The sequence below is a fragment of the Brevibacillus brevis NBRC 100599 genome, assembly GCF_000010165.1.
Taxonomy (GTDB): domain Bacteria; phylum Bacillota; class Bacilli; order Brevibacillales; family Brevibacillaceae; genus Brevibacillus; species Brevibacillus brevis_D.
Window position 1 is genome coordinate 545001 of record NC_012491.1, and the last position, 57671, is coordinate 602671.

The 57671-nt window shown below is 47.7% G+C and carries 51 protein-coding genes, 15 tRNA genes, 1 rRNA gene and 2 riboswitches (2 of these 69 cut by a window edge); of the genes, 63 read left to right on the plus strand and 4 right to left on the minus strand.

Translation table 11 applies throughout. The features are described 5' to 3' along the window. The 20 genes from BBR47_RS02965 to guaA all read left to right on the plus strand — a co-directional run. A 23S ribosomal RNA gene (locus BBR47_RS02965) occupies positions 1-63 on the plus strand (it extends 2866 nt beyond the left edge of the window). A 53-nt stretch (positions 64-116) separates the two neighbouring features. Next, positions 117-192, plus strand: a tRNA-Asn gene (locus BBR47_RS02970). A gap of 7 nt (positions 193-199) precedes the next feature. Further along, positions 200-290: transfer RNA gene (locus tag BBR47_RS02975), tRNA-Ser, on the plus strand. A gap of 24 nt (positions 291-314) precedes the next feature. After that, positions 315-391 (plus strand) — tRNA-Met (locus BBR47_RS02980). Positions 392-399: 8 nt separating this feature from the next. Then, positions 400-484, plus strand: a tRNA-Leu gene (locus BBR47_RS02985). 14 nt (positions 485-498) lie between these two features. Further along, positions 499-572, plus strand: a tRNA-Glu gene (locus tag BBR47_RS02990). Between the two features lie 34 nt (positions 573-606). Then, positions 607-682, plus strand: a tRNA-Val gene (locus BBR47_RS02995). A gap of 78 nt (positions 683-760) precedes the next feature. Then, a tRNA-Met gene (locus tag BBR47_RS03000) sits at positions 761-837 on the plus strand. Positions 838-914: 77 nt separating this feature from the next. After that, positions 915-991, plus strand: a tRNA-Asp gene (locus BBR47_RS03005). 35 nt (positions 992-1026) lie between these two features. Beyond that, a tRNA-Phe gene (locus BBR47_RS03010) sits at positions 1027-1102 on the plus strand. Between the two features lie 18 nt (positions 1103-1120). After that, positions 1121-1196, plus strand: a tRNA-Thr gene (locus tag BBR47_RS03015). 4 nt (positions 1197-1200) lie between these two features. Then, positions 1201-1275, plus strand: a tRNA-Gln gene (locus BBR47_RS03020). A gap of 5 nt (positions 1276-1280) precedes the next feature. Then, positions 1281-1356: transfer RNA gene (locus BBR47_RS03025), tRNA-Lys, on the plus strand. A 67-nt stretch (positions 1357-1423) separates the two neighbouring features. Beyond that, positions 1424-1505 (plus strand) — tRNA-Leu (locus BBR47_RS03030). A 51-nt stretch (positions 1506-1556) separates the two neighbouring features. Next, a tRNA-Gly gene (locus BBR47_RS03035) sits at positions 1557-1632 on the plus strand. An 8-nt stretch (positions 1633-1640) separates the two neighbouring features. Next, positions 1641-1717: transfer RNA gene (locus tag BBR47_RS03040), tRNA-Arg, on the plus strand. Between the two features lie 196 nt (positions 1718-1913). Beyond that, the gene (locus BBR47_RS03045) at positions 1914-2867 is read left to right on the plus strand and encodes an AAA family ATPase (protein ID WP_012684271.1); all 954 of its coding nucleotides are present in this window, start codon (positions 1914-1916) and stop codon (positions 2865-2867) included. Positions 2868-2881: 14 nt separating this feature from the next. Next, positions 2882-4087, plus strand: a complete 1206-nt coding sequence (locus tag BBR47_RS03050) for a DUF58 domain-containing protein (RefSeq protein WP_012684272.1) — start codon at positions 2882-2884, stop codon at positions 4085-4087. 4 nt (positions 4088-4091) lie between these two features. Further along, on the plus strand, positions 4092-6326 hold the full coding sequence (locus BBR47_RS03055) for a transglutaminase TgpA family protein (RefSeq protein ID WP_041749218.1): 2235 nt from the start codon (positions 4092-4094) through the stop codon (positions 6324-6326). Between the two features lie 20 nt (positions 6327-6346). After that, positions 6347-6449, plus strand: a riboswitch (purine riboswitch). A 158-nt stretch (positions 6450-6607) separates the two neighbouring features. Beyond that, positions 6608-8146 carry a glutamine-hydrolyzing GMP synthase gene (gene guaA, locus BBR47_RS03060; RefSeq protein WP_041749766.1) on the plus strand — a complete coding sequence of 513 codons (1539 nt, stop codon included), beginning with the start codon at positions 6608-6610 and terminating at the stop codon, positions 8144-8146. Between the two features lie 67 nt (positions 8147-8213). Here the strand turns inward: guaA and BBR47_RS03065 are convergent, their stop codons facing one another. Then, on the minus strand, positions 8214-8699 hold the full coding sequence (locus BBR47_RS03065; protein ID WP_012684275.1) for an NTF2 fold immunity protein: 486 nt from the start codon (positions 8697-8699) through the stop codon (positions 8214-8216). A 137-nt stretch (positions 8700-8836) separates the two neighbouring features. After that, positions 8837-8938, plus strand: a riboswitch (purine riboswitch). 176 nt (positions 8939-9114) lie between these two features. On the opposite strand from BBR47_RS03065, the gene BBR47_RS03070 reads away from it, so the two are divergent. The 28 genes from BBR47_RS03070 to BBR47_RS03210 all read left to right on the plus strand — a co-directional run bounded on the left by BBR47_RS03070 (position 9115) and on the right by BBR47_RS03210 (position 41779). After that, the gene (locus BBR47_RS03070; RefSeq protein WP_012684276.1) at positions 9115-10491 is read left to right on the plus strand and encodes an NCS2 family permease; all 1377 of its coding nucleotides are present in this window, start codon (positions 9115-9117) and stop codon (positions 10489-10491) included. A gap of 294 nt (positions 10492-10785) precedes the next feature. After that, positions 10786-12087 carry a histidine--tRNA ligase gene (locus BBR47_RS03075; RefSeq protein ID WP_012684277.1) on the plus strand — a complete coding sequence of 434 codons (1302 nt, stop codon included), beginning with the start codon at positions 10786-10788 and terminating at the stop codon, positions 12085-12087. A gap of 59 nt (positions 12088-12146) precedes the next feature. Continuing rightward, a complete protein-coding gene (locus tag BBR47_RS03080; protein ID WP_012684278.1) occupies positions 12147-13643 on the plus strand; it encodes a M1 family metallopeptidase in 1497 nt (498 codons plus the stop codon). A 19-nt stretch (positions 13644-13662) separates the two neighbouring features. Beyond that, complete coding sequence (locus BBR47_RS03085; protein ID WP_012684279.1) at positions 13663-15201, plus strand: M1 family metallopeptidase; 1539 nt, start codon at positions 13663-13665, stop codon at positions 15199-15201. A gap of 181 nt (positions 15202-15382) precedes the next feature. Next, on the plus strand, positions 15383-15871 hold the full coding sequence (purE, locus tag BBR47_RS03090) for a 5-(carboxyamino)imidazole ribonucleotide mutase (RefSeq protein ID WP_012684280.1): 489 nt from the start codon (positions 15383-15385) through the stop codon (positions 15869-15871). Next, entirely contained in the window at positions 15868-17031 is a 1164-nt protein-coding gene (gene purK / locus BBR47_RS03095; protein ID WP_012684281.1) for a 5-(carboxyamino)imidazole ribonucleotide synthase, read from the plus strand. Before purE ends, purK begins: the two co-directional genes overlap by 4 nt. Next, positions 17028-18323 (plus strand): adenylosuccinate lyase, encoded by a 1296-nt coding sequence (purB, locus tag BBR47_RS03100; protein ID WP_012684282.1) that lies wholly within the window; start codon positions 17028-17030, stop codon positions 18321-18323. The genes purK and purB overlap by 4 nt, the downstream gene beginning before the upstream one ends. Before the next feature lie 170 nt (positions 18324-18493). Then, the gene (locus BBR47_RS03105) at positions 18494-19069 is read left to right on the plus strand and encodes a GNAT family N-acetyltransferase (protein ID WP_012684283.1); all 576 of its coding nucleotides are present in this window, start codon (positions 18494-18496) and stop codon (positions 19067-19069) included. Positions 19070-19320: 251 nt separating this feature from the next. Then, a complete protein-coding gene (locus BBR47_RS03110) occupies positions 19321-19836 on the plus strand; it encodes a sigma-70 family RNA polymerase sigma factor (RefSeq protein WP_012684285.1) in 516 nt (171 codons plus the stop codon). 569 nt (positions 19837-20405) lie between these two features. After that, the gene (locus tag BBR47_RS03115; protein ID WP_012684286.1) at positions 20406-21104 is read left to right on the plus strand and encodes a response regulator transcription factor; all 699 of its coding nucleotides are present in this window, start codon (positions 20406-20408) and stop codon (positions 21102-21104) included. After that, positions 21101-22117, plus strand: coding sequence for a sensor histidine kinase (locus BBR47_RS03120; protein WP_012684287.1), 1017 nt, complete (start codon positions 21101-21103; stop codon positions 22115-22117). The genes BBR47_RS03115 and BBR47_RS03120 overlap by 4 nt, the downstream gene beginning before the upstream one ends. 67 nt (positions 22118-22184) lie before the next feature. Then, positions 22185-22955 carry an ABC transporter ATP-binding protein gene (locus tag BBR47_RS03125; protein WP_012684288.1) on the plus strand — a complete coding sequence of 257 codons (771 nt, stop codon included), beginning with the start codon at positions 22185-22187 and terminating at the stop codon, positions 22953-22955. Further along, complete coding sequence (locus BBR47_RS03130) at positions 22930-24816, plus strand: ABC transporter permease (RefSeq protein ID WP_012684289.1); 1887 nt, start codon at positions 22930-22932, stop codon at positions 24814-24816. The genes BBR47_RS03125 and BBR47_RS03130 overlap by 26 nt, the downstream gene beginning before the upstream one ends. A gap of 72 nt (positions 24817-24888) precedes the next feature. After that, complete coding sequence (locus BBR47_RS03135; protein WP_012684290.1) at positions 24889-25359, plus strand: nucleoside deaminase; 471 nt, start codon at positions 24889-24891, stop codon at positions 25357-25359. Between the two features lie 203 nt (positions 25360-25562). Further along, entirely contained in the window at positions 25563-26039 is a 477-nt protein-coding gene (locus BBR47_RS03140) for an Lrp/AsnC family transcriptional regulator (RefSeq protein WP_012684291.1), read from the plus strand. Positions 26040-26063: 24 nt separating this feature from the next. Then, a complete protein-coding gene (locus tag BBR47_RS03145) occupies positions 26064-26645 on the plus strand; it encodes a chromate transporter (RefSeq protein ID WP_012684292.1) in 582 nt (193 codons plus the stop codon). Beyond that, positions 26642-27175 carry a chromate transporter gene (locus BBR47_RS03150; RefSeq protein WP_012684293.1) on the plus strand — a complete coding sequence of 178 codons (534 nt, stop codon included), beginning with the start codon at positions 26642-26644 and terminating at the stop codon, positions 27173-27175. Before BBR47_RS03145 ends, BBR47_RS03150 begins: the two co-directional genes overlap by 4 nt. Positions 27176-27446: 271 nt before the next feature. After that, positions 27447-29057 (plus strand): gamma-glutamyltransferase family protein, encoded by a 1611-nt coding sequence (locus BBR47_RS03155; RefSeq protein ID WP_012684295.1) that lies wholly within the window; start codon positions 27447-27449, stop codon positions 29055-29057. 562 nt (positions 29058-29619) lie between these two features. Then, complete coding sequence (locus BBR47_RS03165) at positions 29620-29991, plus strand: response regulator (RefSeq protein ID WP_012684297.1); 372 nt, start codon at positions 29620-29622, stop codon at positions 29989-29991. Between the two features lie 296 nt (positions 29992-30287). Beyond that, on the plus strand, positions 30288-30707 hold the full coding sequence (locus BBR47_RS03170) for a response regulator (RefSeq protein WP_012684298.1): 420 nt from the start codon (positions 30288-30290) through the stop codon (positions 30705-30707). Further along, on the plus strand, positions 30704-32908 hold the full coding sequence (locus BBR47_RS03175; RefSeq protein ID WP_012684299.1) for an NAD-dependent epimerase/dehydratase family protein: 2205 nt from the start codon (positions 30704-30706) through the stop codon (positions 32906-32908). Before BBR47_RS03170 ends, BBR47_RS03175 begins: the two co-directional genes overlap by 4 nt. Next, positions 32901-33863: a hypothetical protein gene (locus BBR47_RS03180; protein ID WP_012684300.1), complete on the plus strand. Its 963-nt coding sequence runs from the start codon at positions 32901-32903 to the stop codon at positions 33861-33863. Before BBR47_RS03175 ends, BBR47_RS03180 begins: the two co-directional genes overlap by 8 nt. 80 nt (positions 33864-33943) lie before the next feature. Beyond that, positions 33944-35767: a DUF2194 domain-containing protein gene (locus BBR47_RS03185; protein WP_012684301.1), complete on the plus strand. Its 1824-nt coding sequence runs from the start codon at positions 33944-33946 to the stop codon at positions 35765-35767. A gap of 3 nt (positions 35768-35770) precedes the next feature. Further along, complete coding sequence (pelF, locus tag BBR47_RS03190) at positions 35771-37177, plus strand: GT4 family glycosyltransferase PelF (RefSeq protein ID WP_012684302.1); 1407 nt, start codon at positions 35771-35773, stop codon at positions 37175-37177. Positions 37178-37182: 5 nt separating this feature from the next. After that, on the plus strand, positions 37183-38583 hold the full coding sequence (gene pelG, locus BBR47_RS03195) for an exopolysaccharide Pel transporter PelG (RefSeq protein WP_012684303.1): 1401 nt from the start codon (positions 37183-37185) through the stop codon (positions 38581-38583). A gap of 31 nt (positions 38584-38614) precedes the next feature. Beyond that, entirely contained in the window at positions 38615-40339 is a 1725-nt protein-coding gene (locus tag BBR47_RS03200; protein WP_012684304.1) for a CotH kinase family protein, read from the plus strand. Next, entirely contained in the window at positions 40336-41070 is a 735-nt protein-coding gene (locus tag BBR47_RS03205; RefSeq protein WP_012684305.1) for a polyphosphate polymerase domain-containing protein, read from the plus strand. The genes BBR47_RS03200 and BBR47_RS03205 overlap by 4 nt, the downstream gene beginning before the upstream one ends. A 22-nt stretch (positions 41071-41092) precedes the next feature. Continuing rightward, positions 41093-41779 carry a DUF4956 domain-containing protein gene (locus BBR47_RS03210; RefSeq protein ID WP_012684306.1) on the plus strand — a complete coding sequence of 229 codons (687 nt, stop codon included), beginning with the start codon at positions 41093-41095 and terminating at the stop codon, positions 41777-41779. A 72-nt stretch (positions 41780-41851) separates the two neighbouring features. On the opposite strand, the gene BBR47_RS03215 is transcribed toward BBR47_RS03210, so the two are convergent. The 3 genes from BBR47_RS03215 to BBR47_RS03225 all read right to left on the minus strand — a co-directional run bounded on the left by BBR47_RS03215 (position 41852) and on the right by BBR47_RS03225 (position 44906). Beyond that, complete coding sequence (locus tag BBR47_RS03215; RefSeq protein WP_012684307.1) at positions 41852-43246, minus strand: DUF4832 domain-containing protein; 1395 nt, start codon at positions 43244-43246, stop codon at positions 41852-41854. A 32-nt stretch (positions 43247-43278) separates the two neighbouring features. Next, positions 43279-44430, minus strand: coding sequence for a response regulator (locus BBR47_RS03220; RefSeq protein WP_012684308.1), 1152 nt, complete (start codon positions 44428-44430; stop codon positions 43279-43281). A 155-nt stretch (positions 44431-44585) separates the two neighbouring features. After that, on the minus strand, positions 44586-44906 hold the full coding sequence (locus BBR47_RS03225; RefSeq protein ID WP_012684309.1) for a thioredoxin family protein: 321 nt from the start codon (positions 44904-44906) through the stop codon (positions 44586-44588). 223 nt (positions 44907-45129) lie between these two features. Between BBR47_RS03225 and BBR47_RS03230 the strand changes: the two genes are divergently transcribed. The 15 genes from BBR47_RS03230 to BBR47_RS03305 all read left to right on the plus strand — a co-directional run. Continuing rightward, positions 45130-45585 (plus strand): prepilin peptidase, encoded by a 456-nt coding sequence (locus BBR47_RS03230; protein WP_012684310.1) that lies wholly within the window; start codon positions 45130-45132, stop codon positions 45583-45585. A 102-nt stretch (positions 45586-45687) separates the two neighbouring features. After that, positions 45688-46527, plus strand: coding sequence for an SAF domain-containing protein (locus BBR47_RS03235; protein WP_012684311.1), 840 nt, complete (start codon positions 45688-45690; stop codon positions 46525-46527). 3 nt (positions 46528-46530) lie between these two features. After that, positions 46531-47688, plus strand: coding sequence for an AAA family ATPase (locus BBR47_RS03240; RefSeq protein ID WP_012684312.1), 1158 nt, complete (start codon positions 46531-46533; stop codon positions 47686-47688). A gap of 13 nt (positions 47689-47701) precedes the next feature. Beyond that, positions 47702-49090 carry a CpaF family protein gene (locus BBR47_RS03245; RefSeq protein ID WP_012684313.1) on the plus strand — a complete coding sequence of 463 codons (1389 nt, stop codon included), beginning with the start codon at positions 47702-47704 and terminating at the stop codon, positions 49088-49090. Continuing rightward, the gene (locus BBR47_RS03250; protein WP_041749219.1) at positions 49068-49994 is read left to right on the plus strand and encodes a type II secretion system F family protein; all 927 of its coding nucleotides are present in this window, start codon (positions 49068-49070) and stop codon (positions 49992-49994) included. The genes BBR47_RS03245 and BBR47_RS03250 overlap by 23 nt, the downstream gene beginning before the upstream one ends. Positions 49995-49998: 4 nt before the next feature. Beyond that, positions 49999-50934 carry a type II secretion system F family protein gene (locus BBR47_RS03255; RefSeq protein ID WP_012684315.1) on the plus strand — a complete coding sequence of 312 codons (936 nt, stop codon included), beginning with the start codon at positions 49999-50001 and terminating at the stop codon, positions 50932-50934. A gap of 100 nt (positions 50935-51034) precedes the next feature. Next, positions 51035-51247 (plus strand): Flp family type IVb pilin, encoded by a 213-nt coding sequence (locus BBR47_RS03260; protein WP_041749767.1) that lies wholly within the window; start codon positions 51035-51037, stop codon positions 51245-51247. A 129-nt stretch (positions 51248-51376) separates the two neighbouring features. Beyond that, positions 51377-52810, plus strand: a complete 1434-nt coding sequence (locus tag BBR47_RS03265; RefSeq protein WP_012684317.1) for a vWA domain-containing protein — start codon at positions 51377-51379, stop codon at positions 52808-52810. Positions 52811-52840: 30 nt separating this feature from the next. Continuing rightward, entirely contained in the window at positions 52841-53983 is a 1143-nt protein-coding gene (locus BBR47_RS03270; RefSeq protein WP_041749220.1) for a hypothetical protein, read from the plus strand. A 15-nt stretch (positions 53984-53998) separates the two neighbouring features. Then, the gene (locus tag BBR47_RS03275; protein ID WP_012684319.1) at positions 53999-54853 is read left to right on the plus strand and encodes a hypothetical protein; all 855 of its coding nucleotides are present in this window, start codon (positions 53999-54001) and stop codon (positions 54851-54853) included. Positions 54854-54876: 23 nt separating this feature from the next. Then, positions 54877-55599 (plus strand): hypothetical protein, encoded by a 723-nt coding sequence (locus tag BBR47_RS03280; protein ID WP_012684320.1) that lies wholly within the window; start codon positions 54877-54879, stop codon positions 55597-55599. A 34-nt stretch (positions 55600-55633) separates the two neighbouring features. Then, complete coding sequence (locus BBR47_RS03285) at positions 55634-56035, plus strand: TadE/TadG family type IV pilus assembly protein (protein ID WP_012684321.1); 402 nt, start codon at positions 55634-55636, stop codon at positions 56033-56035. Continuing rightward, on the plus strand, positions 56036-56704 hold the full coding sequence (locus tag BBR47_RS03290; RefSeq protein ID WP_012684322.1) for a Tad domain-containing protein: 669 nt from the start codon (positions 56036-56038) through the stop codon (positions 56702-56704). It abuts the gene before it with no gap. A 26-nt stretch (positions 56705-56730) separates the two neighbouring features. Beyond that, positions 56731-56931: a hypothetical protein gene (locus BBR47_RS03295; RefSeq protein ID WP_231850549.1), complete on the plus strand. Its 201-nt coding sequence runs from the start codon at positions 56731-56733 to the stop codon at positions 56929-56931. Between the two features lie 7 nt (positions 56932-56938). Then, positions 56939-57671, plus strand: partial view of a VWA domain-containing protein gene (locus tag BBR47_RS03305; protein ID WP_231850550.1) — the start only. Its footprint extends 842 nt past the window's final position; 733 of the gene's 1575 nt are visible here — the first part of the coding sequence; the start codon lies at positions 56939-56941; its stop codon lies beyond the right edge, outside the window.

The following is a 57671-nucleotide window of genomic DNA, read 5'->3' on the forward strand; positions in this document are numbered from 1 at the left end:
TCGGTGTGGAAGCGCGGTAACGCGTGGAGCTGACGAATACTAATCGGTCGAGGACTTATCCACAAATTCTTAGCAATCATGCGTATTCAGTTTTGAAGGAATAAATCCTTCAACGTTCCTCGGTAGCTCAGTTGGTAGAGCAATCGGCTGTTAACCGATCGGTCGGCGGTTCGAGTCCGTCCCGAGGAGCCATATATACGGAGAGTTACCCAAGAGGCCGAAGGGGACGGTTTGCTAAACCGTTAGTATGCGCAAGCGTAGCGAGGGTTCGAATCCCTCACTCTCCGCCATATGTTTTAATCTCATAGCTTCATGGCGGTGTAGCTCAGCTGGTTAGAGCGTTCGGTTCATACCCGAAAGGTCGGGGGTTCGATTCCCTCCGCCGCTACCATATTAGTTGCGGTCGTGGTGGAATTGGCAGACACACCATCTTGAGGGGGTGGCGGGGCGACCCGTGCGAGTTCGAGTCTCGCCGACCGCACCATATTTCTTAATCTTGGCCCGTTGGTGAAGCGGTTTAACACAGCAGCCTTTCACGCTGTCATACAGGGGTTCGAATCCCCTACGGGTCACTTAGAAAAATCCCTACATCTTGTAGGTGATTTTGGAGGCTTAGCTCAGCTGGGAGAGCATCTGCCTTACAAGCAGAGGGTCGGCGGTTCGATCCCGTCAGCCTCCACCACTTATATCAAAGGGCAAGGAAGGTCAGCTAAAAGCGCCACGTCCTGTGGCAACACTGACACTCAGTCGTCCTGACTATCGCGGGATGGAGCAGCTCGGTAGCTCGTCGGGCTCATAACCCGAAGGTCGCAGGTTCAAATCCTGCTCCCGCAACCAAATTTTCTACTTGTACCTCGTTGAGTAATCATCATGATCAAGTAGGATCGGAGTGCCCAGTGGGTGCAACCAAATATGGAGCTGTGGTGAAGTTGGAGTTCACGCCGGTCTGTCACACCGGAGGTCGCGGGTTCGAGTCCCGTCAGCTCCGCCATTTTTCTTAAAAAATGGCGAAGATCAATCATAAATGGCTCGGTAGCTCAGTCGGTAGAGCAGAGGACTGAAAATCCTCGTGTCGGCGGTTCGATTCCGTCCCGAGCCACCACTAATTAAATTTAACGGCGCCGGTATAGCTCAATTGGTAGAGCACCTGACTTGTAATCAGGGGGTTGTGGGTTCAAGTCCTATTGCCGGCACCACCATTGGGGTATAGCCAAGCGGTAAGGCAACGGACTTTGACTCCGTCATTCCTAGGTTCAAATCCTAGTACCCCAGCCATTTGCGAGCCATTAGCTCAGTTGGTAGAGCATCTGACTTTTAATCAGAGGGTCGAAGGTTCGAGTCCTTCATGGCTCACCAGTTTTTTAGCTGAACAAGCAAAGCTGTGTGATAGTAATAGCAATGCCTTTTCTGTTTTAAGTAAAATGCGGGTGTGGCGGAATGGCAGACGCACCAGATTTAGGTTCTGGCGGGCAACCGTGGGGGTTCAAGTCCCTTCACCCGCACCATACTATGACAGAAAGCTTTGCCCTTAGTACAAAGTTCATAAGATGTAACATGCGGACGTAGCTCAATTGGTAGAGCGTCGCCTTGCCAAGGCGAAGGTCGAGGGTTCGAGACCCTTCGTCCGCTCCATTTATTTTGTGCCCTTAGCTCAGCTGGATAGAGCGTTTGACTACGAATCAAAAGGTCGGGAGTTCGAATCTCTCAGGGCACGCCATATTTCATATGAAACCGAAGAGTAGGAATAGATCCTACTCTTTTTTTTATAATAACTTGTGTATTTTTTCAAATTTTAAGTATTTTTTCCTTGTATCTCCTATTTGCATCCATTACTTTAGAATTACACTGAAAGCATGGAGGAACAGCTGTTACAAACCTGCGGCAGAATATCATGGAACAGGAGTTGTATCAAGATGAACCCTATCAAATTGGAACAAGTAAATCCTGCAATAGCTAGTTTAATCGATAATATAGAAAAAGTACTGATTGGTAAACGCTCTGCGATTGAGCTGATGGTAGCCGCTGTTCTAGCGAATGGTCACGTTTTGCTCGAAGATGTACCAGGCGTTGGGAAGACCATGATGGTACGGGCATTGTCCAAATCCATCAGCGGTGATTTTAAACGTATTCAATTTACCCCTGATTTGTTGCCAACGGATGTGACAGGGGTTGCTATCTTTAACCAAAAAAGTTTGGAGTTTGAGTTCCGTCAAGGACCGATTTTTGCAAATGTCATTCTTGCAGACGAAATCAATCGGACTTCGCCGAAAACACAATCCGCACTCTTGGAAGCCATGGAAGAGCGCTCGGTTACAATTGATGGTGTTACGTATCGATTGGCAGAGCCGTTTTTTGTGATGGCTACGCAAAACCCATTAGAATATGAAGGGACCTTCCCATTACCTGAAGCTCAATTGGACCGATTTATCATGCAAGTAAGCTTGGGATATCCAACGGTAGAGGAAGAAATGCGGATGCTGTCTAGATTCTCGGCAGCGAATCCATTGGAAGAGCTTCAGCCGGTTATGACCACCGCCGAGCTTGCGGAACTTCAACGCCAGGTATCAGCGATCAAAGTATCGGAAGGAATAAAAGAATACATCGTGCGTCTATGTCATCGTACGCGTGAGCATCATCATATTTATCTAGGTGTGAGCCCGCGCGGTTCTCTTGCTCTTTTCCGGGCTGTTCAGGCGTTGGCTTTCGTTCGTGGACGTGATTATGTCATTCCAGATGACGTGAAGGAACTCGTTCCAGTAGTGTTTGCACACCGTATGATTGTGAAACCAGAAGCAAGACTGGAAGGAGCAACCGTAGATCGGGTGTTGGCTATGATCTTGTCTGAGACCCGTGTCCCGGTAAGCTAAGGCGGTGATTGCAGATGAGACAGCAAAGGTGGGGTAAGCTCAAGGCGATTGCATTAGTTCTGGTCACTTATGTATTCGCAAAATTTCAAGGTGGCTTCTCAAGCTGGTTTCTTTTCTATAGTAGTTTGGTATTTCTCCTGTATGAAATTGTCGCTTATGTACTCATGTTCACGAAGCTAGAAGTCGAGCGTGAACTAGATCGCAATCGTCTGCAGGATGGGGAAGATGTCATTGTAACGATACGTTTGCGCCGGAGGATTTGGTTTCCGCTGGGCTGGAATATGATTATGGAGCCTTTGCCGGCGAGGCTGGCTGGCGTGTATGAACCGCATCGACAACTGATATTCCCGTGGTTCAAAAGGGAAGTCGAGTTTCGTTATGTCATACCTAATGTACCGAGGGGATACTATCATCTTGATGAATGTGTAGTGAGCGGCGGGGATTTCTTTGGGTTTTTTGAGCGCCGCAAAGTTTATTCGATTTCTCAGGAGTTTCTCGTTTATCCAAAATACAAAGAATTGACCCATTGGGCCCTGGGTGACGGGAGCTTCAGTGGGACGGTGCATGTTTCCCATCGGCGCTCTGATGACGTTGCAGCAGTACGGGGCGTAAGAGACTATCATCGGGGCGATCGGTTGAGCCAAATTCATTGGCGAGCTTCTGCACGGGGGACGGGTCTGAAGACGAAGGAATTTGAGCATCAGGCAATGAATCAGGCTGTCTTTTTCCTTGATGTGGAGAAGGCGAGCTACCAAGGGAAGCCTGTGCACTTGTTCGAAACAGCGGTGAAGCTAGCGGCTAGTCTGATCGCTTATGCCAATCGGAATCAATACCATTATGGGCTCGTGTACAAACAAACAGATCGCATATCAATACCACCAGGTCTGTCCCATGCCCATTTCCTCAGAGTTTTTGATCAATTAGCTCGTGTCGCGCCAGAAGGACAAGAGTTATTTGCACGAATTGTGGGAAGAGAAGCATTGGAGCAGCCTCAAGGTGTCACTTTGATTATTATTACACCGCATGTAGAAAAAACGTTGATCAGTCGTTTGGTCACACTCGCTCAAAAAGGCAGACGGGTGCAGTTGTTTCTCATGCAGAACGAGTCAACGATTTCGCATGAACAAAAACAAGCGTTGCAGCTGCTTGGCGCAAACAAAGTAACATGTACGTCTATTCACATGGATGATCAAGAGTGGAAACGGATAGGAGGTGCATAGACTCATGAGCGTTTGGAGGCGTCCAACGATTTGGGAATGGGTCTTGGCCCTTTTTCTGTTCCTGATGTTACGAGAGTGGCTGATTCCTTTACAGACATTAACCGATACGGGCATTCTGTGGCCGTTTTATGCAATTGTGGGTGGAGTCATTATCATTGACCTGTTGATTCCTTATCGGTGGTTAACCCTGCCGATCAAGGCACTGGGGCTAATAGTGCTTTTGCATGCTACTTTATTTGACAAACCGTTTTTTGACTCGGAATGGATTGGTCAATTGTACGGGCAGATGATTCACGATCTTCCGTTAGCGTTTCAACAGGATTGGGCCAGCATGTCGATCTTGTCGCGGAATACAATGTTTGATCTCGTCCTGGTGCTTTTAGCGACGATGTTAACGTATCTCGTGCTGGAACAACGGCAAGGCTTATGGTTTGTCTTTTTGACGGAATTGTATTTGGCTGTATTGGATACCTTTCTCCCGTATGATGCCAGTGCAGGGGTTGTACGGACGCTGATTATTGGTTTCCTGATGCTGGCCATTAGCCATCTGATGAAGATGATGAACATGGCAACACTGGCAGGGAAGAGAAGCCGAATCATGCTCAACTCCCTCATGGCTTCGGTGTTGGTCATTATGGCTTGCATTAGCATCGGTTATGCTGCACCGAAGTCCGGACCGTCATGGCCTGATCCGATTGCGTTTTTAACAGGGAAAGGGAAAGATACCCCTGTTGGTGTGATGAAAAAAGTAGGATACGACAACAACGATGAACGGTTGGGCGGTCCTTTCCTGCAAGATAACACATTAGTGTTTATTGCAAAAACGAACGAGCACAGCTATTGGCGCGGTGACTCGAAGGACGTGTATACGGGAGTTGGCTGGGAAAAAGGCGATAGAGAGTATGAGTCAATCCTGGACCCGCAAACCTATACATGGGAGAATACGCTGTTCCAAGGGCTTGAAACAAAGAAGGTTCAAGCTACATTAGAATTTAAAGGCCCGCAGCAATTCCCGACTGTCTTTTATCAAGGTCAGCTGAAAAAGGTGAGCAATTATGCGCCACCAGAGGCAACCGTTGTTTATGACAAAATGAATCAGCAGCTCGAAGTACGGGCGGGAAAAATCAACTTGGTTCAGCTGAGTGAGAAAAACGGTCGGCCAGAGTACGGCCCCAATCCGCTTTTGCTCAAACTGAATCAATACAAGGTCGAGACAGAAGTACCGATTGTCAGTGAAAAGGCCGTGACGAATGCGGGGACGAATTATCCGGATGATATCAAAGAGCGCTACTTGCAAGTGCCAGCTTCGGTTCCTCCGCGAGTAAGAGAGCTCGCTGCAACGATTACCAAGGATGCGAAGACTCCTTATGATAAAGTGAGAGCGATCGAGAATTACTTGCGCTCAAGTGGAAAATATAAGTATGAAACGAAAGACGTTCCTGTCGCTCCAGAAGGTCAGGATTTTGTCGATCACTTCTTGTTTGACAGCCTTCGAGGGTACTGTGACCATTTTTCCACGTCGATGGCGATTATGCTTCGTACTCTGGATATCCCGACACGTTGGGTCAAGGGCTTCGCACCTGGTGAACGAGTGGGAACGGATGCGTTTAACTACGAGACTGTAGAAGTGCGCAACAAAGATGCTCACTCGTGGGTAGAGGTATACTTCCCGGGGGTCGGTTGGGTTCCGTTTGAAGCGACGAGTACATTCATGTCACCTGTTCGTTTTAATTATGATCTGGTCACTTCAAAGCCGGAGATCCCTGTTCCGTTGCCAAACCTGGCGAATCAAACGGACAGCGATCGTGGGAATGGACGTTTCAATGAACTGGAAGAGGGAGACAGCCCAGCAGGTAGTGGGATTAAAATTCCTTGGCAAGTAAACGCGGGATTGGCTGTAGTCGTTGTCGCGGCAGGAATTATCGTGTGGCGCCGCAAACAAGACATCCAGCTATGGTGGATGCGTAGGCAACTGAATCAAGAGCGAAGCAGTGAGTTCCCGGATCGGTACCATTTGCTAATGCGGATGATGGAGCGAGTCTACACGCGCAGACAGCCAGGAGAAACGTTGCGGGAGTACGTGGGCAGGATGACCCTGCCGGCAGACAAGCGACAAGACCTTCGCTATTTGACGGAGCTGTACGAACGTACCGTGTATGGCTATAAACAAATGGAACAAAATGCGAGAACAATAGCAGAGCAAATACTCGAACGGTTAATCCGTCAATTGAAGCCTTGAACAATGCCGTTCCATCTGCTAGAATGACGATCAATGAGACTCGTATAATGATCAGGAATAGGGCCTGAAAGTTTCTACCGCTAGACCGTAAATTTGGCGACTACGAGGAGAGCACATCGGATTTTTGTACATGCAAACCGCACATGTGTACACAAGCTGGGACGTTGCCTCCGTATTGTTTACCGGAGATAGCAGTCCCGGCTTTTTTGCAAATATGCGACAACTTCGCATGGCATGCCGACACTTGCACGTCCTGTATGTTACAGGAGAAGGGGGATATGATGGACAAGTCAATGGAAATGGTCGTCGTACTCGATTTCGGAGGCCAGTACAATCAGTTGATCGCGCGTCGTGTACGCGATCTGGGTGTTTATAGTGAACTGATTCCGTTCAATACACCTGTTGAAAAGATTAAAGAGATGAATCCAAAAGGAATTATTTTCTCTGGCGGACCTGCTAGCGTGTACGAAGAGGGAGCACCAACTGTAGACCCTGCAATTTTTGATCTGGGCCTGCCTGTATTGGGTATTTGCTACGGAATGCAGTTGATGAGCCATTTGACGGGCGGAAAAGTAGAACGCGCGGGTAAACGCGAGTACGGAAAAGCTGAACTGCGTATGCAGCAAAAACACGGCTTGTACGACAAATGGGATACAAGCGAAATCGTGTGGATGAGCCACTCTGACAAAGTAGTGGAGCTCCCAACCGGATTTGTCATTGATGCGGTAAGCGACAGCTGCCCGGTAGCTGCGATTAGCAACATTGAGCGCCAGCTGTACGGCGTACAGTTCCATCCAGAAGTAGTTCATACTCAAAAAGGTACAGAGTTCATCGGAAACTTCCTGTTCAACGTTTGTGGATGTGAAGCGACTTGGAGCATGACGACGTTCATCGAGGACGAGCTGGTTCGCATTCGTGAAACAGTCGGCAACAAGCAAGTACTGTGTGCGTTGAGCGGCGGTGTGGACTCTTCCGTAGTAGCAGCGCTGATTCACAAAGCGATTGGCGATCAATTGACGTGCATGTTCGTTGACCACGGTCTTCTGCGCCAAGGGGAAGCAGAAGGGGTAATGGAGACATTCGGTGAGAAATTCTCCATGAAAGTGATCAAGATCGATGCTCGCGAGCGTTTTATGAGCAAGCTCAAAGGTGTATCTGACCCAGAACAAAAGCGCAAAATCATCGGTAACGAGTTCATTTATGTATTCGATGAGGAAGCAGCGAAGCTGACAGATATGGACTTCTTGGCACAAGGTACGCTTTACACCGATATCGTAGAGAGCGGAACAGCGACTGCACAAACGATCAAATCGCACCACAACGTAGGCGGTTTGCCAGAAGACATGAAGTTCACGTTGATTGAACCATTGAAAGCATTGTTCAAAGACGAAGTACGCAAACTGGGTACCGAGTTGGGCTTGCCAGATGAGATTGTTTGGCGTCAGCCATTCCCAGGACCAGGCCTCGGCATTCGTGTTTTGGGTGAAGTGACGGAAGAAAAACTGAAGATCGTTCGTGAATCCGATGCGATCTTGCGTGAGGAGATTGCCAAGGCAGGTCTTGATCGGGAAATCTGGCAGTACTTCACGGCTTTGCCAAACATGACGACCGTAGGTGTAATGGGAGATGTTCGTACGTATTCTTACACCGTAGGGATTCGTGCGGTAACGTCCATTGATGGTATGACTGCTGACTGGGCACGCATTCCGTGGGATGTATTGGAGAAAATCTCTGTGCGTATCGTGAATGAAGTAGACAATGTAAACCGCATTGTGTATGATGTAACGTCCAAACCACCAGCAACGATTGAGTGGGAATAGGAACAAAAAATGACTCTCTTTTATTTGCGTGATTTGCGAATAAAAGAGAGTTTTTTATGATCAAGAATTATTTCGTTCCATACATCATGAGAAGTTTTCCATTTTCTTTTGCAAGAGCAATATAAATGACCCCGCCTAGCCATCCCGGAGGAAGCGTTCCTTCAATAATCCAAGCTTCTGCAATAGGGTTGTAGCTAATAGCGAAGGGAGTTTCCTCCAAAAACTGAGAATAGTGCTCCGCTAAATAGGAGAAGATTGCCGTTGCAACTGCATGTTCATCTGTAAGCTCACCAAAAGCAAATTCATCTCCAAACCGATCTTGCTGGAGAAGAGTGTCACGATCAGCGAAATAGAGTTCAAACCTCCCAATTAAATTCTCATCATACAAATCACGTTCCACAAAGCCATATTCGATGACCTTTTCCTTTTGATGAACGTTGTGCTTGCTCTTTTTCATACCTTCAACCCGTACGGTGACTCGATTGACTCGAAGCCGGTCACGTTCTCGTTCCTGCTCCGCTATTATTTGCTCCCAAGCATCCATATAGCTCATTTTGGATCTCCTCCATCTAGTTATGAAGTATAACACAGGCCTTCTCGGGAAATATCCGGATATTAAACTCTTTTTAAAAATGAATGTTCGTATTTTGGTTGACATTCCCTATGTCACCTGATACACTTCTCAATGTGAGTAGGTAATATAGGAAGGTTCGTATATTCTTGAGAATATGGCTCAAGAGTTTCTACATGGTCGCCGTTAACGACCTGGCTACGAACAAAATGTCATCGGGATCTGATTTTGTTATTATATTTGGAATTATTCCCGAAGTGTTTTGTTTGACGGCCAGGCGCATGATAAGAGCGTCCGGGCCTTTTTTTTGTGAAAAACGTCGACGTTCTTCGTTTACGGTCGGCAAAAAACAGTTAGACTATTTTTTGCAACAAGTTTAGTATGGGGGGACTTATAGGTGCGGAAGTATTTCGAGTTTGACAAGCTAGGCACCAATTACCGACGCGAAATCATCGCGGGTATCACTACTTTTTTAGCAATGGCATATATTTTGGCTGTCAATCCATTCATTCTCAGTGGTGCGGATCTGCCGCCAGATTTGAAAGCAAACTATCCTGCATTTGGGGCTGTCTTTACCGCAACGGCTTTGGCTGCTGCTCTCGGTACACTGTTAATGGGTATTTTTGGACGTTTGCCGATCGGTCAAGCTCCGGGAATGGGATTGAACGCATTTTTTACTTATACCGTCGTTCTGACGATGCAAATTCCTTGGCAACAGGCTTTGGCTGGCGTATTCCTTTCTTGTACGATCTTTTTGATTCTGTCCCTGACAGGGGTTCGTGAAGCGATCATCAAAGCGATTCCACAAAGCTTGAAGTACGCAGTTTCGGCAGGGATTGGACTTTTTATCGCGTTTATCGGTTTGAAAAACGCAGGTATCATCGTAGCCAATGATGCCACCTTCGTAGCACTGGGACATCTGACCTTCTATCACGAGGGCATGAAGCCGGAAGCAATTTTGGCAGCGAAAAATGCATTGCTTGCTGTGTTTGGTCTGATCGTGACGGTCATTCTGCTTTCTCGCAAAGTCAATGCAGGTATCTTTATCGGGATGTTGATTACGGCGATTACCGGGATGTTTTTCGGACTGGTGAATCTGCCTGAGCAAGTCGTTTCTGCACCACCTAGCCTTGCTCCTACATTCGGTGCTGCGTTCGAATATCTCGGTAATCCATCCGCTTTGTTCACCGTGAACATGCTGATTGTTGTGTTGACATTCTTGTTTGTAGACTTTTTCGATGCCACAGGTACGCTCTTGGGTGTAGCGAGCCAAGCGGGGTTGCTCCGCGAAGACGGCAACTTGCCACGTCCAGGAAAAGCACTCGCTTCCGATGCAATTGCAGGTATGGCGGGTGCGGTACTCGGTACCTCTACCACTACAGCTTACGTTGAGTCGACAGCAGGGGTAGCGGCAGGCGGACGCTCCGGATTTACCGCAGTTGTTACAGGGATTATGTTCCTGCTGGCGTTGTTCTTCTCACCGATTCTTGCGATTGTCACACCTGCGGTTACGGCACCAGCGCTCATTATCGTCGGTGTTCTGATGGCTTCTCACATTGCAAAAGTGGCTTGGGATGACCTGGATGAAGCGTTCCCTGCATTCCTGACCATTTTGTTGATGCCATTGACTTACAGTATTGCAACAGGTATTGCAACGGGCTTTATCGTTTATCCAGTGATGAAGGTAATGAAGGGCAAGGCTCGCGAAGTGCATCCCGCGATGTATGTGCTGTTCTTCGTCTTCCTGGCGTACTTCATCTGGTTGCGCGAATAGGATTATTTGGGAATGAGGCTCTTCGTCTACTGGACGGGGAGCTTTTTTTGCGCTATGATAGGAAAAATCTTTTTTCACGGAAGGATGGACCGATTCCCATGACAGGTCTAAACATGTTCCTTCAACAGCATCACCACACGTAGAGCGTTTGTATCTTCGGAAATTTTTCCGCAGGTGCAAGCGCTTCTTGTGCTTCGTGCCTGCGGTGGTGTATTTAGGAAGCCATGCGGGCAAGAAGTTGCCTTGCATGGCTTTTTTGGTTTTCTCTATCTGATAAAAGAAAGGGTGTTATTCATGGAAAACGAAGTATTAAAAACGGTAAAAGGCACAAAAGATTTCATGCCGCAGGAGCAGATGCAACGAAACTGGATACGACGGACGCTCGAGGCTGTGTTTGAGACATACGGCTGCAAGCCATTGGAGACGCCTATGTTGCAGCACTACGAATTGCTGGCATCCAAGTACGGCGGCGGGGATGAGATCTTGAAGGAAGTGTATCGTTTGAACGACCAAGGAGATAGAGAGCTCGGCCTGCGTTATGATTTGACTGTACCGTTGACAAAGGTAGTGGGCATGAATCCTGAGATGCGGATGCCGTTCAAGCGGTATGAGATCGGAAAAGTATTTCGGGACGGCCCAGTAAAAACCGGACGTTTGCGCGAATTTATTCAATGCGATGTCGATATCGTGGGAACGACATCGGTGCTGGCTGAAGCAGAATTGCTCAGTATGGCTTTTGAGGCATTCAAGCGGTTGGGGCTCGACGTGTACATTGAGGTCAACAACCGCAAGCTGTTATCTGGGGTGCTTCAGGAGCTGGGAGTTCCCGTAGAGCGGGCCGGGGATGTCATGCTGTCGCTGGATAAGCTCGAGAAAATCGGCGTGGACGGAGTGCGTGATGACTTGCGGGAGCGAAACGTCGAGGAGTCACTCGTGTTGGCCATTACGTCTTTCCTGCAAGAAGGTGTGATTACCCTGGATCTGTTGAAAGAGCGCTTTACATCCCCGCTAGTTCAGGAAGGGATTCGGGAGCTGCGTGAAATGCTTGCTTATGTAACAGGAGCGGGTGTGGCTGGGGAGCTTCGTTTCTCGCCATTTTTGGCAAGAGGCTTAGGGATCTACACGGGGATTGTGTATGAGATCTTTTTGCAGGATGGAAGTATGACGTCCAGTATCGGTAGTGGGGGACGTTACGATCAGATTATCGGTCGGCTTTTAGATGATGGAAGAGAGTATCCCGCTGTCGGGATTTCTTTTGGATTGGATGTCATTCTTGCAGCGCTGGCAAATCGCAACACGGAGGAGCAGAGAGCTGCCGATGTACTCGTTATTCCCCTCGGGACAGAAGCATCCAGTCTTGGCCTGGCCAATCGATTGCGCGAGAGCGGTATTAGAGTCGAGCTGGAGCTGACTGGTAGACGACTGAAAAAAGCACTCGATTATGCAAACAAGGAAGGCTTTGCTTTTGCCTTGATCTATGGGGAAAACGAAGTGAACAGTGGGCAGGTCGTCGTACGAGATATGCGAGAGGGAACAGAACAGCCGGTTCCTTTGGAGTTGGTTGAAAAGTGGCTGTCCGACAAGCTATCAGGGTAAAGAGGAAAGATAGTCTTTTTCTTCCATTTTTTGTACAGTAGAGAAAAGGGGGAGATGGCGTGAAGAAATGGGTCTCACTGGTCGGTTGTAGCTTATTGTTTTTGACGTGGATGTTGCCTGTAAATGCTGAGGAGGGTACTGCGCTTACGCGTAAACCCCTCTATCAGGCTGATGTGCGAATTGATCCAATCAAGAAGGAAGTAGCAGGAACCGTAACGATTACCTTTTGGCCAAAAGACCCTACTCGTGCCTATCTCCATCTTTACCCGAACGTATTTACAGAAGAGCATCAAGGCATGCTATGGGAGGAACTTTTAGGCAATGGCCCAACGCTTGGCACATACACTAATAAAAAGCTACTGGTCGATGGCATTGCGGTTGCCAGTAAACAGACGAAAGACCTGAACATATTCGAAGTGCCTCTAGAAGGACAGACGGGCCCACGAACGATCGTGATGGAGTTCGAGATGACTCTTCCGCGAAACGACGGCAGGATGTCGTACGATGACCACTCACTCTGGCTGGGGAACTGGCTCCCGGTTCTTGCGGTGTACGATAAAGAAGGCTGGCATCTCGATCCGTACGAGCCTGTCGGTGATCCATTTTATAGTGAGAACGCAGATTATGAGGTGAACGTGACGCTGCCAAAAGAGTATCAGCTGGCGAGCACAGCGCCTGATATGGCTGCGAAGCAGGTTTCTACTCGTGAGGGAGAAAAGAGGATACAGCTCGGTGCAGAAAATGTGAGGGATTTTGCCCTCGTCGTTATGGATGCCTCCTATCAGCGAACGGAAACAAAGGTGGGCGAAACAGTCGTCCGAACATGGTGGCGGAAAACAGATGATCCGGAAACTGCTGAGCAGATTCATGAAGCAGCAGCGAAGTCTCTGGCCTATTTTCATCATCAATTGGGCGCCTACCCCTATACCGAATACGATGTGGTAAGAACCGGTGGCGCAATAAATGGAATGGAGTACCCAGCATTGGTCTTTCTCGACGGGCGTCATTTCTTTTCAGGGGAAGAAACAGGTATTGTCACGGTTGTCCATGAGACGGCACATCAGTGGTTTTACGGATTACTCGGAAATAATCAGGTAAAGGAAGCATGGCTGGATGAGGGATTCACAGAGTACGTGACACTCTCATACTTATCTCAGCAAGACCCGCTGTTGGGAGCAGAGCGGGTACGCAGACGGCTGGGGCAGGGCACCTCTGTTCAGTATTACGTGGCAGAGGAACAACGTCCTTGGCAAGCGCTGTCTGCATTTCCTAATAATCAAAGTTATAGCGATCTCGTTTATTCCCGTACGTCCTCGATGCTGTGGCTATTGCAGGGAGCGTGGGGGGAAGAAAGGGTACATGACGTTTTAAAACAGTATGTCGAGAAGTATCGTTATCAGGTGGTGACCGGGAAGGAATGGGGAGCCTTTCTATCTGAGATGGCCGGAGAAGATGCGGGCGCTTTCTTGGACTATTGGTTGAAAGTAGACATGTCCCAGCAGGAACAGGCAGCTGCTTGGCTAGAGCGCCAACGTCTCAAGCATCAGAAGAAGTAATCGAAGGCAGGGGATCACGATGTGGCGGAAGCATTGGGTGGTCATCGTCGCAGTAGGAGTCGTTTTGACTGTATTCTTGAACATCCGGCCTTGGACAGGGCAGGCTGGCGTAGATGCTCAGGAGATTGTGCCGATTGGTCACAAGCAGGCTGCAGTCACTTACAAGGCCGACGTACAAATCGATATGAACAAGCACATGGTGAAAGGCATGCTGACGGCTCGTTTTTTCCCAAAAGATGACCAAGCTTTTTTTCATTTATATCCCAATGCTTTCTCTGCAAATGCTGCTCTCAGTGGAGAGAATTGGGAGGCTGTGCTGGGCAAACAGCGTGAGCCTGGCGGTATCAGGATAAACGAAGTACGAGTAAACGGAAAAAGTGTCGGCGTACAGTATGCAGGAAAGACCAATATGCTTTTACAAGTGCCCCTTCCTGCAAGAACTTCGAACGCTGAGACGGTGGTGGAGATGAATTTTCAGCTAGAGGTACCTTATAACAATGGGCGAATGTCTTACCATGATCATGCGATGTGGCTGGGCAATTGGCTGCCGATCCTGGCGGTCAAGGATGTAGGAGGCTGGCGGCTCGATCCTTATTCCGCGATAGGCGATCCTTTTTACTCGGATGTGGCGAATTATCATTTACGTGTGCAGTTATCAGAGGGGTACCAGCTTGCTACGAGTGGATTAGAGAGCGTGGCTGTCATTACCGAGACGAGACCGCAACGGTTAAAAATCTATGAGGTGGACGCATGGAACGTTCGGGATTTTGCCCTTGTCGTCATGGACGATACGTACCAGCCTATATCTGGCAAGGTCGGAGAAACCATCGTACGTACATGGGTGCAGATAAGTGATGACCCGCAAAACGTAGAACGAATCCATGAGACTGCCAGGGAGTCTCTCGACTATTACGGAAAACAGTTCGGAGTGTATCCGTATAAGGAATACGATGTTGTCAAAACAGGCGGCTTCTTTGGAGGTATGGAATACCCGGGCCTCGTTTTTATTGCCCAGGAGTATTTTGACCGCAGCGATGCTATGGGGGAAGCGATCGTAGCGCATGAGACGGCACATCAGTGGTTTTACGGGTTGGTCGGAAACGACGAGGTGCGAGAGGCGTGGCTGGATGAGGGACTGACAGATTATGCGACGATGATATTTTTGCAGCAAAAGTCTCCCACGCGTTCACAAGCGTATATTCAGATGCGGCTAGGTCAAGCACGTGCAGCGGAAGGATATGCGAATCAAGGAGTCACTGCAAAGTCGTCCGTGGAGGCTTTTCCAGACTGGAGGAGCTACAATGACCTCGTCTACGGACGAGCGGGTGCCATGTGGTGGAACTTGAAAGAAGAATGGGGAGTCGAACGACTGCATCAGATGTTGCGTCAATATGTACGAGATCATCAATACAAGCAGGCGAATGGGGAGCAAATCAGCTTGCTATTGACTACTGCTGCCGGGGCGGATGCCAGTCCCTATTTAGATTATTGGCTTCAGGTCGAGCTAGAGAAAGCCGAAGCGGCCAACGATTGGGTAGAAAAAGGCAAACACGAATAATTTTTGATTTATCATTTTAAAATGTTCGGAAACGAGGTTGACAGGCAAACTTTCTCCCTGCTACACTGAATACGTTGAGTGAAAACGAGTTCGAATAGCCCAGGCGATGAGAGCGGCGCGAAAAGCCGTTAGTCGGTTGGGTTTTCTTCTGATGTTACAAAACGTAGGGGGCGAATGGTTTATGCTACAGCCTTTGGTAGGAGTCATTATGGGCAGTACGTCAGACTGGGAAACAATGAAGGAAGCTTGCGCAATTTTGGACGAATTGCAGGTGCCGTACGAAAAGAAGGTCGTGTCTGCACACAGAACGCCAGACTTGATGTTTACGTATGCCGAGACCGCTAAAAGTCGCGGCTTGGAGGTCATTATTGCAGGTGCGGGCGGAGCAGCCCATTTGCCAGGAATGGTGGCTGCTAAGACAGAGTTGCCTGTCATTGGTGTACCGGTGAAATCATCCAACTTGAATGGTCTCGACTCGCTTTTGTCGATTGTGCAAATGCCAGGGGGCGTGCCTGTGGCGACGGTTGCGATCGGAAAAGCTGGAGCTATCAATGCAGGGTTATTGGCTGCGCAAATTTTGGGGATCAAATATCCAGACGTACAAGAGCGGTTCGTGCAAAGACGTGATGATGTACGCAATAAGGTGCTGGAGGCTAGTGAACTCGAATGACAACCAAAGACCGTAAGCAAATCAAACCAGGATCGACCCTAGGAATACTCGGCGGAGGACAGCTTGGACGGATGATTGCTCTTGCGGGACGAGCTATGGGCTACCGCTTTGTCACAATGGACCCAACAGCAGACGCACCATGCGGCCAAACGGCTGATCGGCAAATTGTTGCCAGCTACGATGATGTAGAAGCAGCGATGCAGCTTGCCTCGGTCAGTGATGTCATCTCTTATGAATTTGAAAATGTCGATGCACAGGTGGCTGAAGTGTTGGAGAGCCGCGCTTATGTACCGCAGGGAAGCCGCCTTTTGCGTATCACCCAAAACCGGATTCGGGAAAAGACCGCTATTCGCGAGATCGGCATCCCGGTTGCTCCGTTTTGTGTCGTGAACAGCTTGGAGGATTTGCAGGACGCCGTGCGTGAACTGGGGCTGCCTGCTGTTATGAAGACCGCAACCGGTGGCTATGACGGCAAAGGACAATGGGTATTGAGAAGCGAGGCTGAGCTAGCGGAGGCGTACGAAACGTTGTCCAAAGCAGGTGCAGAGCTGATTGTGGAACAATTTGTACCCTTCCAAATGGAGCTGTCTGTTGTTGCTGCACGCAATCCTGCGGGAGAACTGGCCGTTTTTCCTGTGTCAGAAAATATTCATCAGGAAAACATCCTGCACCTGAGCATCGTACCCGCTCGTATTTCGGCAGAAGTAGCCGCCCGCGCGGAAGAAATTGCTCGCACGATTGTAGAAAAGCTGGATGTGGTCGGACTCATTGCAGTTGAGCTGTTTTTGACTGAAGATGGTCAGCTGTATGTCAATGAATTGGCGCCGAGACCGCACAACTCCGGGCATTTTACCATGGATGCTTGTGTGACCTCGCAGTTTGAGCAGCATGTTCGGGCGGTTTGCAATCTGCCTTTGGGATCTACAGAGTTGCTCTCGAGCGTCGTGATGGTTAATATTTTGGGAGAGCATCTACAGCCTGTCATCGATCAGATCGACAAGCTGCCGCGCACAGCCAAGCTCCATTTGTACGGAAAAGCAGAGAGCAAGGCCAAGCGGAAAATGGGGCATATCAATGTGCTCGCCCCTACTGTAGAAGAAGCGCTCACCCTGATTGATGAGCTGAAAATCTGGACGAATACATCGGAGGTATTATCATGATTGAACGTTATTCCCGACCGGAAATGCGCGCCATTTGGACGGAAGAAAACAAATTCAAAGCGTGGCTGGAAGTAGAAATTCTTGCGTGTGAAGCATGGTCCAAGCTGGGCGTCATTCCTGAGGAAGACGTGAAAAAGCTGTGGGATAAAGCTACTTTTGACATCAACAGAATCTATGAGATCGAAGAAGAGACACGCCATGATGTGGTGGCGTTTACCCGTGCGGTATCGGAAACCTTGGGCGAAGAAAAGAAGTGGGTGCATTACGGACTGACTTCTACCGATGTGGTGGATACTGCTCTGTCTTACCTGCTCCGTCAGGCGAACGAAATTTTGGAAAAGGATATCCAAGACTTCATCGAGATTTTGGCAGACAAAGCTCGTGAGCACAAGGATACGGTTTGCATGGGCAGAACGCATGGCGTACATGCGGAGCCTACGACTTTTGGCTTGAAGCTGGCCCTGTGGTATGAAGAAATGAAGCGTAACCTGGCTCGTTTTCAGGCTGCGAAAAAAGAAGTGGCGTACGGCAAAATCTCTGGCGCAGTTGGCACATACGCAAACATCGATCCGTTCGTGGAAGCGTACGTGTGCGAGAAGCTGGGACTGTCTGCAGCGCCTATTTCTACTCAAACCTTGCAGCGTGATCGCCACGCCGAGTACATGGCGACATTGGCACTGATCGCAACTTCTTTGGAGAAATTCGCAACAGAAATTCGCGGTCTGCAAAAGAGCGAAATGCGCGAGGTGGAAGAAGCATTTGCCAAAGGCCAAAAAGGTTCTTCTGCAATGCCACACAAGCGCAACCCAATCGGAAGCGAAAATATTTGCGGACTGGCTCGTGTCATCCGCGGTCACATGCTCACTTCCTATGAAAATGTTTCCCTCTGGCATGAGCGGGATATTTCCCACTCCTCTGCGGAGCGCGTGATTTTACCAGATGCGACGCAAGCATTGAACTACATGCTGCGCCGTTTCATGAACATCGTGAAAAACTTGACGGTGTTCCCTGAGAACATGAAGCGCAATATGGACCGTACCTTTGAATTGATCTACTCGCAGCAAGTGATGCTCAAGCTGATCGAAAAAGGAATGAGCCGCGAGCAAGCCTATGATACGGTACAACCTCGTGCGATGCAGGCGTGGGAAGAGCAACGCTCCTTCCGTGCGATCGTCGATGAGGATGCGACTGTTAGCTCTACACTATCCAAGGAAGAGCTGGATGAGTGCTTTGACTACCGTTACCATCTGAAGCATGTGGATACGATTTTCCAACGTCTTGGATTGATTTAAATGCAAGTGCCCTCGAATTTTTCGGGGGCATTTCTTTTTATATAGTAGCCTCGGTGGGGGAGAAGCTTCTTAAGAACCCTGAAAGTGAGTTCAAGACAACCTTCAATTGTCAATGAGCGGTCAAGCGGCTACTATTATTGGAAACTCATTCCTGTAGAAGGAGGACTACTATGAATCCACTACTTCTCTCTTTTCCGGAACAATTTGAGACTCAGCGATTATTGATTAGAGCACCACAATGGGGTGATGGTCAATTTGTAAATGAAGCCATACGTGAAAGTGTAAATGAGATGCGCCCATGGCTTCCGTTTGTAAAAAACCTCCCATCTATTGACGATTCAGAAGCCTACGTACGTAAAGCCAGGATCAATTTTCTAGAGCGCACAGACTTAGTGCTACATATATTCGAAAAGAATACAGGGCAGTTTGTGGGCAGTAGTGGGCTCCATCGCTTTGATTGGAATGTACGAAAATTTGAAATTGGATATTGGCTACGCACATCGCGTACGGGTGAGGGTCTAATGACAGAGGCAGTAAAAGGTATCGTTGCCTTTGCCATTTCTGAATTGGAAGCTAACCGCCTTGAAATTCGCTGTGATACTCGGAATAACGCAAGTATAGCTGTAGCTAAGAAGGTAGGTTTTACGTTGGAGGGTACTTTACGCAATGTTAACCTAAATGACTCTGGAAAACTGACTGATACCCATATCTTTTCATTAGCAAAAGGTTATGAATATCATTTATGAGTTAACGTCTTCCCTCCACCAAAACCCTTTTAAAGACAACTTAAAAAATTCCTTAAGAAATTTTTAAAAATCTCTTTTGAAAGTTGTAACCGAAATGATACCCCTTTCGTAACTACTTGTGCGAGCTTACAACGAGCCCATAAGTACCTTACAAAAGTGTAAGCTTCCTGAAATATAACTCGATGGTTCCTGCTTCGTTTCGACCGTACAATGAAATCAATTCATACGGATCACGAAACGGGAGATCGATTATGACAACAGCAATCATGTATCCAAAATTAAATCATCAACAAATTTACGAAGATTACTCTGCTAAAATATACCGCTATTTCCGCTACCGGGTAAAAAATGTCTGGGATGTGGAAGACCTGACAACGACTGTGTTTATCAAGGTGTACTCCAAGCTTGAGCAGTACGATGGCCGCCATCCATTTGGCGCCTGGATTTTCCGAATTGCGCACAATGCTTTGATTGACTACATGCGCAAGAAGCGGGAGAGTCCGGTCGATCAGGACACATTTAGCAATATGGTCGCAACAGATAAGCTGCCAGAGGAGTGTCTTCTGAATCAGGAGACAACCGAGGGCTTGTGGGATAAGGTGCACACGCTGACAAAGGATCAGCGCAATGTGATCGCTCTGCGCTATCTCGGAGATTTGCGAATGAATGAGATCGCGGAAATCTTGGGCAAGACAGAGGCTTCGGTGAAAATCCTGCACTTTCGCGGGATTAAGAAGCTGCAGCAATTGATGACAGAACAAGCATAAGGGGGGACAACAGTCCTTCCTTTTTTGCTATGTGGCTGTAGTGGAGAGAAGAATATTTCCATGCTAGGCTCCAGGCTCCGTCCATCTGAAAGTTAAGACTGTCCGCTCCGAAGGGATTCGCGGGGAAACGCAAAAGTGGTAGCCGCTACGCCTGGAAATATTCTTCTCTGTCGTTACTGATGGCATCCTTACATTCTTTTAAGACTTTTAAAAACCGATCAACATGGAAAGCTCGTAGAGGAAACAGGAGAAAACAGCGAAGATCTTAGGGACACCGACCGAGACGCAATGCAAAAAGCGAAACACGCCCTTAAGCGTCCACCTCTGAAATACATCCTGAATGGACTACTTTGGACGCGGTTTCGCTTTTTGCATGGAGTCGTGCAGTCAATCCCCCAGGGGGTGGCCCTAGAATCTGAGCGTTTTCTCCTGTTTCCTCCCCTCCACAACAGTAACGAGACTCGTAGCCTCTAAGTAAGAGAAACGTCAAAGGCTTGGCGTAGTCTAGTTTTCTAATGGTATAGTAAAGAATAAAATGGAGGAGACTCAAGACGAGAGGAGTATGAGTGATGTCCACAATTATGATTGTAGAAGACGACCCGAAAATCAACCAGCTGCTACAAGAGCAACTGGAAAAATACGGATTCCAGACAGTCAATGTTGAACATTTCGATAGAGTCATGGAGGTATTTACCCAATCGCGTCCTGATTTGGTTCTGTTGGATGTGAATCTACCGAAATTTGACGGATTTTATTGGTGCCGGCAAATGCGCCAGGAGTCCAACTGCCCGATCCTGTTCATCTCTGCACGAGAAAGTAAAATGGACCAGGTGATGGCCTTGGAAAATGGGGCTGATGACTATATTACAAAGCCATTTGACTACGATGTGGTTTTGGCCAAAATCCGCAGTCAGCTACGTCGGGCTTACGGACAATATGCTCCGCAAGAAGGGGAGCGTACAGTTGAAGTAGCGGGTCTCAAGCTGTTTTTGGAGCGAATGGAGCTGTCCATGTACGAGACCAAAATCGAGCTGAGCAAAAAGGAAGCGTTACTGCTCGAAGCCTTGATGAATCAACATCCACGTGTCGTCAGCCGTGAGCGTTTGCTAGAAAAGCTGTGGGATGAACAGTTTGTCGATGAAAACACGCTGAATGTCTACATCACACGCGTGCGCAGCAAGCTGAAGGACCTAGGCTTAGAGGGAGCTGTCGAGACTGTTCGCGGTTCTGGTTATCGCTTGCGGGCGACTTGGGAGGAAGGGCAATGAAGCTGTTCCTTCGTGATCAATGGCCATTCGCAGCGTTTTTTCTCGTCCAATTGATCTTATTAATTATGATTTTTGCGCTGGATGGGTACTGGAATGAATCATTGATGATCTACGTCATGTTTTTATCTATTTTTTTCGCGGGGGCTTTTCTCGTCGTCCGTTATTTGTCTCACCGCACAATCTATCAGCGACTGAGCAAGCCGGTAGAGTCATTAGAGGAGCTGACCCAGACATACGGGAATTCACCGTTGTGCCGCGCGATGGATGACATCAGTCAGGAGCAGTACCGGCTCTACAAAGAACAGCTTCATGCCTATGAAAACAAGCAACGGGACCATACGACGTTTATTCAGCAATGGGTTCATCAGATGAAGACGCCGATTTCGGTTATTCATCTGTTGCTGCAAAATGAAGACGATCCAACAGCTGAGAGCGTTCGTGAAGAAGTGGACCGGATCAAACGTGGACTAGAAACAGTACTGTACATAGCTCGCCTCGACCGATTTGAACAGGACTTCCTGATTGAGCCCGTAACACTGCGTTCCTTGGTGCAAAATGTGTTGGCTGAAAACAAGCGGCTGTTTATTCGCAACCAAGTGTATCCCGAGGTAAAAGTGGATGAAAATTGGCGAGTAGAATCGGACGATAAGTGGCTTGCTTTTGTCCTCAACCAATTGTTGACGAATGCCGTTCGTTATTCAGCAGGAAAAAGCAACAAGGTCACCATTCGTGCGTATGAACGCGGAGCACATGCCATACTGGAAGTGCAGGATTATGGAATCGGGATCCCCGCCGAAGATATTCACCGCGTGTTCAAGCCGTATTTTACGGGAGAAAACGGGCGTAAATACCCTGAGTCCACCGGGATGGGACTGTACTTGGTGAAAGAAATTTGCGGTCGGCTCCATCATGGGGTGGAGATGGAATCAGAAGTGGGCGAGGGGACAACCGTACGTATTGTCTTGTCTGCCATCGTCCCAACCTTACAAGAAAGTAAGATAGCTGAAAGTTAATTCGATAGCTGGACTATGCGCACTTCCGTATAGTTGAATTTGGAAGTGCAAGAAAGGGGAATGGCGCATGGAAATGCTTGCTGTAAATAGCTTAAGTAAAATATACGGGGGCAAGGTAACCTACCGCGCGCTGACCGATATCGATTTTTCGATTCGCAAGGGCGAATTCGTCGGTATTATGGGCCCCTCAGGCAGTGGCAAGACTACGCTATTAAACATGATCTCCACCATTGATACGCCAACCTCTGGTGCGGTTCTTTTGAACGGTACGAATCCGCATCATTTAAAAAAAGATAAACTGGCTCTGTTTCGTCGCCGTGAGCTCGGCTTTGTATTTCAAGATTTTAACCTCTTGGACACGTTGACGATTGGGGAAAATATCGTGTTGCCGCTGACGCTGGACAATGAGAAAGTAGCGGTCATGGAAGAAAAGCTGCAAAGTGTTGCGGAGAAGCTAGGGATTCAGGACATATTGGAAAAGCGGACCTTCGAGGTATCTGGGGGGCAACGTCAACGGACGGCAATTGCTAGGGCGATCATTCATTCCCCGTCGCTTTTGCTCGCTGACGAGCCGACAGGAAATCTTGATTCCAAGTCTTCGCGCAATGTGATGGAGACACTGGAAGCGATCAATAAGAGAGATAATACCACCATGATGATGGTGACGCATGATGCTTTGGCGGCCAGCTATTGCCATCGGGTGATTTTTATTAAAGACGGCCAACTCCATAACGAGATGTATCGGGGTGAGAGTCGACAGGTATTCTTCCAGAAAATTATTGACTCATTGTCGTTTTTGGGAGGGAACACCTATGACCTTTCGACAATTCGCGTGTAATAACGTTCTACGAAATAAGCGTATGTACGCTGCATTTTTCATGAGTAGCGTTTTTTCTGTCCTCATTTTTTTCGTCTATGCGATGTTCATTTTTCATCCGGAAATTATCGGGCAGGAGATTCATGAATCCGTAGCCACTGGGATGATGGCGGCTGAGTACGTCATTTTTCTGTTCTCCTTCTTTTTTCTCTTTTATTGTGTCGGTGCTTTCCTGAAAAAGAGGGAGAAGGAGTTCGGCATCCTTTTTATCCAAGGCATGACACCGTTACAGCGGAACATGCTGATTTTTATGGAAAACATGCTGATTGGCATTGTCTCGATTGCCATCGGGATTGGGGTCGGGCTGGTTCTCGCCAAGCTGTTTTTTCAATTCGCGGGATTTTTGCTTGCTGTAAAAGCACTCGGGTTTTACTTCCCGTGGAAAGCGATCGGTTTGACAGTGGTGGCGTTTCTCATCTTATATGCAGCCATTTCGCTATTTACGGTCCTCGTGCTGCGAAGCCGCAGTCTGTTGGATCTGTTGCAAGGAAGCGGTCGTCCTAAGCGCGAGCCGAGGGCATCGCTAGTGCTGTCTCTGGTCGCGGTAGCTTTGCTAGGAATGAGCTATGCCTTAGCCCTCACTGCTGACGGCGTGAATGTGCTCGTGCTGATGCTTCCGGTCATTGCGCTGACGACTGTAGGAACGTACCTGTTGTTTACTCAGCTGAGCGTCATCTTCATCGATTTTCTGAAGAAGCGTCGAACTTTTTATTGGAAACGTACGAATCTCCTGACGCTCTCTGATCTGGCCTATCGAATGAAGGATAATGCCCGGATGTTCTTTTTGGTCAGCATCGTCTCTACCGTTGCTTTTTGTGCGATTGGCACGCTGGCAGCGTTGGCTGGGTCGATTCAGATTACGGTGATGAAAATCAATCCGTTCGCATTTGAATACCAGTCCAAACAAAGTGATGTGGAGAGGGCCAAGCATCTGTCGTTAATTGAAACGAGCTTGCAGCAGGGTGGCTTTTCCTTTGAAAAATATCAAGTAGCAATGCGGGTTTTGCCCGAACCGATTAATGAGGAAAAGATCGGAGTAGTCAAGCTGTCCGACTATAACAGGCTGGCGGTAGCGTCTCACTCGCCTGAGCTGCAAATGACGAATGGCGAGGTGTTCGTCATGCTCAACTGGATTGGCGATTCGGTAGCGAGCAAGACTCTTCAGGTGGGAAATGCACAGCTGGCAGTCAAAACAGACACGAATATGACTCCGTTGATTAAGGGGCTCGAATTTGAGCGTTTGGCTGTCGTGCCGAATCAGGTGTACGACCAGCTTCCAAAAGCGAAGGAAGAACAGCGCTTTGTATACGAGGTGCCAAGATGGAAGGAAACCCAGGATCTTAGTCTCAAGCTTCAGGATGAGATTAGTCATTTCGACGAAAATTATTCGTTTTCAGCTCGTGCACCCTACTACCACACCATGAAACAAATGGCGAACATGGCACTCTTTATCGGGTTATTTGTAGGCGTGTTGTTCTTTGTAGCTGCAGCAAGCTTTCTCTATTTCCGTTTGTATACGGACCTGGAATACGACAAGAGGCATTATGGGTCGCTTTCCAAGATTGGACTCACGGATGCGGAGTTGACGCGAATCGTTACGACCCAGATTGCCCTGTTGTTCTTCGTACCGATTGTGGTGGCCATTATTCACAGCATGGTGGCGTTCGTGTCCCTGCAAAGCTTGTTGAAGCTCATCCTTGTCGCGTCTGTGTTCAAGCCGACTGCGATTGTGTTATGCAGCTTCGTCGTTGTTCAAGGTGTGTATTTCTGGATCATTCGAAACCGTTACTTGTTCCATTTAAAGCAATCAATGAATCGCTAGTGAACTTTTCCAGCATGTCCAGATGAGAAGGGACATAGGATAAAGGAGAAGGGGATGCGAGGGGGCAAGCGGATGGAACGAGAGACGTGGATGGGGCAAGCTGTACAGATTGCGTTTGAAAATGTACGTGATAAAGTAGGCGGCCCGTTTGGAGCCCTTGTCGTGAAGGATGGGCAAGTAGTTGGACGTGGACGCAATGAAGTGACGACGAGCAATGACCCGACGGCACATGCCGAAATTCAAGCAATTCGGGAAGCGTGTCGTCATCTCGAAACCTTTCAGTTAAACGATTGTGATCTGTATACGAGCTGTGAGCCGTGTCCGATGTGTCTGGGAGCCATCTATTGGGCCAGACCGCGCAATGTTTATTACGCTTGCACGAAAGAAGATGCGGCGCATGTCGGTTTTGACGATCAGTTTATTTATGAGCAGATTGTCCTCCCACATGAAGAGCGAAGCATTCCGTTTCAGAGAATAGATCTTGCGAACAAACGGAGTCCATTTGAAGCATGGTCTCAATCTCTGGACCGTATCGAATATTAATAGAGAGCCTCTCCTAGCGGGGAAGGCTCTTTTTTCGTTTTATTGAAATGATTTCAAAATGAAATTTTCAGACGAAGTATTGCGCTGTGTCCAAGATCGTATTATAGTAGCAACAATCATTATGGAATTCGACCGAATTTTATAAAATTTAGCTGTGATGAGGTTGAATATTGTTTAAAAAAGACGAATAAAGGTGTGTTTGTATGGAGGAAACTTTCCGAAGATCACTTTATCCTGATTTAGATGACATCGACTATGGGATCATTCGAGCCTTGCAAGGAAATGCGCGCTTGCCGTTTACTCAGATTGCAAAGGACCTCGGGGTTACAGAAAAGACGATTCGCATGCGCGTCCAGCAATTGCAGGACGAAGGTGCCCTGAGTCTGGTCGGTATTGTCAATCCGGTCAAGGCAGGGTTTCATGTACAAGCGATGATTCAAGTGGCTGTGGATGCGGAAAAGCTGGACGATGTGGTTGCTGCGTTGATGGAAACCGTAGAGATTAGGCTCATCGTACTCACTTCTGGTGAATATCAGCTTTTCACACAGGTGCTCGTAACAAGTAATGAAGAATTATCGCAATTTTTACTTAAGAAGCTGCACAAGATTCCTGGCATCTCCAAAACGAATGTGATTAACGAATTGAAAATATTGAAGTCCAAGTACAACTTTATCCGCTAGTTAGGCAAGGACGGAGGTACAGCTATGATTTACTGGCAATTATTTCTCGCCTTTTTCCGCATCGGAATCTTCGGATTTGGGGGAGGGCCTACGATGGTTCCCCTCTTTTACACCGAATGCGTGAAAAAGTATAAATGGGTGACAGATGAGGATTTTTCCGACAATCTGGCGCTCGGCAACGCTCTTCCAGGGCCCATTGGGACCAAGCTGGCTGCATATATCGGCTATCGGGTAAAAGGCTGGAAGGGTGCATTGGTGGCAAACATCGCAGTTGTGATGCCAATCGTGCTTGTGATGATCGGTTTGCTGCAAGTCATATATCAATGGAAGGATGCTCCGGGTGTATACGGCATGATTCAGGCAATCGGTCCGGTAATCGCAGTTATGACAGGCGTCCTTACGTGGGAATTCCTTTCAAAGGGGTGGAAGGGAGCGTCCAGCAAAGCAGGTGTGAGCCTTTCCCTCGCCCTCTCACTCGTAGCGTTACTCTTCCTTGATTGGCATCCGGGCATCGTCGTAGGGATTGCGCTGACCGTTTCATTTGCTTATTCTACTTGGTCTGTCCGCAAGCGCAAGGACAAGGACGGCAAGGAGGGTGTAGCATGATCTACCTGCAATTATTTTGGGCATTTTTCATCTCCAACATTTTGGGGTACGGGGGAGGACCACCCAGCATCCCTTTGATCCAAAATGAAGTGGTTGACCATTACCAGTGGATGAGTGTGCAGGAATTCGGAGAAGTGCTGGCAGTAGGAAATGCCCTGCCCAGCCCAATCGCGACCAAGCTCGCCGGATACATTGGCTATCAGGTAGCAGGTGTACCGGGTGCAGTCGTCGCTTTATTTGCAACGGTCGCGCCGACAGCGATCGCGATGGTCTTATTGATGGGTTTTATTAACCTATTCCGCAGTGCGCCACAGGTAAAAGCGATGACCCAATCGGTACGGCCAGTCGTTACTGTCTTGCTCGGAACGATGACGTATCAATTCCTAATGGGCGCAGTCGAGGGAATCGGCTGGATGCAAACGGGGATTTTGACAGTGGCATCCTACCTTCTGCTCGAAACATGGAAGGTCCATCCTGCTTTTGTCATCTTGGGAGCGATGGCGTACGGGTTTGTTTTCATTAGACCTTGACAACGCCTCCCCAGTCGGAACTTAAAAAAGGGGACCACGTTTGTCGAACACTTCTTCCTTGAGAAACTTCCGCCCGTAGGGTGGCTTTGGCTCGACGGTACCCTTTTTTAAGTGGAGACGGTCAGTGATTCCCCCCTGCTGGCGTGTCAGAGTCGAAGAGAACTGTGCTTTTTCTTCCCCTCCACTATGTTGACTCAAACCAGATGGATCTTCCCTGCTTAACTAACGGTCTTTCTTATCGGCTAAACGAACGATTTAGGAGGCAAAAACCATGGTTGATTATGACGCAATGGAATACCCATACGCATCGAAGCGTGTGACGACTTTTGCCAAGAACGGTATGGTAGCGACCTCGCAGCCACTAGCGGCACAAGCAGGTCTCGATATTTTGAAAAAGGGCGGAAATGCGGTGGATGCGGCGATTGCAACGGCTGCGTGCCTGACTGTGGTAGAACCGACCTCAAACGGCATCGGGGGTGACGCATTTGCCCTCGTGTGGATCAAAGACGAGCTGCACGGACTGAATGCAAGCGGTCCGGCTCCACAAGGAATCTCCATCGAGGCATTAAAAGCAAAAGGTCTGAAAGAAATGCCGACCTACGGCTGGACCCCTGTCACGGTCCCAGGCGCACCTGCTGCGTGGGCAGCCTTGTCCAAGCGTTTTGGACGTCTTCCGCTTACAGAGGTTTTGCAGCCAGCGATTAACTATGCGGAGAATGGCTATCCGGTATCGCCCACATTGGCGCATAATTGGGATGTAGCATATAGAAAGCTTTCTCAGCAATGCAATGGGGAAGAGTTCGCGCATTGGTTCTCCACCTTTACGCCAGATGGCAAAGTACCAAAAGCGGGCGAAATCTGGAAGTCACCGGGTCATGCGAAGACGCTACGTCAAATCGCGGAAACAAATGCGGAGAGCTTCTACCGTGGAGAGCTGGCAGACAAGATCGACGCGTTCTCGCGTGATTGCGACGGTTATTTGCGCAAAGAAGACCTGGCAGCCTATGAGCCGGAATGGGTGAAGCCGATCGGAGTCAACTACCGCGGCTATGATGTGTGGGAGATCCCGCCAAATGGGCAAGGGATGATCGGCCTGATGGCTCTGAACATTCTGAAAGGTTTTGTTTTTGACGCAAAGGACACAACAGAAACGTATCACAAGCAAATCGAAGCGATGAAGCTGGCATTTGTGGATGGATTGAAATACATCACAGAAGAGAGCAAAATGAAGGTTTCGAAGGAAGCCTTGTTGTCAGAGGAGTACGCTGCTACTCGCCGTGCACTGATTGGTCATGAAGCCTTGACGCCAGAGCCGGGTCAGCCGAAAACGAGCGGTACGGTCTATTTAGCGACTGCTGACGGTGAGGGCAACATGGTTTCCTTTATCCAAAGCAACTACATGGGCTTTGGTTCCGGAGTAGTTGTGCCGGGGACAGGGATCGCCATGCAAAACCGGGGTCATACCTTCTCGCTGGACCCTGCTCATGACAATTGCTTAGAGCCAGGCAAAAGAACATTCCACACCATTATCCCGGGCTTCTTGACGAAGGATGGAAAAGCAATGGGGCCATTCGGCGTAATGGGCGGCTTCATGCAGCCACAAGGACATGTGCAGGTGGTCATGAACACCATCGACTTCCACCTCAATCCGCAAGCTTCGCTCGATGCGCCGCGCTGGCAGTGGATGGAAGGCAAAACGGTGGAGCTGGAGCGTCATTTCCCGGAGCATTTGGCACTAGCTTTGGAGCGCAGGGGTCATACGATCAAGTGGGCGCAGCTCGGCAATTACTTTGGACGAGGTCAAATCATTTGGCGTGATGAAAATGGTGTGCTGAGCGGTGGTACGGATATGCGTGCAGACAGCAGCATTGCTGCTTGGTAAGGAAAAATCCTGGGACTGGACTGAGGAAAGGAGGGCTACCATGGAAACTTTACCTCCATCGGTGTGGAGTGTCTATTATATATGTATCCTCATAACAATAATCAGTGGTATTGCGTATCTAATTCGGAAACAGCGTCCCCTTTTTTCGATGATAACGATATTTTTTTCTATTGTCGGTCCAATTGTATTTTTTTTGCAGTCTCTAGTGCGCGGCTCTGGAACAGAAATTGATAACCTGTTGTACCACCTTACCCAAGGGGATATATGGGCTATGTTTGTTATCCTTGCTTTTATGGAAATAGTTGCGTGGTATCTCACACTTGCGAAAGATCTTTTTAGCAAAAGAGAACCGAATAATAGAGTGAGTTGAGCCGAAGCTGATGCTTCGGTTTTTTATTTCCTCGTAATGGAATGGATGACAAGATGTTCTCTTGTTCAGAAGTTGTCTAGATGTTCCTAGTAGAATGTAGAAAATGATCAAATTATGTCGTTTTTGCATATAGTAAACCTCTTTATGATAGTTCGAAAATCGCGGTATAAAAGATGGGAGAAAACAATTTGAATGAATACCATTTTAATTGTTGATGATACAGCGTTTACGAGACTCGTGCTGCGTAACATGTTTGAGAAATTAGGTATTGAGGTAGTGGCGGAAGCTGATTCAGGGGAGGAGGCTGTTAGGAATTATTGTTTGTATCGACCGTCACTGGTTATTATGGATATTACGATGCCGGGCATGAACGGTTTGGTTGCTTCCCGAAAAATCATAGAGCTGGATAAGAATGCGAAGATCATCATTTGCTCCGCAGTTGCACGACGCGATACGGTCATCAAAGCGATTCAGGCTGGTGCGCGTGATTTTATCGCAAAGCCCTTACAGTTCGAGAGGATTGAATGGGCTGTTCAGCATTTGTTAGAAACAGATTCTAGGTGAAACAAAATAGCTGTGGTGGCAGTATGGAATTTTGATGATGGAATATAATTAGGAAGAAGAACAGGGATAAGCTGCCGTATAGGTAACTGTCCCTGTTCTTCTTTTTGTCTCTTGTTCAGAAATTGTTGAGATGGTCCTAGTAGAATGGGTGGAGCTACAGAATAGAGGGGCTTTATGCCTATGAAAATGAAAGTATAAGAGGCGTTAGTTTTGGTTGGTATTGCCATCAGGAATATATTACTATAATGAAATAGTCCAAAAGATATAGATGGATAGGATGGGAGACAGCATTTTGGATGAATAGCATTCTGATTGTTGATGATACGGCGTTTACGAGACGTGTGCTGCGCAACATATTTGAGACGTTAGGACTGCATGTGGTTGCGGAAGCTGCTTCGGGAGAGGAGGCTGTTAGAAATTACTGCTTGTACAAACCATCACTCGTTACGATGGACATTACCATGCCTGGCATGAACGGTTTGACTGCTTCACGCAAAATCATGGAGTTGGACAAGGATGCCAAGATCATTATTTGCTCAGCAGTGTCTAGGAACGATACCGTCATCAAGGCGATTCAGGCAGGGGCGCGGGATTTCATTGCGAAGCCACTGCAGCTGGAGCGAATCGAATGGGCTGTCCAAAAATTGCTGGGAACAGGAGTAGATGATTGTTGTGGGGATCGACAGGAGAAACAAATAGCTGAGGTGTTAGCATGAAAGTCTTGATCACAGGTGGTTATGGGTTCATTGGTTCTTTTGTCGCGGAGAGATTTTATAAGGAAGGGTATAAGGTTTTCATCCTCGACAATCTCAGCTCTGGCAATCAAAGGAACGTCACATTTCCGCATAAGGCATACGAGCTGGATGTAGCGGATAAAAAATGTGATGAAGTATTTAAGAGCAACAAGTTCGATGTCGTCATCCATTTAGCTGCCCAAGTAAGTGTTGCTGCCTCCATGGAAGACCCCCTGCTGGATACGAATACGAACATTCTGGGACTTGTGAATATGCTAAAGCTATCGAGCAAATATGGCGTGTCCAAATTTATTTTTGCGTCATCAGCCGCCGTTTACGGCATGAATGAATGTACACCGTTACTCGAAGATTCAGGGTGTGATCCGGTATCTGTTTATGGAATAAACAAGCACATCGGCGAAATGTATTGCCGCAAATGGACAGAAATGTACGGCTTGCAAACGGTAGCCTTTCGCTTGGCAAATGTGTATGGCCCCAGACAAAGTGCAGGAGGGGAAGGCGGCGTTATCTCTACTTTTTTAACCCAGATCAACCATGGGAAAGAAATAGTTCTGCACGGCGATGGTAGCCAAACGAGAGACTTCATTTATGTAGAGGATGTAGCTGATGCCATTTTCCGTTCCGTTACTACGGATGATACGGGTGTGATGAATTTGTCTACGAACCAGGAAAGCAGCATTAATGAGCTGATTGACATTCTCGGGGCTAACCAGCCTCTTCAAGGAATATCACGAAGGGAAAAACGCCCAGGAGACGTAGATAAGTCGGTTTTGGACAATACGTGGGCAAAGCGTAGGCTAGATTGGATCCCGATGTATTCATTGGCGGAGGGGCTGGAAAAAACGGCGCAGTGGTATCAAGAGACCGTCGCAGAGAAGGAACAAGAGCAGGAGAGCGAAGCGAAGAAAGCGATCCATTGGCTCCGTTCATGGGATGCAAGACCGTACTTAGAGAACATTCTTGCGTTTCTTCTGGTGGTTTTCGCGACAGTTGGAACGGTTAATAGCGGTGTCTTTGATCTCAAGCTAATTTACATCGTGTTGATTGGCGCCATTTACGGAACGAAGCAATCCCTCTTGTCGGTTATCCTGGCTTGTGGACTTTTCATCGGAGAAAGCCTGCATAACGGGCGCGATGTCGTATCGCTCTTATATGACGCGAATGTTCTGTTTCATATCGCGGTCTATTTTATTATCGGGATTGCTGTGGGCTATTCGATCGACAAACGCAACAGGGACGTATTGTCCAAGGAGCTGCAAAAGCAAGCACTGGAAGACAAGTATGATTTTTTAAAAGACATTTATAACGATGTTCTGATGGTAAAGCAAGAATTGCAGCAGCAGATCGTAAATTCGGAAGACAGCTTTGGAAAAATCTACAACATCACCAAAGAGTTGGACAGCCTCGAGCCTGAACGCGTATTGCAGAAATCAGTCAAGGTACTGGAAAGAATCATGAAGTCCGATGAGATCGCCATTTATACGATGAATCAAAATGGCTCTTTCTTGCGATTGATGGCCAAATCGAATAAAGCGGGCTTTGATCTGCCACGCTCGCTGAAAATGAGTGAACATGCTTACCTTACTGAATTAATGACAATGAAAAAGATCATCGTGAATAAAGAGCTACGTCACGACATGCCCCTTATAGCAGCTCCTATTTTTGACAAGGGAAAAATGGTTGCGGTGGTCACATTGCAACAACTCGGGTTTGAAAACTTTACGATGTACACCCAAAACCTTTTTCAGGTTGCCGTTCAATTGATCTCATCCGCTTTGTCCCGTTCTCTTCGATACTTAAACTCCACACAAAAGGACCGTTACCTAGACGATACCCCTATCCTGATTCCTGCTTATTTTTCAGCAATGGTGAAGAACAAAAGGGACGCCAAGCAACAGTTAAACACTGACTTTACCCTCTTGGCAGTGGATTTTGCGCAAATGGATCATCATACACTTGCTACCTATATCGCCAGTTCTCTTCGCGAAGCAGATTATATGGGAATGGACGAAGCAGGAAATGTCTATATCATTCTCTCCAATTCCAACGAGCAAGAAGCCCGTATCGTGATTGATAGGCTCGGTAGACTCGGTATTGCATCGAGAATTGTGCAGGAAAAAGATCAGGATCGCTTCTCCTTGAAGGATGGCGCTTATGTTTAATCTGGTACTCCTCCATGTCTTGGTGTCTGTTGGTTACAGTTGGATGCAAAGCCGCGGCAAAAACAAGCAGGTACTGATTATGCGAATGCTTGTTACTGGCTTTCTTCCCATTTTTGGCCTCCTGTTATTGGGGATTACCGATGTGTACAAACGAACATCGAAAAAGAATGTGAATGAACTGATGCTAGAGAGCGATTTGCTTAAGCTAGCGGAGGGATCGAATATTTTCCGAAGAGCGGACATGGAAAAGGAAATGAACATCGTCCCGGTTGAGGACATTTTGTTTTTGAACGACACGAGCACGCGCCGAAAGATGCTGATCGATGTCTTGAAAGAGCAGACCATTTGGCAGATCGGCACATTGGAGACAGCCTTGCAAAACGAGGACTCAGAAACGGTTCACTACGCAGCAGCCGCTTTAACGGAAATGCGGCGCAACCTTCAGCTCCAACTGCAGGATTTATCAGTGAAATACGAGGAGAACAAGCAGGAGCTTGCAGTTCTACGCGCCTACGCAGACGTATTGAAGAAGTATCTGGACAGTTCACTCCTTGATCAACGCACCTATGTGAAGTACAGCTACACGTATTCGTTTGTTCTGGAGTCATTATTGGACATTTATCAGGAAGAAGAAAGCTATTTTGTGGACAAGATCAATTGTGAGCTGGGGAACCAGTCCTATGAAAAAGCGGAACAGTACTGTCAATTGTTTCATGAGTATCATCCGGAAAGCGAGCAGCCATATGTCATGTCGCTCAAGCGCTTCTTTACGATCAGAGACTACGCAGGTTTTGTGGCAGAGATGAATCGGTTAAAAAGCTCGTCGGTTAAAATCTCCCACGCTACGTTGATGATGATTCGCTACTGGAACGATGAGCAAGACAGCAATTGGGCGGAAGTCGCTGTTACACAGGAAATAGGTACGAAACTGAAAGAGATGAGCGATACAAAATGAGAATGACTAGGTTCAGGAGAAGGAAAAGAGACAGGGAAAATGGCAGAGACTGGAGCAGATCGAGGTCCAACGATATTCCCGTGAAAAAAAACATCTACATCATTCTGATCTTTGTGGCGATTCTGGGGATCACTATTGAAGCTACCCGGTCTCAGTTCATCCTTCAGGTGAGCAGTAATAAGTCAGGAGGCTCGGGAAAAGAGGCTGACGAGCCGAAGCAAAACGCGATCAGTCAGGAGGAAATCGCCAAGCTGGTAAGGGAGAGATTCCTCATTCTGCATGATTCCAAGGATGAGAGCAGCATGGCAATCGCGAGGAATGTGGAGCAAGTGCTGCGGTATATGAAAAAGGAGTACGAGCTTGCTGACGTTAAGCAGTTCTCGAAGCCCGACCCCCAATACATGACGGTCATTGTCACCATAGAAAATCTGGACATGCTAGCCAATCTGGATGCGATGATGCAATATGCGCACAATGGTGGAAATGTGTTCTTTTCACGTACGCCTGAATACAATGACAGCTTGTACCGCATATACCGAAAATTAGGGATTAATTCGATCAATCTCCCTATCGTGACAAATGGCATTCAGATGACATCCAATCTCTTGATCAAAGGAGAAGATGCAAAAATCGGTGCAGATGCCATTGTGAATTCCTCGATTCCCGTAGAACTGAATAGGCAAGCAAAGGTTCACGCTGTTTCCGCCGACAATATGCCACTGCTATGGGAGACCCGGTATGGACAGGGGAAGCTCATGGTCTATAACGGGACGAATATGCAATCTGCCATGAACAGAGGACTGATTGCTGGTGGCATCAGTTTACTGAATCCAGATTTTATGTACCCCATTTTCAATATGAAAGTCATGTATATTGACGATTTTCCGGCCCCTTTTCGTCAGGGGATCGAGCCGAGTATTTACCGCGAGTACCGCAAAGATATTCCCAGCTTCTTTCGGGACGTGTGGTGGCCGGACATGATCAAGCTTGCTGCCGATTACGATGTGACCTACACGGGAGCTATTATCAATACCTACAATAACCGAGTTGCTCCGCCCTTCACTGACGAGGAAGGAACGGATTCGAACAATCTGATTACATACGGCAGGGATTTGTTGAAAATGGGTGGCGAACTGGGCATCCACGGATACAATCATCAATCACTGGTTACCGATCAAGAGACGGCGAGCCATTACGAGTATAAGGCTTGGCCGGATGAAGCAAGTATGACCGAGTCACTTACGTATCTGGACAATTATATCAAGAAGGTCTTCTCGGCATATGACATACAGACGTATGTCCCACCTTCCAACGTGTTGGGAGAGGAAGGGCGTCGAGCACTGAAAAAGTCTTTTCCTGATCTGAGAATCATTGCCTCCTTGTATGCGGAATCAGATAGTACACACGAATACATCCAGGAGTTTTCCGTGGCCGAAGATGGCATTGTAGAGCTGCCGCGTATTACCTCCGGTTACAGTCGCACAGACATTCATGATTGGTACATAACGAATGCGATCACATCCATCGGTGTTTTTTCTCATTTTGTTCATCCTGACGATGTGTTGGACAAGGAGCGAAGCAATAACAAGTCGTGGTCGGAATTGGTGAAGGACTTTCAACTCATGCTAGAAGAGCTTTACGAGCAGTATCCATGGCTGCGTAGCCAGACTGCTTCCGAAGCTGCAACAAGCCTTGAGAGCTATTTACAGACGGATGTATATATCTCGCATACGGATAAAAAAGTGACAGGCTACATGAACAATTTCTCCGAAGACATGTATTACATCTTGCGGACAAACAAAAAAATGACGAGCTTAGTCAATTGCACGGTAGAAAAAATAGAGGAAGGCGTCTATCTCGTGCATACAACGGGTGCAAAATTTGAAATAGGACTGGAAGAGTAAGCGATGAAAATTTGTCTGATTGCCGAAGGATCGTACCCTTATATTACAGGGGGAGTCTCTAGCTGGATTCATTCCTTAATCGCTAGCATGCCAGAGCATGAGTTCATCATTTATGCAATTGGTGCCGAGGAGAAAAACAGGGGGAAGTACGTCTACCAGCTCCCCGAAAATGTGGTGGAAATCAAAGAGGTATTTCTAGATGCCTATCTGAAAGAAGAGGCTGCACCGGGCAAGCGTTTGGGTCTGACTGAGGATGAGCAGCAGGCGTTGCTTTCGTTGCTCGATGGCAGCAAAGGTGACTGGCATGCTCTGTTTTCCGTGTTGTCGGGGAGTAAGGTGCCATCCGTAGCCGAGTTGCTTACGAGCAAGGACTTTTTCGAGGTCATTCAACGGCTTTGCGAGCAAAAATATCCGCAAATTCCTTTTACCGAAATGATCTGGATGATTCGCTCGATGGTGTTGCCGCTATGTCAGATCATTCAAAACGGCATGCCGCAAGCGGATTTGTATCACAGTGTTTGTACGGGATATGGCGGTGTAGCAGGGAGTCTCGGGAAGTATCTGCATGCAAAGCCGTTTTTGCTGACGGAGCATGGAATTTATACCCGCGAGCGGGAAGAAGAAATTATCAAGGCAAGCTGGATCAAGGGTCACTTTAAGGATATCTGGATCGATTATTTTCATAATCTTTCTGCATGTGCCTATTCCTACGCGGATGAGGTAATCACGTTGTTTGAGCGGAACAAGGAAATTCAGATCGAGCTAGGCTGTGATCCTTCCAAAGTATCCGTGATCCCGAACGGTGTAAAAGTGAGTGATTATGCGGACATCGTGGAGGAAAAAAAGGACGACACAATCACCATTGGTGCTGTTGTCCGCGTGGTACCTATCAAAGATATAAAAACAATGCTTCATAGCTTTGGACTCGTCAAAGAACAAGTGCCACACGCACGCTTTGTTATCATGGGCCCGACGGATGAAGATGAGGAGTACTATACAGAATGCTTGCAATTGGTCGACAGCCTTCAGCTTGAGTCTGTTACGTTTACGGGTGCGGTTAATGTGAAAGAGTATCTCGGAAAAATGGACATGCTTGTTTTGACCAGCATCAGCGAAGGCCAACCGCTTGTTATTTTGGAAGGAATGGCATGCAGAAAGCCCTTCGTCACAACGGACGTGGGAAGCTGTCGGGAATTGTTGTACGGCAATGGTGACAGCTATGGCAGCGCAGGGATTACGGTACCTGTCATGCATTTTACTCAAATTGCCCAAGCGATCATTACATTGTGCCAAAACGAGCCATTGAGACGGCGGATGGGCAGATGCGGTTTCCAAAGAGTATCGGAGATTTACACACATGAGAACTTCTTGGCGGGATATCGCAAAATGTACCGGAAATACGAGGTGTAAGAAACATGGCGGGCATTGGCTTTGAACTGAAGAAAATGTTTCGGAATAAAGGGTATTTGTCCAGTGTGAAGGCGTATGCATTTTCTTCGCTGGTCACAGTCGGACCGATGCTGATTTGTATGGTCATGATCACGGTGCTACAGCAAGTTCTTCTTCAATTGAATGTCAGTTATTTGGAGAGGATGTCTTTTTTAGCAGCTGTTGTTTATGCGTTCGTGTTTTCACTATTGGTTACCTGTGGTTTTTCCATGGTCATTTCCCGCTATATAGCAGACAAAATTTACTTACGCGAGTATAACGACATCATTGCTTCTTTGTATGGAGTTATCGCTGTTTGCCTGGGCTTGGGGGGTATTCTCGGCGGTGCTTTTTACTGGCTCGCTCCTTTGCCATCTGGCTTTAAGCTTGTCGCTTACCTTCTTTTTGTGGAACTGATCGTCGTATGGCTTCAATCCGCCTATTTGTCGGCATTAAAGGATTATATGCGCATTATTCGCGGGTATTTGGCGGCTGTTTCCGTTACGCTTCTGGCTGCGTTTTTACTGTCTTATCTGACTGAGTTGGAAAAAGGAATCGCCATGCTGATTTCTTTGGATCTGGGTTTTTTTATCATGATTGTTCTGTCTATGGTTCATCTGGAGAGCTATTTCCCGAAGCGGGAGAGGAACTACTTCGATTTCGTGAAGTACATGAAGAAATACCCAAGTCTGCTGGGGGTGGGTCTCTTTTGCTCTCTTGGTTTTTATGTGCACCATTTTATTTACTGGCTGGGGAGTCCGCTTCAAGAGGTCGTGGCGGATACATACGTGATTGCGCCTTTTTATGATGTTCCTGCTTTCTATGCCTCCTTGAGCATATTGCCTACGATGGTCATGTTTGTTGTATCTGTAGAGACCGCTTTTTACGAGAAGTATCGAGCGTATTACGGGACGATATTGGGCACAGGCTCGGTGCAGGATATCAAGCGGGCAAAAACAGACATGGTTCAAACATTGATGCAAGAGCTCAGCTTCATGATGGAAGTGCAGCTGTTCTTTTCCTTCGTTGCATTGGCTCTGGGAATTACGTTGCTTCCGCACATCGGGTTTACGTCCGAGCAGATGGAGCGGTATAACATCCTGGTTATCGCGGGCTACTTGTACGCTGTGATGTTTGTGGTCGTGCTGATGCTGCTCTATTTTGACGATCGGAAGGGAGCGCTTGCGGTGACGACCTTATTTCTCATCAGTACGGTTGTTATCACCATAGCGATGCTGCCCCTTCATAACTACGGCTTTTCATTTTTTATTGCTTCGTTTCTTGCACTGGTAGCCGGTCTCGGCAGGCTGATCTATTACCTGAAAAATATTGATTATTACACTTATTGCCTACAACCGCTCTTTGTCAAAGGAAAGCGAATGGAATAGATGGGGACTGATGGATTGGGGAGGACTTAGGTTGAAGAAAAAACGATTCATACTGAGCCTGCTCGTAGCATTCGGAGTTGTAACGACTGGTTGTACACAGGATGTACCTGAACAACCGGTGTCAGACAACCCGTCAGCAACGAGCCAGGTGGCGCCAACTCAGCAGCTGAACGAGGGGCTGATTGAGAATAGAAGCGTATACGATCAGGATGTGGATGGGAGCATCGTCCATTTATATGTGACGGTAGTCAACGAAGAAAATTCAAAACTGAAGACGACTACCTTTACGGAACTCAATCTAGCTCCTAGTGGACGGAATGAAAAGGGAGAAGATCTCCAGGCCAAAGTCATTATGCAGGAAGGGACGGCGGAGGGGCCTACTCAAGGCCACTTTGGTTTTGGCGAGACGAGAGCGAACGGAACGATTGAGCTGCGGGGGGAATCGAGCAGGAGAGCGGAACAAAAATCGTACAAAATCCGTTTGTTCGAAAGTGCCGGATACTGGCGGGATCAGCGCAACATCAACTTAAGCAAGCACAAGTCTGATATGACGCGTGTTCGGCAAAAGCTTAGCTTTGATTATTTCGAGCAGATGCCGAATATGACCAGCTTGCGGACGCAGTTCGTTCAAGTAAAAATCAAGGATTTGACCAAGAAAAATCCGGATCGGGACTTTGTTGATTACGGTTTGTTCACTCAAATTGAACAGCCAAACAAAACATTTTTGCAGGCGCACGGATTGGATCGGAACGGAAACTTGTACAAGGCAATTGATTTCGAGTTCCATCGCTACGAGGATCAGATCAAGCTGGCGACCGATCCTACCTACGACAAGAAAGCATTTGAGAAAATTTTGGAGATCAAAGGCAGCGAGAACCATGAAAAGCTCATTGCCATGCTGGAGGATCTCCACAATTCTGCAATGAATACGCAGGACTTTTTGGACAAGCATTTTGATCGGGATAACTACTATACATGGATGGCATCCAACCTGTTGATGGGGAATCACGACACGGCTGTTCACAATTTTTATTTATACAGCCCAAGTAACTCGAACAAATGGTATTTCCTCCCGTGGGACTATGACTCAACATGGGGATTTTTCGAAGAAGAGCTCAAACGCAGTCCAGAAAAAGGACTCGGTCCATGGCAGTTTGGCCTCTCCGAATACTGGGTGTCGAACCTGCATCGCCGCGTCTTCAAAGACCCGGAAAACATCAAGGCACTAAACGAAAAGGTTGAGGAAGTCAGCAAGATCATTACGAAAGAGCAAACGGAAAAATACTTGCAGAGCTATTATCCGATTGTGAGCAAATACGTGCTGCAACTACCAGATTTATATAATTTGCCGTTAGATGTCTCTTATTTTCACAAGGAGCAAGCACTTCTCTCCGGTGAACCGGAGCGTAACAAAAAGAGGTACTATGAACGCCAAGAGAATCCGATGCCCTTTTTTATGGGAGAGCCAAGAAAAGAAGGAGATAAACTCATTTTTGCTTGGGACCATTCCTATGATCTGCAAGGAGACGATCTGACCTACGATTTTGCTGTCAGCTACGATCCTGCGTTTACGAAGATACACGCGCAGGCAAAGGGGCTGACAGGAGTCCAATACACGATAAACGATCCGGGAAAAGGTCGCTTTTTCTGGCGGGTGATTGTACGGGATAGCAAAGGGAACGTACAGACGGCATTTGACAGAGTAGAGCCGGAGGATGCGATTTATCACGGGGTGAAGGAGTTCGTGTTGAAATGAAAGGAATCCAGAGCACGGGCATCCAGCTCGGCAACAAGCGATTGCGGCATGAGTTGAAGTATTATCTTCGGCTGAGTCATTACGAGCCGCTCCGGCAAAAATTACGTCTGATCGCCACTCCTGACCCTCATTCTGTAAGTGAGGAAGGGTATCATATTCGCAGCCTGTATTTTGATGACTATCACGATACGGCTCTCTATGAAAAAAACTACGGGGTTTTTCAAAGAAAAAAGTATCGCATTCGCATTTACAACAAAAGTGATGCGGTCATCAAGATGGAGCGAAAGAGCAAGTTTGGCGGATACATTTGCAAAGAATCAGCGTCGATTACGCGGGATGAGTATGAACAGATTTTGGCAGGCGATGTTGAGTTTTTACGTGAGACGGAAAGTGCTGTGCTGCGTGATTTTTATTTGTCGTGCAAGAATCATCTGTTTCGGCCTCGCGTCATCACGGATTATGTTCGAGAGGCGTATTTGGTGAGAGAAGGGAACGTCCGAATTACATTTGATAAGTACTTGAAGGCAAACGTCAATTCGCTTGATATCTTTGACGAACACATCATGATGGTCAGAGCGATTCATCAGCCCATGATGATCATGGAAGTGAAGTACGATCAATTCCTGCCATTCAATATGAGACTTTTGCTACAAAACCTGAGTAATCAGCGGTCGGCTATCTCCAAATATGTCATTTGCAGAGAGGAAACCAAAAAGTACTATAATCTTTAATGTGAGGAGAAGTCGAGAAATTATGGACACGACCAATACGATTACTTTTCAAGATATCATCAAAAAAAGCGTCTTAAAAATGGATCAATTCGCCAGCATCTCGATCATCGATACGGTCATAGGTCTTGTGTTGTCGGGAGTGCTTGGGTTGTTCATCTACTATATTTACAAGAAAACGTTTCGCGGCGTCGTCTATACGCACACCTTTAACATCACGCTCGTGGCCATGGCCATGCTTACTTGCCTGATTATCATGACGATTAGCACGAATATCGTGCTCTCTCTCGGGATGGTCGGCGCGTTGAGTATTGTGCGGTTCCGTACCGCCATCAAAGACCCGTTGGATATTGTCTTCATGTTTTGGTCGATCTCGGTCGGTATTGCGACAGGAGCAGGTGTGTACCCGGTTTCCGTTCTAGGATCTCTGGTAGTGGCAGGTGTCATTGTCGTATTATCCAAGCGGCAAATGAGAGATGTTGCTTATCTGCTCATTATTACCTATCAGGATGAAGCCAATGACGGAGTCAAATACCAGCTGAACAAGCTTAAATACACGCTGAAATCAAAGACAGTCAACAAAGAGATGGTGGAATTGATTGTTGAAGTAAAAATCAAAGGAGATAATACGGCATTTGTTCAAGATATTTCAGAGGTAGAAGGTGTGAAAAACGTATCATTGGTCAGCTACGATGGCGATTATGCACCATAAATGATTCTACAAAAAAATCCCTTTCTGACGACTCCTTTACAGGTTGTCAGGAAGGGATTTTTTCTTTGATGATCAGTCTCGTACTTGAACCTTGCCTAGTGTGTATCTTCCGTCCGCTCTTTTTCCTTCCATGGCAAATTGAATGCCCGGTTCTTCCGTATGCGGATCGAGGATAGCCACGCAGAGGGTGTATGTTCCTTCTGGTAAGTCATCTGGGATTTTCAAGCTTTGCTTGACGGTTTTCGTGCCAGGAAGCCATTTGCGGATGTCTTCGTCCGTTTTGGTCTTGGTTACGATCTCGCCATTTTCATCCGTGAGTGACAGCTCGAGAATCCATGGGAAATAAAAAGGAGCGACACCGCGATTTTGCCAATCCATCGTTATAGCGAGGCTTTCTCCGGGCTGGACTGCTTTGGCATGTGTCTCTTTCGTGATGGAGAAGCGGTAGCCAATCGTGTTTAAAAAGCGGTCCAGGTATTGTTGTTGTTCGCTATCTTTTTCGAACTGTGCAGGTGTATTGGGGCCAAGCCAGCTAATATGCGAAGCTTTGGCTTGTGAGATTACCTGGTTAATGGAGGAGCGATCAAAGTAGCTGTTTAACGAGTCGGATGGGGAGAACTCTCCACCGCTTGGTGCATACTTCCAAAAGTCAGGCATGGCGGGCATTGTCTCTTTGGTCAGCCAGGATACATAGCCCTTCTGTATCCAGGACAGGTAGCTGTCTGTATCCTCTTTGTTGCCGAACATGTCGTTAAACAGGCCCAGCTTGTACTCTTTGGCGACTGGATGAGGTCTTCGCATCAGTAGCATGGAATCAGGGAAGTTATCCAGATACGGTTGGACGTACTGATCCGTGACTTCTGTCGCAGGGAAAGGAATAGACGTATCGGTGTGCCATTCTCCCCAGTGACCGACGCTTCCCAGTTGAATGAAAGCAATGCGGGGATCGTCCTTGTAACGCTCTCCTAGTGCGTCAATCAACTGTTTGTGGTATTTGATGATCAATGGGTTGCTGTAGTTGGGACTATAGCCTTTGCCATAGTCGTTTCGATACCACTCGCCGTCTTCAAAGTTGTCATTGTCCCCGCCGATCTCGTTGTATAACCAATCCGGTATCTCCATGTCCGATTTGGTGTGAGGAATATCCATTACGATACGGAGGATGAACTTGACATCTTTTTCTGTCCATTCATCAAACCGGATCGCATCTTCGACCTCATCAAATGCATAATCCCCTTTAGTAGGCTCGAGCATCCTCCAGGTAAGATTGGCATAGACAAGCGTGTGTTCTTGCTCAAGATTGCTCGTCCCTGAGTCGGGAGCCAGTCCCATATACGGGTTTCGGAGCACGTCTTGGGTTTGTTTTGGTGAATAGGTCGCCGTTCCATAACTGGAGGCGGCGGCAGAGGAAGGTAGAATGCAAAAAGTAGCGAGAAGTACGCTGTATAGAACACTTCTGAGCTTCATGAGTGCCCCCTAGATTTAGTGAGAGAGTAGCATTACTTTTGTTCTGTCTCTTGTTTCCATATGTGATACCACTTGGTGATATGTTCGTTTGCTGCTGACCCGAGTTCATTCTCCCATCGAGAGGTCAAGAGTTGATACTGTTCTTCTACAGCCGCATGATCGTCCAAAGAAGCGTACAGCTGCATCAAGATCATGTAGCTGTCTTCTTCAAGCGGGTGCAAATTCTGAATGCGTTGGTTGACGTTGATCGCCTCTCGTACTCTGCCGTGTCCCAAATAAAAGCTGCTCATTGTTTTGGCGAGCGAAAGCCACATTCTGCGGAGTCTTTCCCGCTCGTACTCTGCCCACAAATAGTCGTAGTCTCCGAAATAATCGCCTGTATACGCTGCGAGCAATTGCTCATACTCCTGCATATTGGCAAGAGAGAGGGGAGGGATTTGTTTGAGACGATTCTCCCATTCCTCTACATCGATCGTAGCCGAATCAATCGTCAGCTTATAGCCGCCTTCTAAATTACCTTTGTTGATCGATATCGTGTGGAGACCATAGCGTTTCAAGGTTTGCCGGATGAGGTAAATCGTCGTATATAGCTGGGTTACGCCTTTGCTTCCATCATAGTCCGGCCACAAAAGCTCGATAAGCGAATCTTTGTCAATCATCTTGTTGCGGTGATGCAACAAATACGCGAACAGCTCGCGGGCTTTATTCGTGCGCCACTTGATCTCTTGCGGCTCCTGATTGGGCTGGTGAAACAAAATACTATTGAAGCATTGGATGGAGACGACTGACTCTTCTTTAACAGGCGTGGCTTCTTTCGCGGACTTGATTCTCTCACGAAGACGGTCCATTGTCTTTTGCAAACGTTGAAGCTGTACGGGCTTCATGATGTAATCCAGTGCGCATAGCTCAAAAGCATCAACGGCGTACTTATCGTACCCTGTGACAAATACGATCTCCGGGGAGTTATCGATTCCTTGCAGACGTTCTCCGATCTCCAGTCCACTGATGCGCGGCATATTAATATCTAAAAATACGACATCTGGTTGAAGAGATATTGCTTGGTCGATCGCTTCGAGAGGATTGGTGTAGGCTCCGACTACCTTAACGCCGCCAACATCTTTTTCTAGCAATCGTTGCAGATGCATCAAGGGTAGCTGCTCGTCGTCTACCAATAAGGCTCTCATCCACTGTCTCTCCTTCAAAAAACGATAAAATGCAACAGATTGTCTTACGAATCTGATTTGTTCATACTTTCTACTCTATCATCAAAAGAGGGGTTATCCAAATCTTTACGGTGGAGGGAAATGTGAATTTTTTAGCGATTTAGGGTATTCTTCGCCTAGGTCGCATCCACTGTCAACTTCAGAACATTCTCCAACTTATCAAACGAGACAAACCGGGCTTGTCGGAACACTTCTTTTCCGTCCATGAACAGAAGGATCGCCGGAGCTGTAAATACGAGAAACTCACCGGAAAGATTAGGCATTTTTTCCATGGATGCAACCATACTTTTCACTTGTGGGTATTGTTTCAGCAGTTCTACCGTTCTTACGTAGGTGACATCGCAAACACCGCAGTTTGCCGTTTTAATGAACAGCAGGCTGAGGGGATGGCCCTCGATGTCTGTAAGCAGTTCAGTCAGTTCTACATATTCCTGCACAGTTCTCCACCTCTTGTTTCGTTGTCCTCACACATTATCATCAGCTTACCCTACGATTCGACAGATTGAAAAGGAAAAACGTCCCGCCCAATCTCAGGAAAAAAGAGAATGAAAGCGATTTCCAGTAAAAGTCCCAAAAATAATTGGGTATTTTTGCAACAATCTTCTAAAATCCTCCGTCTGTAATGGTGAATTTTTCCTAAATAGCAGGAAGGGAGGACATATGTTGTTATCCATGTATGTCATCATTCCCATTCTTTTCGTAATGGTAGTCGCTATGTATACCGACCTGCGCAGTCGTCTCATTTACGACTGGCTGACGCTTCCGGGAATCGTATATTTTCTCCTCGTGCATGCGTGCCTTCATCCGGAAAAATGGCTATCCTATGCGATGGGCGCTATCGTGCTGGGCGGAATCTCACTGCTCATGGCGGTAATCAGTAAAGGGCAGATGGGCGGAGGCGATATCAAGCTGCTGGCTTTGGTGGGAGCGGCGGTTGGATGGCAAGCGGGATTGGTCGTACTCATGCTTACGTATTTGCTCGCGGGAGTCAGTGTACTTCCCATATGGGTCATATCCAAGATGACGGGCAGAATGAAGCTTAACCGAGAGATACCACTGGCGCCATTTATCGCTGGAGGAACCAGTCTAATGCTGGTCATGGTTAGGTATTACTAGTCTTTTTCTCATAAGATTGTCGATTCGAAATCTTGGTAATAAAACGACAAAACAAAACATGACACTTGAATGGATTTTTCAAAAAAGAGAGGGAATCTTCAGATGTTGGAATCAAAACGTAGAGCAATCATCTTCCTTGTATTATCGTTCCTACTTGCTGCTCTGGCGGGCTTTCTGTTTTTGCAAAAAATCAAGGATATGAACGCGCAGCTTGGCGAGATGGTGGAAATTTACGAGGCGAATGCAGACATTCCATCTCGGGCACTGATTCAACCCGACCAATTGACGGTAAGGGAAATCCCCAAAAAGTACGCGGATGATTCGTATGTGATCGATAAAGCCAGTTTGAAAAATCAAGTCACGATTGTCCCTTTGTCCAAGGGGGATATCATTACGAAAAACATCATGAAGCCAGCAAATGTTGTTCGGGACGAGAACAACAGGCTCGTGACGGTATTTTCATCGAATAATATCGTCTTCGACCAAGAGTTGGAAGCGCTAGACCGGGTCGACATCATTATCTCGCATGAGGTGAGTGGAAAGCCCGTAACGGAAGTGTTCATGAAAGATGTACCGGTCGCCATGGTAGCAAAATCGGAGAACAGCTTCAAGGGCGTGGCTTTGGAACTGCCGTTTGAGGAAGCGCCGAAATTCATTCACCAGCAGCATTACGCCCAGATGGTTCGCATTTTGAAAGCGAATGTGGGCAAAGGAGATTTGGGCATTCCTGATCCGTTTGTGGAGCCTACCCCGGAACAGACGAAACCGCCTGGCAAACCAGCCGACGCCAAACCTGGGACACCAGTAGTAATGCCACCTGCGGCACAGCCTGCCGGACAGCCCGCCGTCCAGACACCACCAACGGCTCCGGTTCAGCCACAAAGCAAACCAACTTCGGTACCACCGCAGCCAACTAATCAACCACCGAAAACCGGAGGATAAGTCATGAACAAAGATATGAAAATTCTCGTCGTTGCGGATTACGACTCTGTAAAAGACATGCTGAGGGAAATTCTGTCCGTTTACGAGCAAGTACGATACACGACTTCCAGCGAAGTGAAAAAAGAAATTGACCGCATTGGACCCGATGTCGTTTTGCTCGTGCAGCCGGAAGACGGAGCAGGAGTAGAACTGGTGCAGTATATACAAGGGGAGCTGCCGGAGGGCATTGTCATTTATCTGACGGAAAGACAGGATTTTGTCTTGCTGCGAGATGTCGTCCGTGCGGGTGCGGTTGAATACATTGTCATGCCTGATGAGCTCAACCTTTTGTCTGATCGTCTCGACAAAATATCCGATCTATCCCTAATCAAACAGAGAAAAAAGGGCGCGGATGTATCCGGCAAGGCTTTTGTGAGAGGACGGGGGAAGGTGTACTCCTTTTACAGCGGAAAAGGGGGAAGCGGGCGAACGCAGCTGGCAACAGGCTTTGCGCAAGCATTGAAGCTGGAATCTACGGCAAGTGTGCTGCTCATCGACCTCAATCTCCAATACGGCGGTGTAGAAACCTTCTTGTCGTTTGAAAACAACCGTACATTGGGTGATCTGATGCCAGTTATGGATGAAATCAACGAATTTCATATTCGCAACGTGGCGCAGAGGGAGAACTATTCCAAGCTGGAGGTGCTGGTCAGCCCGCGGGATGCCGAGACAGCCGAGAATATGTCCGAAGCCTTCGTCACCAGGCTGATCCGTGCCAGTCGCCGCAGTTATGACTTTGTCATTCTTGACCTGCCAACGCATATGAACGAGCTAACCTTTGCCGCTTTGTCAGAGTCGGACATGATTTACTACGTGATGAATCTGGATACACCGTCCGTACAAATTTACCAACTCGTGGAAGACCTGTTCAAACGGCTTCGGATTGATACGGCAGGCAGGCTCGAAGTGATCGTCAACCAGGTGGGACGGGATAACGAACTGAACGTATCGGATTTGAAAGGATTATTCAACGCTCCGATTACTGCTGAAATCAGCAGAGATCATCAAGGAGTTCAAGCTGCCGTTAATCAAGGCCGACCATTGCAAAAAGAACCGAATGAGAAGAAGCTCTCTCCGGCTGCGAAAGACATCAGAAAATGGGTACTCAAGAAACTGTCATAAAGGTGGGAGTTAGATGGCTTTATTCCGACGCAAGCAAGAGCAGACAGCGCCAGGGGATGAGGCAAAGCAGACGACACTCGCTGCCACACTAGCAGCTCCTTCCTTCAATCCGTATATTGACGAGCTGGCTGAGCATTACAAGACCCGACTCTTACGTGAAACCAACCTGGAGAGGTTGACTAGTCTTGGTTCAGATGAGATGCGTCTCGCAATCGAGCGTCTCGTCTCCCAATACATGTCGGAAGAGAAAGTAGTCATTCCACGAAATGAAAAGGACATTCTGCTTACTCGTTTGATCAATGAATCGGTGGGGCTTGGCCCACTTGAACCGCTGCTTGCCGATCCAGAAATCACGGAGATCTCGATTAACGGACATAACCTGGTATACGTCGAGAAACGGGGAAGGCTGGAATTAACCGATTTAAAATTTCGAGACGAGGAACACTTGCGGCATATCGTGGACCGGATTGTGGCACCGCTTGGCCGTCGAATCGATGAAAGCTCGCCGATGGTCGACGCCCGTCTGAAGGATGGAAGCCGTGTGAATGCCGTCATCCCTCCGATCAGTCTCAATGGCACACTCGTTTCGATCCGTAAATTTCGCAAAGAGCCTTTCTTGATGGATGATCTGATGCAATTTGGTTCTTTCAGTGAAGCGATGTCTCAGTTCATTCAAGCCGTGGTGGAAGCCAAAATGAACGTGCTGATCTCCGGCGGGACCGGTAGTGGTAAGACAACGCTACTGAATGCGACAGCAAAAGCGATTCCGCACTACGAACGTGTCATAACTATTGAGGATTCGGCCGAGTTGAAGCTAACTCACCCCAACTGTATTGGGATGGAGGCACGCCCGCCCAATATGGAGGGAACAGGGGAAGTCACCATCCGTCAGCTCGTGCGAAACTCGCTTCGGATGAGGCCAGACCGAATCATCGTCGGGGAGGTACGGGGTCCAGAGGCATTCGACATGCTGCAGGCCATGAATACCGGGCATGAAGGATCACTTACAACTGTTCACGCCAACTCACCACAGGATGCCTTTAACCGTTTGGAAGGGATGGTCGTTATGGCTGGAATGGATTTGCCCTCCTCGATTGTCCGCGAATATATCGTCAGTGCGCTGGATATCATCGTCCAAGTCACCCGCCTTTCAGACGGAACACGTAAAATCGTTTCGATTTCGGAAGTAGCGAAAACGGAAGACAAACGAGTAGAGGTCAACGAGATTTTTCGTTTCCAGCGAAAGGGAATCGGCGCAAAAGGGGAGGTGCTTGGCTACTTTACGGCAACAGGGGTAATTCCACGGTGCTTGGAGAGGCTCCAAGTTTTTGGAATCAATCTGGATGAATCCATGTTCAGGGCGGAAGGAGGGAAGCAGCGTGACCATGCCTATTCTGTTTAGTTTCGCGGTGTTGTTTGGCATCTGGGGCATGTACGAGTATCTCGGTTATCGGGCCAAGAAGACCGAATGGAAAAAGAAAGCGGAAGAATGGTTCGAGGTAAAGGGAAAACGAAAAAGCGTCGTCATCGTTTGGGGAGATAAATTTGACCAAACGCCCTATGCCAAGGAAATCCAAAAAAAGCTGATCAAAGCGAACTTCGCGCTTGCGCCCTCGGAGTTTTACGGAATTTTGATCGTAGGTACCATGGTGCTTGCCTTCTTGCTCAGTAACGTCGTGAATATTTCTTTTCCTTTTAACTTCATGATCGGGGCAGTGGTGATGTATCTCATACAGAACGTGCTGTTCTTCGTCCGGCGCAACAAGTACCAGGAGCGATTGAATGAACAGCTGTCCGAAGTGTGTCGCCTTTTAGCCAACTCGCTGCGTGCAGGTCTTACGCTCTCGCAGGGGATCTCACTGGTAGCCAAGGAGATGAATTATCCCGCTGGTGATGAGTTTAGCCGCATGGCACGTGAGCTGCAGCTAGGCGTCAGCTTTGACCGGGCGCTCTCTGACATGGAAAAACGAATACCGACGCGAGAATTCCGGATCTTTACTGCTACCCTGCTGATTCAACGGCGCGCAGGGGGGAATTTGAGCCAGGTGCTGCAAGAAATGGCGGAGACATTGGAGGATCGCCGCATCGTGAATCAGGAAATCAAGACGATGACGGCAGAACAGCGATACGTCTCTATCTTGGTGCCGATCATGCCAGTTGCCCTGGTGCTGATGATGAACACGATGAACAAAGGCTTCATTGATCCGTTGTTTTCCGGATTTGGTCTTTTTCTTCTGGGGTTGTTTGTAATCGGAACTCTCCTGTCCTATATCCTCGTAAAGAAAGTGACCAACATAAAGGTGTGAAAACATGGATGCTCTCATAATTACTTGCGTGTTCTTGTTTCTTTTGCTGTTTGCCATCTGCCTAAAAGAGTGGTATCGCTACTCCATCGAGAAGCAAAAGCTGCTCGCACATGTCCATGAGATGAGCGGGCACAAAAACTACGGCGTGCGCAAGCAGGAGACCTCATCCGAGCGTCTGGTCAAACGATTGCTTCGGTATGGAGACGACTATGCTGTCATGGGACAGCGCATCAATTTTTTCAGTGAGTCGCATGAGGTTGAGGATTGGTTGCTCAGGGCTGGGCGGCCACTTGATTTGACCGTGGCCCAATTCCAAGGGGTCAAAATTTTCATGGCTCTGCTCGGCATTATTGCCGGCACGCTGTTTTTTATTCTTCGCTTTCCCTTCTCACATTTAGGATTGATCGCCTGGCCGTTGATTGGCTACTTTTTGCCCATCCTTTTGTTGAAGAAAAAAGCGCGCGATCGTCAACATCAGCTTCGCTATGACCTGCCTGAATTTCTCGACACCGTAAGCGTGACACTTCAGGCGGGGGTGAGTCTCGATCAGGCTTTGCGCGAAGTCATCAAGTTTTTTGATGGGCCGATTCGGGAAGAGTTTTCCCGATTCAATCAAGAGCTGGATCTCGGTGTGCAAAGGGAAAAGGCGTATGAACAATTGCTACGACGCAACGACAATCCGGAGTTTCAAATGCTGATCAAAGCGCTCATTCAGGGGATGCGCCTGGGGGTGCCGATTGCCGTCACGTTCAAGGCGCAGGCGGAAAATATGAGGAGAATCCGCAAAGAGCTAATCAAGGAAAAGGCGGCCAAGGCGTCGCCAAAAGTAACCCTGATCACTACGTTTATCGTGACTCCTACAGCGATTATCCTAATTGGCGGTTTGATGGTATTGAATATTTTGGATAACTTCAGTTTGTTCTCCGACATCATGCCATGATCCAGGGGTTCACTTTTAGGAGGTGATGCCCGTCAGCGAGATGGGAGTGCACAGTTCTTTATTTTTTCATTATCCAAATCATGAAGGGAGTAGATTTTATATGAAAAGCATGATGCTGAAATGGTATGTAAAAAGTCAGGGAGCTCTTAGAAACGAAAAAGGAGCACAGGCGATTGAGTGGATCGCGTTGGCAGGTGTAGTCATCGCTGTGTTTGGTGCGGTGATGGCCTACTTTGATAAGGACCCCACACTCGTTGGAGAATCCATTGGGGATACATTGAGCAATATCATCAAAAAATTAGACGGAAATTAATCAATCATTGAATGCTTTTTTGGTGATGAGCATATGGAAAAGAGGTGGTGAAGGAATGGTCCTTCACCACCTGAACCATATGACGCTTCATACATAGCAAGACGAAATCAAGCAGGAGGTAGCACTTTGATGAGACTCGTGAAGGGAATAATTGCAGTGATCCTCCTGTTGAGCCTGTTAACGGCGTGTTCGCAGGAGCCGGATACATCTCAGAACGCAGAGGGGCAAAATCCTTCTGCTCCACCAAGCACGGAAACACCGCCTACGCAAAGCCAACCGCCAGACCAAACAGGAGACCCAAACGCCGAGATGACGCAAGAAGAAAAGGTAAAAGCGTTGGAGGCCATGGCACAGGAAGGAATGCCGTTAAAGCGGGAAACGACAGAGGACTTCGTCAATTCGCCACCAGGACGTTTTTCCGGGGTCTCGTATGACAACAACAGGGAAGAAGTTTTATCCGAACTAAAAAAGTTCCCTACTGTTGAAAAACCAGACGAAGAAATGATGAACAAGTACTACCTTGCCTTGTTAGGGTTGTTTGCCCAAAGCTATCCTGATCCGCAACAGATAATAGACGAACTGAAAATGGCCTCATTTGGGAATCCGGACATCGATGATCCGCGGTTCAAGTTTAAAGAAAGCTACAATGTTGAAATTATCTTGGATGCGAGTGGTAGCATGGCGGCAAAATCGAACGGCAAGACGAGGATGGATGCTGCCAAAGAAGCGATTCAAGCCTTTGCTGAATCTTTGCCGGAACAGGCGAATGTCGCTCTGCGCGTATACGGGCACAAGGGCAGCGGGAAAGAGTCGGATAAAACACTGTCTTGCGGAAGCAGTGAGCTGGTGTACGGGATGCAGACTTATAACAAAGAAAAACTGACGCAATCTTTAAATCAGTTCCAACCTACCGGATATACTCCGATTGCTTACTCTTTGCAGGAAGCAAAAAAGGATTTAAGCAAATTGCCTGGGGATAAGAACACCAATATGATCTTCCTCGTCAGTGACGGAATCGAGACGTGCGATGGTGACCCTGTCGAAGCTGCCAAACAGTTGGCCCAATCCGAGATTACGCCGATTATTAACGTGATTGGATTTGGTGTAGACGGTCCGGGGCAGCAGCAGTTGAAAGAAGTGGCAAAGGCAGCGGGAGGCCGCTATGTTCTGATTCAAGATCAGAAGGAGCTGCAGGACGAATTCAATCGTGGGAAAGAAATCGCGAACAAGTGGAAAGAGTGGAAAGCCAATGCATCCTACCAAGCCGTATCCACTCGCAGTTCCCGATCGATTGACATCAGTCACTTTGCTTTGAAATGGAGTCGTATCGCCAAACGGGAAAATCATGATCTAACATCTGCAATCATGACTATGGATGCAAGCAACATCATTTCCGATGAGTTCGCCGATCAACTGCGGAAGTTGAACGATGAGCAGCTGGAAATTGCACAGAAAAAGGCAGATGAGCTGGAGCAATTCCTGGATACCTTGAACGAGAAGTCCTATAAGGAAGCCGTGGATGCGATCAACCAGAAGTTTGCACAAAACACGAAAACAAACTAGAGACGAAATCTCCAAAAGGAGGTTTGTGAAGTGAGGAAATGGGTAAGAAGCCCAATGGCAGCGGCTACTTTCGCTGTTCTGATTCTTTTGATGAATCTGTTTCCGCTGGTGGGCTTGGCGGCTTCCATGCAGTATCAAGGGCTGCAATACGAGGCCCCGAAGTGGGATCAACCGAACCTGGAGTCTCCGCAATGGGAGCACAACCCACAAACGCCGCAGTGGGAAAAAATAAACCCGCAGACTCCTGATTGGGAAAAGCTGAACCCACAGGCGCCGAACTGGGATTGGACGAATCCGCAAGCACCAAATTGGGATCAGATAAATCCACAAGCACCCGATTTTCAGGGGCCAAACGTCAATTACTCGAACCCGCAAGCGCCAAAAGCAACCGTACCTGCACCGAATCTACAGATGCCTTCTTCTCAGCACCCCGGCATCGATCCAGATAGCTCGAAACCGATGACGGAGACGCTTGAATACGGTGCTGTCAAATGGACGATCAAGGACGTCATGGGCGGTACGCTGGCATATAGCGCTGATTTGCTTATGAATGGCGAAGTAGACATGGCAGCGGGACTTCGTGGCAAAGGCATGTTCTTGGGAGATCTGGCGATAAAAGGCCTTGATCTTGCCTTCAAGAATACGCCGTATGTAAACACGGTAACTGGCTTGGGTGTCGATTCACTCGACGGGATGAGCGCGTGGGGCAACTATCAATTTGTGTTGGCACAATTGCCGAATAACAGTTTTCGCGATATTTTCCAAGGTGGTCAGCTGACGAATTCGGCAAATCCGTCCGGCGTCAGAATGCCGGGAATCGTGAAAGGTTTAAATGTGGGTGTAGCAGCGATCAGCCTTCCGTTTGACATCATGGATACGGTCGGCACCTTTGGCATGGCGTTTGATCCGAGCCAGAATGAAGCCACGCAAAATGAGAAATTTGTGGATGGCGTCGGTAATTTCGGCAGTGTGCTGATGGATGCAGGTGTCATTGCTTCCGTCATACCAGGTGGGCAGGCGGTAGGTGGAGTGCTTGTTGTCACCGGTGCGGTTTTGTGGGGATTGAGCAAACTCGTGAAGTACGCTGACAAGCTAGCCGGAGGAGCGATTACCCGTGGAATCCGGGATGGGGTCGGAAAAGCTGTTGGCTGGGTGAAATCCTTATTTGCGTAACGGAGGTCCTTGCTTATGAAAGTCGTGAATACACCACAGGTTCAGGCTCAAATCGAGCGGAATAAGCGTTTTTTAGAGAGGACAGAGCTGTATAACTACCCAGCCTACGTAAACGGACAATATTACTACCATGTAGCGTACTGGAAATGGGGGAAAAAAGACGCAGTCGGGTACCTGGTGCTGCGACCGGATGGTGAAGTAGTTCGCCGCCATGAAGCAGAGCCTGTCGTGAAGCTGTTTTTGGTGCATGCACATGCGGGGCGCAAGATTAAGAACAATCTCGCCATGGATAAAGAGAAGCCGATCGAGATGTATGAGCAAAAATACGAGTATCTGAGGGCGCTTTTGCCCAGCTACCAGGATAAGATGGACACGGTGCTTCGGCAAGATGCAGAGAAGCTGATCGACGTTTGCAAAACCATGATGGAAAGCCGGGACCAGCTGCGTGCTATTTATACTCGGGGGATGGATCTGCTCAATCAATTTTTCGCGCGCAACTACGTCATCGCTGGAGAAGAAACGGCATTACGGGATGTTTTGTTTGAATCCGACTACATTTTGTATGATCGCATTCGCAAGCAGGTGCTGATCAAAGACTCGGTGGATCGGCTTTACCAGCTTTTCCAGTCCAATCGAGTAGAACTGGATCGGGTACAGGAGCAGAAACGAAAAAAGCTGAGTGACTTACTCTCCGTTTACAAAGACAAAACGCTGCGAAATATTGCCGATGAATCCGTGAAAGGCTTTGAGACGCATACGACAGGGAAACATGAGTCTTTCCATTCGGTTGAACAGTTGCGGGAGGCCCACGAGAAGCTTAATATGACCATCCTGGAAAACGGGCTGATGGATAAACTGCGAAACCCATAACAGGAAAGGTGAGAGAAACCCATATGCATCCCTTCAAAGAAAGCATTCGTTTTTATGCACGGAACATCGAATCTTTGCTGCTCTTGTCCGCTGTACTCGTGGTTCCATTTTTTATCATCCACAATTTTACGCTGAACTACCTGAATTTGATTGCGGCGATCACGGGCGCCAAATTCGTCGCAAGCTTTTTCAATCTATTTTTACTTCTTCTGTTTTTACTGATCCTCCAGATTCCTTTTGCCCAGTATGTTCAAAGTGATCTGGACGGCGATGAGCGTCCGATTCGTAAGGCATTTCGGACTTTTTTTGAACACAGCTTTTCCGTATTCGTATTTGGGATCGTGTTTAGCTTTCTTGTCTCTATAGGAATGATGCTGTTCATGATACCTGGGTTGATTCTGATGGTCTTGTTCTATTTGACCCCGTTTTTTGTGGTGCTGAAAAAACAATCGGCTTGGCGCTCTTGGCGAGCTGCCATGGAAATGGGCAAAAAGCATTTTTTCCAAATTTTTGGCCTGTTGCTACTGGTGAGCGTGGTGGAATGGCTAATCAGTTTGGCTGGCTTGTTCCTCGTCACGTCGATTACGGCGACCTTCGGGGCGGTGATGTTTATTGAGTTGTTGCTCAATGTGATTGTTCTTCCGTTTTTTGCGGTCATGTTCATGATATACGTCAATAAATGGAAGGACGAGGCGGCAAGAGCGGAAGCAGCTGTAGCAGGGGGATTGCTGCTCGATGAAAGGTAGCTTGCAAATAAGTTCGAGAGGAGATGAGCGAAGAATGCGCCTGAAGAAGATCGTTTCCAATGAAAAGGGCTCGGTCACCATAGAGTTTATCGCCATACTGCCGTTCGTCTTTCTGATCATGCTGATTTGCTGGCAGTTTCTTGTGGGCGTCTACGGCGTAATTATCTCTCAGTCGGCGGCAAATGAGGCGGCGAAGGTGTACGCTATAACGGGTAATTCGGGAGAAGCCATGCAAGCTGCCAAAAACGTGGTGAACGCGGCAGGAGGCTACATTTCCTTCAATGATTGTGATATCAAGGGGAATGGTAGCGGATATTTTACCGCCAAGGTCGGCGTACAGATGGAACTGGCGTTTCTCCCTGACTGGCTATATATCGAGAAGGAAGACCGATATATCTCCTTTGATCGAGAAATGAAGAGCAGGGTGATGAACTAGATGGTACGTATACTGCGTCACTTGCAAAATGAACGTGGAAATATGACGATCTTCACCCTGACGATTTACTGGTTTATGTTCATGCTGGTGTTTGTGGCGCTTTTTAACTTTTCGACCGTTTTTGTAGACAAGGAGCAGGCGTCGAACAGTGCGCAGCAGGCGAGCATTGCGGCGGTGAAGGATATTTATGATGAGATGATAGTGGCTATTATGGCATATGATGCGTCGATCACAAGGCTGAAAAATCCTAATTTTGTCTGGCCAAGGGTGGAAGCTGCGACGAGTCAGTTGAAGGCTTCGCATCCGGATTGGGCCGCGAGCGAGATAAAATACGGAGCGATTGACTTGGCTTTAAACAGTGCATTGCCTGGTAATCCTGAGCTGCAGTTTTATGTCTATGCAGGCTTACAGAATGCAACTAGCAGAATTCCTGGAGTGGTTGCCAAAGTGCTGTCGGATAACAAGGCAACGCTTACCGGTTCGTCCGTCAAATTGTTCAACAGTGACAATCGGATTGAAGTAACAACTTCTGTAAAGTACGAATCGGAATCGATGGGGTTTGACTTCATTCCTGCCTATTCCGAGCAAATCTACCAGACAGGCGAAAGCAGACGGATCGGCTTTATTGATGAAGTAAGCGGATGGGTGAATCTGCATATTCCTATGTAGGAACGGCGAACATTGGAGGAAATGGCATGACAAGCAAGCTACAAAAAATGCAGCGATTCTGGAATGTAGTGACGGTGATCATCTATGGCGTTTTCCTGCCGATGTCCTGTCTGTTCATGGCGTTGGGGGAAAAACTCCCGTATGCGCTGCTCTTTTTTATGTTTGCCCTTCCGTATATTGAACAGGCTGGCATGGAACATTTGCGTCGAAAAGAAATGAGTCGGTGATGATCAAGTGAACGAGAAGGAAGGTGTAAGCCATGTCCAGACAGGAACGAAGCTGGCAGCGCTTTTGGCGATACATGATGATTTACTTCTACGCATTGATCGTACCAGCTACGATCATCGGCTCATTTTATCGAGAAGAGTTCCCGTTGCAGCTGCTCATCCTCGCGGTCGGTATGCCTTTTATCAAAAGAAATCATCTAGCGTTCATCCGAAAGAAAAACGCGGCGATCTAATCAGCAAGGCAACAAAGCAAGGAGGATATGACCGAATGCGTAACACCAAAATGCGGATGTCGCTCTTGTTCAACAGTATCTTGATCATGCTTCTGCTTACCGGCTGTTCACTGGGCGCAATCGGAGCGGGTACAGGGATCGGGCAAAATCAAGGGCCGCAGACGACACAGGAATTGATTGCTTCACAGCCTGGACCGCTTGCTGGCACACAATTTTTCCACGCAGCTTATCCGCATCGAACGGAGATCATACAGATTTTGGATAAAATGCCTACCGTGGTCGACGGGATGAATGATGCTTACTTGGATTTGTACTGGAATCAACTGCTCACCCTGTTCGCGGAGGATTACCTCAGTCCCCAGATGGTTGTAGACCGCTGGAGAATGGCTTCGTATGGGAGTCCAGATATCGAGGACGCCCGTTTTCAGTTTCGGGAAAATTTCAACGTAGAAATCATCCTGGATGCGAGCGGCAGCATGGCCGGGAAAATTGGGGACAAAACGAAAA

What these genes read in the sequence shown, in the direction of transcription:
- BBR47_RS03045 (WP_012684271.1), top strand. Translation starts at nt 1,914, where the DNA reads ATGAACCCTATCAAATTGGAACAAGTAAATCCTGCAATAGCTAGTTTA.
- BBR47_RS03050 (WP_012684272.1), top strand. Translation starts at nt 2,882, where the DNA reads ATGAGACAGCAAAGGTGGGGTAAGCTCAAGGCGATTGCATTAGTTCTG.
- BBR47_RS03055 (WP_041749218.1), top strand. Translation starts at nt 4,092, where the DNA reads ATGAGCGTTTGGAGGCGTCCAACGATTTGGGAATGGGTCTTGGCCCTT.
- guaA (WP_041749766.1), top strand. Translation starts at nt 6,608, where the DNA reads ATGGACAAGTCAATGGAAATGGTCGTCGTACTCGATTTCGGAGGCCAG.
- BBR47_RS03065 (WP_012684275.1), bottom strand. Translation starts at nt 8,699, where the DNA reads ATGAGCTATATGGATGCTTGGGAGCAAATAATAGCGGAGCAGGAACGA.
- BBR47_RS03075 (WP_012684277.1), top strand. Translation starts at nt 10,786, where the DNA reads ATGGAAAACGAAGTATTAAAAACGGTAAAAGGCACAAAAGATTTCATG.
- BBR47_RS03085 (WP_012684279.1), top strand. Translation starts at nt 13,663, where the DNA reads ATGTGGCGGAAGCATTGGGTGGTCATCGTCGCAGTAGGAGTCGTTTTG.
- purE (WP_012684280.1), top strand. Translation starts at nt 15,383, where the DNA reads ATGCTACAGCCTTTGGTAGGAGTCATTATGGGCAGTACGTCAGACTGG.
- purK (WP_012684281.1), top strand. Translation starts at nt 15,868, where the DNA reads ATGACAACCAAAGACCGTAAGCAAATCAAACCAGGATCGACCCTAGGA.
- purB (WP_012684282.1), top strand. Translation starts at nt 17,028, where the DNA reads ATGATTGAACGTTATTCCCGACCGGAAATGCGCGCCATTTGGACGGAA.
- BBR47_RS03105 (WP_012684283.1), top strand. Translation starts at nt 18,494, where the DNA reads ATGAATCCACTACTTCTCTCTTTTCCGGAACAATTTGAGACTCAGCGA.
- BBR47_RS03110 (WP_012684285.1), top strand. Translation starts at nt 19,321, where the DNA reads ATGACAACAGCAATCATGTATCCAAAATTAAATCATCAACAAATTTAC.
- BBR47_RS03115 (WP_012684286.1), top strand. Translation starts at nt 20,406, where the DNA reads ATGTCCACAATTATGATTGTAGAAGACGACCCGAAAATCAACCAGCTG.
- BBR47_RS03120 (WP_012684287.1), top strand. Translation starts at nt 21,101, where the DNA reads ATGAAGCTGTTCCTTCGTGATCAATGGCCATTCGCAGCGTTTTTTCTC.
- BBR47_RS03125 (WP_012684288.1), top strand. Translation starts at nt 22,185, where the DNA reads ATGGAAATGCTTGCTGTAAATAGCTTAAGTAAAATATACGGGGGCAAG.
- BBR47_RS03130 (WP_012684289.1), top strand. Translation starts at nt 22,930, where the DNA reads ATGACCTTTCGACAATTCGCGTGTAATAACGTTCTACGAAATAAGCGT.
- BBR47_RS03135 (WP_012684290.1), top strand. Translation starts at nt 24,889, where the DNA reads ATGGAACGAGAGACGTGGATGGGGCAAGCTGTACAGATTGCGTTTGAA.
- BBR47_RS03140 (WP_012684291.1), top strand. Translation starts at nt 25,563, where the DNA reads ATGGAGGAAACTTTCCGAAGATCACTTTATCCTGATTTAGATGACATC.
- BBR47_RS03145 (WP_012684292.1), top strand. Translation starts at nt 26,064, where the DNA reads ATGATTTACTGGCAATTATTTCTCGCCTTTTTCCGCATCGGAATCTTC.
- BBR47_RS03150 (WP_012684293.1), top strand. Translation starts at nt 26,642, where the DNA reads ATGATCTACCTGCAATTATTTTGGGCATTTTTCATCTCCAACATTTTG.
- BBR47_RS03155 (WP_012684295.1), top strand. Translation starts at nt 27,447, where the DNA reads ATGGTTGATTATGACGCAATGGAATACCCATACGCATCGAAGCGTGTG.
- BBR47_RS03165 (WP_012684297.1), top strand. Translation starts at nt 29,620, where the DNA reads ATGAATACCATTTTAATTGTTGATGATACAGCGTTTACGAGACTCGTG.
- BBR47_RS03170 (WP_012684298.1), top strand. Translation starts at nt 30,288, where the DNA reads ATGAATAGCATTCTGATTGTTGATGATACGGCGTTTACGAGACGTGTG.
- BBR47_RS03175 (WP_012684299.1), top strand. Translation starts at nt 30,704, where the DNA reads ATGAAAGTCTTGATCACAGGTGGTTATGGGTTCATTGGTTCTTTTGTC.
- BBR47_RS03180 (WP_012684300.1), top strand. Translation starts at nt 32,901, where the DNA reads ATGTTTAATCTGGTACTCCTCCATGTCTTGGTGTCTGTTGGTTACAGT.
- pelF (WP_012684302.1), top strand. Translation starts at nt 35,771, where the DNA reads ATGAAAATTTGTCTGATTGCCGAAGGATCGTACCCTTATATTACAGGG.
- pelG (WP_012684303.1), top strand. Translation starts at nt 37,183, where the DNA reads ATGGCGGGCATTGGCTTTGAACTGAAGAAAATGTTTCGGAATAAAGGG.
- BBR47_RS03205 (WP_012684305.1), top strand. Translation starts at nt 40,336, where the DNA reads ATGAAAGGAATCCAGAGCACGGGCATCCAGCTCGGCAACAAGCGATTG.
- BBR47_RS03210 (WP_012684306.1), top strand. Translation starts at nt 41,093, where the DNA reads ATGGACACGACCAATACGATTACTTTTCAAGATATCATCAAAAAAAGC.
- BBR47_RS03215 (WP_012684307.1), bottom strand. Translation starts at nt 43,246, where the DNA reads ATGAAGCTCAGAAGTGTTCTATACAGCGTACTTCTCGCTACTTTTTGC.
- BBR47_RS03220 (WP_012684308.1), bottom strand. Translation starts at nt 44,430, where the DNA reads ATGAGAGCCTTATTGGTAGACGACGAGCAGCTACCCTTGATGCATCTG.
- BBR47_RS03230 (WP_012684310.1), top strand. Translation starts at nt 45,130, where the DNA reads ATGTTGTTATCCATGTATGTCATCATTCCCATTCTTTTCGTAATGGTA.
- BBR47_RS03235 (WP_012684311.1), top strand. Translation starts at nt 45,688, where the DNA reads ATGTTGGAATCAAAACGTAGAGCAATCATCTTCCTTGTATTATCGTTC.
- BBR47_RS03240 (WP_012684312.1), top strand. Translation starts at nt 46,531, where the DNA reads ATGAACAAAGATATGAAAATTCTCGTCGTTGCGGATTACGACTCTGTA.
- BBR47_RS03245 (WP_012684313.1), top strand. Translation starts at nt 47,702, where the DNA reads ATGGCTTTATTCCGACGCAAGCAAGAGCAGACAGCGCCAGGGGATGAG.
- BBR47_RS03255 (WP_012684315.1), top strand. Translation starts at nt 49,999, where the DNA reads ATGGATGCTCTCATAATTACTTGCGTGTTCTTGTTTCTTTTGCTGTTT.
- BBR47_RS03260 (WP_041749767.1), top strand. Translation starts at nt 51,035, where the DNA reads ATGAAAAGCATGATGCTGAAATGGTATGTAAAAAGTCAGGGAGCTCTT.
- BBR47_RS03265 (WP_012684317.1), top strand. Translation starts at nt 51,377, where the DNA reads ATGAGACTCGTGAAGGGAATAATTGCAGTGATCCTCCTGTTGAGCCTG.
- BBR47_RS03275 (WP_012684319.1), top strand. Translation starts at nt 53,999, where the DNA reads ATGAAAGTCGTGAATACACCACAGGTTCAGGCTCAAATCGAGCGGAAT.
- BBR47_RS03280 (WP_012684320.1), top strand. Translation starts at nt 54,877, where the DNA reads ATGCATCCCTTCAAAGAAAGCATTCGTTTTTATGCACGGAACATCGAA.
- BBR47_RS03285 (WP_012684321.1), top strand. Translation starts at nt 55,634, where the DNA reads ATGCGCCTGAAGAAGATCGTTTCCAATGAAAAGGGCTCGGTCACCATA.
- BBR47_RS03290 (WP_012684322.1), top strand. Translation starts at nt 56,036, where the DNA reads ATGGTACGTATACTGCGTCACTTGCAAAATGAACGTGGAAATATGACG.
- BBR47_RS03295 (WP_231850549.1), top strand. Translation starts at nt 56,731, where the DNA reads ATGACAAGCAAGCTACAAAAAATGCAGCGATTCTGGAATGTAGTGACG.